General features: G+C 41.4%; 64 protein-coding genes, 1 tRNA gene, 1 pseudogene and 2 riboswitches (1 of these 68 cut by a window edge). Of the genes and pseudogenes, 17 read left to right on the top strand and 49 right to left on the bottom strand.

Features of this window, described 5'->3' with window-relative positions:
• From EDD68_RS10700 to EDD68_RS10665, 8 genes are all read right to left on the bottom strand, one after another.
• Positions 1-882, bottom strand: the 5' portion of a protein-coding gene (locus EDD68_RS10700) for a SulP family inorganic anion transporter (protein WP_132372278.1). The gene continues 777 nt to the left of window position 1, outside the view; 882 of the gene's 1,659 nt are visible here — the first part of the coding sequence; it begins with the start codon at positions 880-882; the stop codon falls past the left edge of the window.
• A gap of 251 nt (positions 883-1,133) precedes the next feature.
• A complete protein-coding gene (locus EDD68_RS10695; RefSeq protein WP_132372277.1) occupies positions 1,134-1,361 on the bottom strand; it encodes a sulfurtransferase TusA family protein in 228 nt (75 codons plus the stop codon).
• Positions 1,362-1,419: 58 nt separating this feature from the next.
• A complete protein-coding gene (locus EDD68_RS10690) occupies positions 1,420-1,980 on the bottom strand; it encodes a sulfurtransferase TusA family protein (protein WP_132372276.1) in 561 nt (186 codons plus the stop codon).
• Positions 1,981-2,003: 23 nt separating this feature from the next.
• Positions 2,004-2,300, bottom strand: coding sequence for a rhodanese-like domain-containing protein (locus EDD68_RS10685; RefSeq protein ID WP_132372275.1), 297 nt, complete (start codon positions 2,298-2,300; stop codon positions 2,004-2,006).
• Between the two features lie 42 nt (positions 2,301-2,342).
• Positions 2,343-2,708 (bottom strand): rhodanese-like domain-containing protein, encoded by a 366-nt coding sequence (locus EDD68_RS10680; protein WP_132372274.1) that lies wholly within the window; start codon positions 2,706-2,708, stop codon positions 2,343-2,345.
• Between the two features lie 299 nt (positions 2,709-3,007).
• Complete coding sequence (locus EDD68_RS10675; protein ID WP_132372273.1) at positions 3,008-3,241, bottom strand: glutaredoxin family protein; 234 nt, start codon at positions 3,239-3,241, stop codon at positions 3,008-3,010.
• Between the two features lie 55 nt (positions 3,242-3,296).
• Positions 3,297-3,686 carry a DsrE/DsrF/DrsH-like family protein gene (locus tag EDD68_RS10670; protein ID WP_132372272.1) on the bottom strand — a complete coding sequence of 130 codons (390 nt, stop codon included), beginning with the start codon at positions 3,684-3,686 and terminating at the stop codon, positions 3,297-3,299.
• A 189-nt stretch (positions 3,687-3,875) separates the two neighbouring features.
• Entirely contained in the window at positions 3,876-4,067 is a 192-nt protein-coding gene (locus EDD68_RS10665) for a hypothetical protein (protein WP_132372271.1), read from the bottom strand.
• Positions 4,068-4,316: 249 nt separating this feature from the next.
• On the opposite strand from EDD68_RS10665, the gene EDD68_RS10660 reads away from it, so the two are divergent.
• Genes EDD68_RS10660 through EDD68_RS10650 form a run of 3 tightly spaced genes read left to right on the top strand, consistent with a single transcriptional unit; the run spans position 4,317 to position 6,551 of the window.
• Positions 4,317-4,988, top strand: a complete 672-nt coding sequence (locus EDD68_RS10660; protein WP_132372270.1) for a hypothetical protein — start codon at positions 4,317-4,319, stop codon at positions 4,986-4,988.
• Positions 4,989-5,007: 19 nt separating this feature from the next.
• Positions 5,008-5,757: an oxygen-insensitive NADPH nitroreductase gene (gene nfsA / locus EDD68_RS10655; protein WP_132372269.1), complete on the top strand. Its 750-nt coding sequence runs from the start codon at positions 5,008-5,010 to the stop codon at positions 5,755-5,757.
• A 47-nt stretch (positions 5,758-5,804) separates the two neighbouring features.
• Positions 5,805-6,551, top strand: a complete 747-nt coding sequence (locus EDD68_RS10650) for an NAD-dependent protein deacylase (protein ID WP_132372268.1) — start codon at positions 5,805-5,807, stop codon at positions 6,549-6,551.
• A gap of 98 nt (positions 6,552-6,649) precedes the next feature.
• Here the strand turns inward: EDD68_RS10650 and EDD68_RS10645 are convergent, their stop codons facing one another.
• From EDD68_RS10645 to EDD68_RS10620, 6 genes are all read right to left on the bottom strand, one after another.
• Positions 6,650-8,173: a succinate CoA transferase gene (locus EDD68_RS10645; RefSeq protein ID WP_132372267.1), complete on the bottom strand. Its 1,524-nt coding sequence runs from the start codon at positions 8,171-8,173 to the stop codon at positions 6,650-6,652.
• 209 nt (positions 8,174-8,382) lie between these two features.
• Entirely contained in the window at positions 8,383-9,063 is a 681-nt protein-coding gene (locus EDD68_RS10640) for a LytTR family DNA-binding domain-containing protein (RefSeq protein WP_132372266.1), read from the bottom strand.
• Between the two features lie 319 nt (positions 9,064-9,382).
• Complete coding sequence (locus EDD68_RS10635; RefSeq protein ID WP_132372265.1) at positions 9,383-10,738, bottom strand: GntP family permease; 1,356 nt, start codon at positions 10,736-10,738, stop codon at positions 9,383-9,385.
• Entirely contained in the window at positions 10,738-11,880 is a 1,143-nt protein-coding gene (locus EDD68_RS10630; protein WP_132372264.1) for a glycerate kinase, read from the bottom strand. The genes EDD68_RS10635 and EDD68_RS10630 overlap by 1 nt, the downstream gene beginning before the upstream one ends.
• Positions 11,881-11,969: 89 nt before the next feature.
• Positions 11,970-13,091: a CdaR family transcriptional regulator gene (locus tag EDD68_RS10625; RefSeq protein WP_165902147.1), complete on the bottom strand. Its 1,122-nt coding sequence runs from the start codon at positions 13,089-13,091 to the stop codon at positions 11,970-11,972.
• Between the two features lie 29 nt (positions 13,092-13,120).
• Positions 13,121-13,714, bottom strand: coding sequence for a YdcF family protein (locus EDD68_RS10620; protein ID WP_243646840.1), 594 nt, complete (start codon positions 13,712-13,714; stop codon positions 13,121-13,123).
• 154 nt (positions 13,715-13,868) lie between these two features.
• Between EDD68_RS10620 and EDD68_RS10615 the strand changes: the two genes are divergently transcribed.
• The 3 genes from EDD68_RS10615 (at position 13,869) to EDD68_RS10605 (ending at position 16,409) form a co-directional block, all read left to right on the top strand.
• Entirely contained in the window at positions 13,869-14,120 is a 252-nt protein-coding gene (locus tag EDD68_RS10615) for an NfeD family protein (RefSeq protein WP_132372261.1), read from the top strand.
• Positions 14,121-14,481: 361 nt separating this feature from the next.
• On the top strand, positions 14,482-16,002 hold the full coding sequence (gene adh / locus EDD68_RS10610; RefSeq protein WP_132372260.1) for an aldehyde dehydrogenase: 1,521 nt from the start codon (positions 14,482-14,484) through the stop codon (positions 16,000-16,002).
• A gap of 32 nt (positions 16,003-16,034) precedes the next feature.
• Positions 16,035-16,409, top strand: a complete 375-nt coding sequence (locus EDD68_RS10605; RefSeq protein WP_132372259.1) for a DUF779 domain-containing protein — start codon at positions 16,035-16,037, stop codon at positions 16,407-16,409.
• A 48-nt stretch (positions 16,410-16,457) separates the two neighbouring features.
• On the opposite strand, the gene EDD68_RS10600 is transcribed toward EDD68_RS10605, so the two are convergent.
• The gene (locus EDD68_RS10600; RefSeq protein ID WP_132372258.1) at positions 16,458-18,833 is read right to left on the bottom strand and encodes a penicillin acylase family protein; all 2,376 of its coding nucleotides are present in this window, start codon (positions 18,831-18,833) and stop codon (positions 16,458-16,460) included.
• A gap of 284 nt (positions 18,834-19,117) precedes the next feature.
• On the opposite strand from EDD68_RS10600, the gene EDD68_RS10595 reads away from it, so the two are divergent.
• The gene (locus EDD68_RS10595) at positions 19,118-19,759 is read left to right on the top strand and encodes a hypothetical protein (protein WP_132372257.1); all 642 of its coding nucleotides are present in this window, start codon (positions 19,118-19,120) and stop codon (positions 19,757-19,759) included.
• Between the two features lie 462 nt (positions 19,760-20,221).
• Here the strand turns inward: EDD68_RS10595 and EDD68_RS10590 are convergent, their stop codons facing one another.
• Positions 20,222-21,265, bottom strand: a complete 1,044-nt coding sequence (locus EDD68_RS10590; RefSeq protein ID WP_132372256.1) for a DmpA family aminopeptidase — start codon at positions 21,263-21,265, stop codon at positions 20,222-20,224.
• Between the two features lie 419 nt (positions 21,266-21,684).
• Between EDD68_RS10590 and EDD68_RS10585 the strand changes: the two genes are divergently transcribed.
• Positions 21,685-22,074, top strand: a complete 390-nt coding sequence (locus EDD68_RS10585) for a hypothetical protein (RefSeq protein ID WP_132372255.1) — start codon at positions 21,685-21,687, stop codon at positions 22,072-22,074.
• Between the two features lie 48 nt (positions 22,075-22,122).
• Here EDD68_RS10585 and EDD68_RS10580 read toward each other — a convergent pair whose 3' ends face one another.
• From EDD68_RS10580 to EDD68_RS10570, 3 genes are all read right to left on the bottom strand, one after another.
• Positions 22,123-23,550, bottom strand: coding sequence for a hypothetical protein (locus EDD68_RS10580; RefSeq protein ID WP_132372254.1), 1,428 nt, complete (start codon positions 23,548-23,550; stop codon positions 22,123-22,125).
• A gap of 316 nt (positions 23,551-23,866) precedes the next feature.
• Entirely contained in the window at positions 23,867-24,940 is a 1,074-nt protein-coding gene (metX, locus tag EDD68_RS10575) for a homoserine O-acetyltransferase MetX (protein WP_243646839.1), read from the bottom strand.
• A 3-nt stretch (positions 24,941-24,943) separates the two neighbouring features.
• Positions 24,944-26,254: an O-acetylhomoserine aminocarboxypropyltransferase/cysteine synthase family protein gene (locus EDD68_RS10570; RefSeq protein ID WP_132372253.1), complete on the bottom strand. Its 1,311-nt coding sequence runs from the start codon at positions 26,252-26,254 to the stop codon at positions 24,944-24,946.
• A gap of 182 nt (positions 26,255-26,436) precedes the next feature.
• Positions 26,437-26,552: riboswitch (SAM riboswitch) on the bottom strand.
• 179 nt (positions 26,553-26,731) lie between these two features.
• On the opposite strand from EDD68_RS10570, the gene EDD68_RS10565 reads away from it, so the two are divergent.
• From EDD68_RS10565 to EDD68_RS10555, 4 genes and pseudogenes are all read left to right on the top strand, one after another.
• Entirely contained in the window at positions 26,732-27,526 is a 795-nt protein-coding gene (locus EDD68_RS10565) for a TraR/DksA C4-type zinc finger protein (protein WP_132372252.1), read from the top strand.
• Positions 27,527-27,825: 299 nt separating this feature from the next.
• Positions 27,826-28,065: pseudogene (locus EDD68_RS15610) on the top strand (Crp/Fnr family transcriptional regulator); the annotation flags it as partial.
• 24 nt (positions 28,066-28,089) lie between these two features.
• Positions 28,090-28,377: a Crp/Fnr family transcriptional regulator gene (locus EDD68_RS15605; RefSeq protein WP_279388255.1), complete on the top strand. Its 288-nt coding sequence runs from the start codon at positions 28,090-28,092 to the stop codon at positions 28,375-28,377.
• Positions 28,378-28,466: 89 nt separating this feature from the next.
• On the top strand, positions 28,467-28,958 hold the full coding sequence (locus EDD68_RS10555) for an OsmC family protein (RefSeq protein ID WP_132372250.1): 492 nt from the start codon (positions 28,467-28,469) through the stop codon (positions 28,956-28,958).
• Between the two features lie 111 nt (positions 28,959-29,069).
• Here the strand turns inward: EDD68_RS10555 and EDD68_RS10550 are convergent, their stop codons facing one another.
• Positions 29,070-29,474, bottom strand: a complete 405-nt coding sequence (locus tag EDD68_RS10550) for a hypothetical protein (protein ID WP_243646838.1) — start codon at positions 29,472-29,474, stop codon at positions 29,070-29,072.
• A gap of 222 nt (positions 29,475-29,696) precedes the next feature.
• Here EDD68_RS10550 and EDD68_RS10545 point away from each other — a divergent pair, with 222 nt between their 5' ends.
• On the top strand, positions 29,697-30,155 hold the full coding sequence (locus EDD68_RS10545; protein ID WP_243646837.1) for a hypothetical protein: 459 nt from the start codon (positions 29,697-29,699) through the stop codon (positions 30,153-30,155).
• A gap of 1,642 nt (positions 30,156-31,797) precedes the next feature.
• Here the strand turns inward: EDD68_RS10545 and EDD68_RS10540 are convergent.
• The 8 genes from EDD68_RS10540 to EDD68_RS10505 all read right to left on the bottom strand — a co-directional run bounded on the left by EDD68_RS10540 (position 31,798) and on the right by EDD68_RS10505 (position 38,164).
• On the bottom strand, positions 31,798-32,001 hold the full coding sequence (locus EDD68_RS10540; protein WP_132372249.1) for a CDGSH iron-sulfur domain-containing protein: 204 nt from the start codon (positions 31,999-32,001) through the stop codon (positions 31,798-31,800).
• Between the two features lie 45 nt (positions 32,002-32,046).
• Positions 32,047-32,703: a GNAT family N-acetyltransferase gene (locus EDD68_RS10535; RefSeq protein ID WP_207902575.1), complete on the bottom strand. Its 657-nt coding sequence runs from the start codon at positions 32,701-32,703 to the stop codon at positions 32,047-32,049.
• 66 nt (positions 32,704-32,769) lie between these two features.
• Positions 32,770-33,501 (bottom strand): 5-formyltetrahydrofolate cyclo-ligase, encoded by a 732-nt coding sequence (locus EDD68_RS10530; protein ID WP_341540277.1) that lies wholly within the window; start codon positions 33,499-33,501, stop codon positions 32,770-32,772.
• Positions 33,502-33,738: 237 nt separating this feature from the next.
• Positions 33,739-34,272: a D-glycero-alpha-D-manno-heptose-1,7-bisphosphate 7-phosphatase gene (locus EDD68_RS10525; RefSeq protein ID WP_132372247.1), complete on the bottom strand. Its 534-nt coding sequence runs from the start codon at positions 34,270-34,272 to the stop codon at positions 33,739-33,741.
• Between the two features lie 57 nt (positions 34,273-34,329).
• The gene (locus tag EDD68_RS10520) at positions 34,330-35,526 is read right to left on the bottom strand and encodes a coiled-coil domain-containing protein (RefSeq protein ID WP_132372246.1); all 1,197 of its coding nucleotides are present in this window, start codon (positions 35,524-35,526) and stop codon (positions 34,330-34,332) included.
• A 33-nt stretch (positions 35,527-35,559) separates the two neighbouring features.
• On the bottom strand, positions 35,560-36,234 hold the full coding sequence (locus EDD68_RS10515; RefSeq protein WP_132372245.1) for a Dph6-related ATP pyrophosphatase: 675 nt from the start codon (positions 36,232-36,234) through the stop codon (positions 35,560-35,562).
• Positions 36,235-36,602: 368 nt separating this feature from the next.
• The gene (locus tag EDD68_RS10510) at positions 36,603-37,079 is read right to left on the bottom strand and encodes a glutathione peroxidase (RefSeq protein WP_132372244.1); all 477 of its coding nucleotides are present in this window, start codon (positions 37,077-37,079) and stop codon (positions 36,603-36,605) included.
• A 209-nt stretch (positions 37,080-37,288) separates the two neighbouring features.
• Positions 37,289-38,164: a DUF1028 domain-containing protein gene (locus tag EDD68_RS10505; RefSeq protein ID WP_132372243.1), complete on the bottom strand. Its 876-nt coding sequence runs from the start codon at positions 38,162-38,164 to the stop codon at positions 37,289-37,291.
• A 366-nt stretch (positions 38,165-38,530) separates the two neighbouring features.
• Between EDD68_RS10505 and EDD68_RS10500 the strand changes: the two genes are divergently transcribed.
• Complete coding sequence (locus EDD68_RS10500) at positions 38,531-39,355, top strand: metallophosphoesterase (RefSeq protein WP_132372242.1); 825 nt, start codon at positions 38,531-38,533, stop codon at positions 39,353-39,355.
• Positions 39,356-39,432: 77 nt separating this feature from the next.
• Here EDD68_RS10500 and EDD68_RS10495 read toward each other — a convergent pair whose 3' ends face one another.
• From EDD68_RS10495 to EDD68_RS15260, 4 genes are all read right to left on the bottom strand, one after another.
• A complete protein-coding gene (locus tag EDD68_RS10495; RefSeq protein WP_132372241.1) occupies positions 39,433-40,296 on the bottom strand; it encodes a DUF421 domain-containing protein in 864 nt (287 codons plus the stop codon).
• Between the two features lie 132 nt (positions 40,297-40,428).
• Positions 40,429-40,635, bottom strand: a complete 207-nt coding sequence (locus EDD68_RS10490) for a DUF1657 domain-containing protein (protein ID WP_132372240.1) — start codon at positions 40,633-40,635, stop codon at positions 40,429-40,431.
• Positions 40,636-41,198: 563 nt separating this feature from the next.
• Positions 41,199-41,858, bottom strand: coding sequence for a hypothetical protein (locus EDD68_RS10485; protein WP_132372239.1), 660 nt, complete (start codon positions 41,856-41,858; stop codon positions 41,199-41,201).
• 521 nt (positions 41,859-42,379) lie between these two features.
• Positions 42,380-42,565, bottom strand: a complete 186-nt coding sequence (locus EDD68_RS15260) for a hypothetical protein (RefSeq protein ID WP_165902144.1) — start codon at positions 42,563-42,565, stop codon at positions 42,380-42,382.
• A gap of 285 nt (positions 42,566-42,850) precedes the next feature.
• On the opposite strand from EDD68_RS15260, the gene EDD68_RS10480 reads away from it, so the two are divergent.
• Positions 42,851-44,350 carry a S8 family peptidase gene (locus EDD68_RS10480; RefSeq protein WP_132372238.1) on the top strand — a complete coding sequence of 500 codons (1,500 nt, stop codon included), beginning with the start codon at positions 42,851-42,853 and terminating at the stop codon, positions 44,348-44,350.
• 49 nt (positions 44,351-44,399) lie between these two features.
• Here EDD68_RS10480 and EDD68_RS10475 read toward each other — a convergent pair whose 3' ends face one another.
• The 4 genes from EDD68_RS10475 to EDD68_RS10460 form a co-directional block, all read right to left on the bottom strand.
• Entirely contained in the window at positions 44,400-44,525 is a 126-nt protein-coding gene (locus EDD68_RS10475; protein WP_132372237.1) for a YjcZ family sporulation protein, read from the bottom strand.
• Between the two features lie 193 nt (positions 44,526-44,718).
• Positions 44,719-46,131, bottom strand: a complete 1,413-nt coding sequence (gene cshA, locus EDD68_RS10470; RefSeq protein ID WP_481318845.1) for a degradosome RNA helicase CshA — start codon at positions 46,129-46,131, stop codon at positions 44,719-44,721.
• 115 nt (positions 46,132-46,246) lie between these two features.
• Positions 46,247-46,447: a cold-shock protein gene (locus EDD68_RS10465; RefSeq protein WP_132372236.1), complete on the bottom strand. Its 201-nt coding sequence runs from the start codon at positions 46,445-46,447 to the stop codon at positions 46,247-46,249.
• A gap of 363 nt (positions 46,448-46,810) precedes the next feature.
• The gene (locus tag EDD68_RS10460; protein WP_132372235.1) at positions 46,811-46,990 is read right to left on the bottom strand and encodes an aspartyl-phosphate phosphatase Spo0E family protein; all 180 of its coding nucleotides are present in this window, start codon (positions 46,988-46,990) and stop codon (positions 46,811-46,813) included.
• A gap of 456 nt (positions 46,991-47,446) precedes the next feature.
• Between EDD68_RS10460 and EDD68_RS10455 the strand changes: the two genes are divergently transcribed.
• A complete protein-coding gene (locus tag EDD68_RS10455; protein ID WP_132372234.1) occupies positions 47,447-47,923 on the top strand; it encodes a YrvL family regulatory protein in 477 nt (158 codons plus the stop codon).
• A 480-nt stretch (positions 47,924-48,403) separates the two neighbouring features.
• On the opposite strand, the gene EDD68_RS10450 is transcribed toward EDD68_RS10455, so the two are convergent.
• From EDD68_RS10450 to EDD68_RS10395, 12 genes are all read right to left on the bottom strand, one after another.
• Positions 48,404-48,991, bottom strand: coding sequence for a helix-turn-helix domain-containing protein (locus EDD68_RS10450; RefSeq protein ID WP_165902146.1), 588 nt, complete (start codon positions 48,989-48,991; stop codon positions 48,404-48,406).
• A gap of 47 nt (positions 48,992-49,038) precedes the next feature.
• The gene (gene motB, locus EDD68_RS10445) at positions 49,039-49,785 is read right to left on the bottom strand and encodes a flagellar motor protein MotB (protein ID WP_132372232.1); all 747 of its coding nucleotides are present in this window, start codon (positions 49,783-49,785) and stop codon (positions 49,039-49,041) included.
• Complete coding sequence (gene motA, locus EDD68_RS10440) at positions 49,772-50,566, bottom strand: flagellar motor stator protein MotA (protein ID WP_132372231.1); 795 nt, start codon at positions 50,564-50,566, stop codon at positions 49,772-49,774. The genes motB and motA overlap by 14 nt, the downstream gene beginning before the upstream one ends.
• 171 nt (positions 50,567-50,737) lie before the next feature.
• Positions 50,738-50,826, bottom strand: a riboswitch (cyclic di-GMP riboswitch).
• Between the two features lie 124 nt (positions 50,827-50,950).
• Positions 50,951-51,283, bottom strand: a complete 333-nt coding sequence (locus tag EDD68_RS10435) for a thioredoxin family protein (protein ID WP_132372230.1) — start codon at positions 51,281-51,283, stop codon at positions 50,951-50,953.
• 246 nt (positions 51,284-51,529) lie between these two features.
• Complete coding sequence (locus EDD68_RS10430; protein WP_132372229.1) at positions 51,530-52,114, bottom strand: cell wall hydrolase; 585 nt, start codon at positions 52,112-52,114, stop codon at positions 51,530-51,532.
• Positions 52,115-52,336: 222 nt separating this feature from the next.
• Positions 52,337-52,546 (bottom strand): hypothetical protein, encoded by a 210-nt coding sequence (locus tag EDD68_RS10425; RefSeq protein WP_132372228.1) that lies wholly within the window; start codon positions 52,544-52,546, stop codon positions 52,337-52,339.
• Positions 52,547-52,623: 77 nt separating this feature from the next.
• A complete protein-coding gene (locus EDD68_RS10420) occupies positions 52,624-53,106 on the bottom strand; it encodes an NUDIX hydrolase (protein ID WP_132372226.1) in 483 nt (160 codons plus the stop codon).
• Positions 53,107-53,192: 86 nt separating this feature from the next.
• Complete coding sequence (locus EDD68_RS10415; protein WP_132372224.1) at positions 53,193-53,903, bottom strand: hypothetical protein; 711 nt, start codon at positions 53,901-53,903, stop codon at positions 53,193-53,195.
• A gap of 69 nt (positions 53,904-53,972) precedes the next feature.
• Positions 53,973-54,791, bottom strand: a complete 819-nt coding sequence (locus EDD68_RS10410; RefSeq protein WP_132372222.1) for a YndJ family transporter — start codon at positions 54,789-54,791, stop codon at positions 53,973-53,975.
• A gap of 42 nt (positions 54,792-54,833) precedes the next feature.
• On the bottom strand, positions 54,834-55,385 hold the full coding sequence (locus EDD68_RS10405; RefSeq protein WP_165902145.1) for a putative glycolipid-binding domain-containing protein: 552 nt from the start codon (positions 55,383-55,385) through the stop codon (positions 54,834-54,836).
• Between the two features lie 291 nt (positions 55,386-55,676).
• Entirely contained in the window at positions 55,677-55,991 is a 315-nt protein-coding gene (locus EDD68_RS10400) for a DMT family transporter (RefSeq protein ID WP_132372218.1), read from the bottom strand.
• Positions 55,991-56,332, bottom strand: a complete 342-nt coding sequence (locus EDD68_RS10395; protein ID WP_132372216.1) for a DMT family transporter — start codon at positions 56,330-56,332, stop codon at positions 55,991-55,993. Before EDD68_RS10395 ends, EDD68_RS10400 begins: the two co-directional genes overlap by 1 nt.
• A gap of 408 nt (positions 56,333-56,740) precedes the next feature.
• Here EDD68_RS10395 and EDD68_RS10390 point away from each other — a divergent pair.
• Positions 56,741-56,813, top strand: a tRNA-Val gene (locus EDD68_RS10390).
• Here the strand turns inward: EDD68_RS10390 and EDD68_RS15425 are convergent.
• Positions 56,814-57,091 (bottom strand): hypothetical protein (locus EDD68_RS15425; protein WP_207902574.1); only part of this gene is annotated, 278 nt, incomplete at its 5' end.

Here is a 57,091-nt window from a genome sequence, read left to right as displayed (position 1 = left end):
CAGACCTAATCCGTTTAACTCCTGATTAGAGTTTATTTTATATTTCTCCTTCGCTGCAATGGCCTTGGCAACAGCGATGGACTCCATAAATCCCACAAAGGAAATCGTCAGAGCAATGGGGAGCAGCGCCCCGATGGATGCAAAGTCAAATGCAGGCAATGAAAGACTTGGAATCCCTTGTGGAATGTCACCTACAATGTTTACTCCCGCTGTTTCATTTAATTTAAATAGATACGTAAACACAGTACCAAGAACAACCACAACCAGTGGTGCAGGAAATCTCGGCAACTTTTTTTTAAAAAAGAGCAAGACTGCGATGCTGCCAACTCCAATGATAAGAGCCGTCAGATTCGTTTCTCCTATCCCCCTGATCGCCTCATATAAAATGACAAAAATGCTGTCTTTAGGCAGATCAAAACCTAATATATGCTTTAACTGACTAAGTCCGATAATTAAAGCAGCAGCAGATGTAAATCCACTGATGACGGCATGGGATAAGAAATTTACTAAAAATCCTAACCGAAAAATACCGAGGGCAAACTGTATGACCCCAACCATTAGAGCCAAAAGCAGTGCATAAGACACGAATTCTTCAGTTTGGGGTTCTGCCAGCTGTGATACCCCGGTAAAAACAAGAAGGGATACCATTGCAACCGGTCCGACAGCCAGTTGACGGGATGAACCGAACAACGCATAAATAATTAAAGGGATCGTGGAGGCATAAAGGCCGATTTCAGGAGGTAATCCTGCCAGCATTGCATATGCCATTCCCTGAGGGATCAGCATGACAGCAACGATGAGTCCTGCTGATAAATCCCCACGCAAATCATTTTTATGATAATGGCTTAACCAGTCTATTGCCGGAATGATTTTTTTCAACATGTAAGTAAGTCCTCCTTCACTGGCTTCAATTGTATCATGTCCTTTTCAGCCAAACTTTATATATAAAAGGATATTGGCTAAACACAGACTATTTTCCATTTTACCCTATAGGGTATATAAAACGCAATAAAAATATTATCATTCAGGGGTACATATTTGGGGAGTGGTGGAATTGAGACATCCGCTAAAATCTTTTCATCACAAATTCACGAAGGAAAGGGTACGATGATCACCATCGCACCCCTGAAATATTAACCTTTTTTAACCCAGTATTTGAAAACGCCGTCTTCTTCTTTACTCTCAAGCAGTTCATGTCCACTTGATTCTGTCCATGCTGTCAAATCGTTTTTTGAACCTGGATCTGTTGCATGTACTTCTAGAATATCTCCGGAATCCAGTTCATCGATTGCTTTTTTTGTTTTAACAATTGGCATTGGACAGGAAAGCCCTTTTACATCCAGTACTTTTTTTGCTTCCATTTTATACACACTCCTTATAGAAATTTTTGATTAAGTTGAATGAAACCATCTGTCAGTATTATGAATCAGATTTTTCAATCGGCCCATCCCATTCGGACATGCCTGGTACCACATTAATGACATGGTATCCCTTTTCAGATAATTTTTGCGCAGCCATATCGCTGCGGTTGCCCGTACGGCAGACAACATACACGTCTTTGTCCTTTTCTATTTCATTCAAACGCTCTTCTAACTCTCCCATTGGAATGGACAAGGCCCCTGGAATATGGCCAAAGGCATATTCTGCCGGTTCACGGACATCTATAATGGTTATATCTTCGTTTAGTTTGCTTTTTAATCCGTTGTTATCAATCGTTTTATCGTATTTTTTTTCTTCCTTTTCTTCTCCTTCAGAAGCTTTGCGGATATAGTGTTTTAATACCTCGCCGTCTTCTTTCGTTCCAAGATATTGATGTCCTGTACTTTCAGCCCATGCTTGAATGTCAGCAATCGATCCTTTATCAGTTGCCAGAACTTCCAGAACCTGACCTCCCTCCAGATTGTTCATGGCTTTTTTTGTTTTGACAATTGGCATCGGGCAAGTCAGACCACTTGCATCAACTGTAAAATCTGCCTTCATTTCAAATCCCCCTAGTTTTTTATTTATTCTACTGGTCCTTCCCAGTCAATCATGCCGCCGACCATATTTACCGCATGATATCCCTGGGCATTCAAATATTGAGTAGCTAACCCACTTCTGTTACCGGAACGGCATACCATGACATACTCTTTATTTTTATCTAATTCGTGTGCGCGGAATTCCAGCAGGCTAAGCGGAATATTAACCGCTCCGGGAATAGCTCCCTGTTGAACTTCTGCAGCTTCACGGACATCAATAATATGAACTTCTTTTCCACTGTTGATCATTTCTTCAACTTCTTTTGCTGTAATCGTATCCATCTATATCAACCTCCTTTTCATTCTCTAATTGTATATCATACGTTACCGATAGGCATTTACGCCACCCTGAACATTGGTGACTTCAAACCCATGCTTGATTAATATTCGGGCAGCTACCATGCTTCGATTCCCACTCTGACAAATCACGACAACTTCTTTTTCCGGATCTAATTCGCTCAGCCTGGATTTCAGCGATTGCAAAGGTATGTTTTTAAAACCTTTAACATGATTTCCCTGAAATTCAATGGGTGTTCTTACATCAATAAATTGTTTGTTTTTTTTGTTTAGCTTTAACTCTTTATTTAATTCTGATGCAGACATCTGCTTCACACCTTTTGGTGGGATCATTCGCCTCAAAATGAACAGAGCAGCAAGTCCGATCAGAAGAAAGGTTAAAAGATTATCCATATAACTCCCTCTTTCTTTTTCGTTTCTCCTATTACCCCTATGGGTATAGGGTAAACGAAAAAAAATATCCCGTCAACTCCTGAAACACAAATAATGGATCAACAATCCTATCATACATGTTTTCAGGAATATATCCTTATTTCATAACAGTGATCCTAGCTGTTGCCGTTTTTAGCCTAATGTGTATTGCTATTTCCGGGCGCAAGACTTGATTCTTTATCCTTTACCCTCCGAAATAGTTGAAAAATCAAAGATATGGACACCCCCGCAGAGGAGGTATCCATCATGTTCCATATACCTTAGTTATTTTCTTCAAGCAGTTCAGTAATGGCCTGAGGGTCAAAACCGAGTACCCATTTTCCATTAATTTCTGTTTGAGGTACTCCCATTTCACCTGTTGTCTGCACCAGGCGCTGGGCTGCAATCGGATCCCGTTCAACATTTACTTCTTTATATTCCACACCCTTTTGTTCTAAAAAGGTTTTAACCATATTACAGTATGGGCAGGTGCTTGTTGTGTAAACGGTAACCATCTTATCGCCTCCTTCCCGGAAAAAGACCCTTGCTTCCAAATCCATTCTATATTTCTTAGAAGGTTAGAGAAATATCAGCATCTTTCGCATAGTTCAGGAAAGTAGCTGCTCCTCCAACTTCAATACCATCAACGAAATCTTCTTTCGAAAGACCCATTACATCCATTGTCATCTGGCAGGCAACAAATTTCACGCCAAGGTCCTGAGCCATTTCGATCAGTTCAGGAATGGAAGGTACATTTGCCTTTTCAAATCCTTCTTTAAAGTGTTCGGTTCCTTCAGGCATTGGGAGTTGTTTGTGTGCTTCTTTGTGAATAAGATTCAGACCTTCAAATGTGAAAAAGATTTCAACTTCGCCATCCGCTGCAGCAGCAGCTGTTGCAATATTGAAAACTTTATACGCGTCAAATGCGCCTCCATTTGCTGCAATAATCGCTACTTTCATGTTTAAATTTCCCCCTTAATCTTTTTTTCATGAATTTTTTTCGGGTTCTTTCCATATACCCTATGTGGTATATTATAAGACCCCGGAACATTTGTCAAGAAAAAAATAAACATTCAATAGGGAGAAATTCTTTATTTGGTGGTATTACTCCTATACCCATTGTGGTATTGTGAACTTCAAAAACATGTTCTAATCACCGTTGTCCATCCACTTATTTTTGTAATAGTTCACAATCCATTCACGAAAGATGACAAAATAACCCATAACTGGAACAGCAAAAAACACGACCATCCAATCACTCAGATAATGAAAATAATGAAGAGCAGTCATACACAATAGAATCACAAGCAGCAACAGGTCAAACAATAGCATTCTGTTCATGAGATCACCCGTATTTTTTTACCTATTGTATGCCTGAAAAGATAAGCCGTGAAGGTAAGCATTATCTGTTCAGAAATGTTCATAATGCTGAAAGGGCTTTTGGATATGGACATGAAAAAATATTGCAGATGTTCGTAACATTCTAGTAAACTCTGGATTACCGGTTGTTTGTATAATGAATATTTTTCTTACTTATCGGCTCCTTATCATTTATAATTGTTATGAAAAATGATTTGAGGACTGATGCTAATGAACAAGTTGATCACAACATGTGTATTATGTACGTTATTGATAACGGGTTGCTCTTCCAAGGAAAGTTCTCCTGTTTCTGTCAAGGAGCCAGAACAAGATGCAGACCAACATAACCCGGAACAATCGGATGATCTTCCAGATATGATTTCCATCCCCCTTGAAGGAGAGATTCTGGAGGTCCATCTGCCTTCTATTCCGCTTCTTGATATGTATTTACATACAAGTGAATCTTATCAACAGGAACTGAACCATATAAAAGCCATTCCTGTTTCAGAAAACCTGTATTTGGTATCGTATGCCTGTGATGATTCGGAAACCCTCTGTTCCCATATTCTCATCCATAAGGAAAGTGACGGCACCATGTCATTACCTGTTGCAGATTTTTCTACTTTTCATGAGGCTGTCTTTTCTCCGTCAGGACAAAAAGTATTGCTCCAGTTTGTCCGACCTGTAAACGGAAAAGAAGTAAGCCATCTGGTCGTTATTGATTTAAATAGCTTTGAACAGCTGTCGTTACAAAACGAAGCGCTTAAACGTGATGTTCTTCATTATCAAACATCCATACTTGAAAAAGAATGGGTTCATGATACACAATTAAAAATAAAAATTCCTTATGATGAATTTCCGCCCGATGATAAAGGTGCACAATGGATTGAATTTGAACTGTAATCTTGTAAGGAGGATACACATGAACCCCGTCATTGAACAAATGTTTCGTCACAGATCTATCCGAAAATTTAAAGAACAGCAACTTTCGGACAGGCAAATCAGAACCATTGTAGAGGCTGCTCAGCGTGCTTCGACATCTAACTACTATCAGGCATATTCCATTATCGGGGTGACAGACCCTATCATAAAAAAGGAAATCGCCGATTTATCCGGACATGAACATGTGGAAAGAAGTGGTCATTTTTTTGTTTTTTGCGCTGACCTTCTTCGTTTAATCGAGCGTGCTGAATCCGTTACAAGGGCAAAGTTGAAGGAGAACCTGGAAAATACAGAACATTTCCTGGTTGCTGTCATAGATGCAGCACTTGCAGCCCAGAATGCCAGTCTTGCTGCTGAATCAATGGGTCTAGGGATTTGTTATATTGGTGGAATCCGCAATGACATGAAACGGGTTGATGAGTTGTTAAAGCTGCCTGAATTCGTTATTCCATTGTTTGGACTCGCTGTGGGATATCCAGATCACGATCCGGGTGTGAAACCCCGTTTACCTCTCGAGGCTGTTTATTTTGAAAATATATACTGTCATGATGAAGCAGTCTACACACGCGCGCTTGAAAACTTTGATGAAACCCTGAAGAAGTATTATGCGGAACGCGCCACAAACCGCAGGCACGATACCTGGAGCGATCAGATCCAGAGAAAGTTAATCCGACCAGTCCGTTCAGAAGTAACAGAATATGTTCAGAGTAAAGGGATGAATAAAATATAGTCATTTGCATACAAAAAGAATATATTTACTGGCATTGGGGTGAACGGATGAACCAAATCATACATGAAATCGGAAATCATCTTAAACAGGCAAACCATATTGTAATCTTAACTGGTGCCGGGGTAAGTACAGACAGCGGTATACCTGATTTTCGTTCTGCCGGTGGAATTTGGGATACGGATCAAACCAGAGAATATTATATGTCCAATCACTATTACCGAAACAACCCGGACGATTTCTGGAAAAAGTATAAGCAAATTTTTCAGCTAAAATTGGCCGGGGAATATGAGCCTAACGAAATCCACGACTTTCTTAAACGACTGGAAGTAGAAGGAAAACATATTTCCATTATCACCCAGAATGTAGATGGGCTGCATACAAAAGCTGGAAGCCGTCACGTTCTTGAATATCATGGGACACTGGCAACGGCCAGCTGTCCGGCATGCGGGGATACGTACCCTTTGACATATGTTATGAATACTGACATTCCATTATGTGGTCATTGTAGTGTTCCCCTTAAACCTGATGTGGTTTTATTTGGGGATCCCATTACGGAACATGAAAAAGCAGAACAGATGATTGAGCAGGCCGAATTTATGCTTGTACTTGGTACATCTCTCTGGGTTAAGCCCTTCAATTTATTGCCTGAATTCGCAGTCTATGAATGTAACATACCCGCTGCCATTATTAATCGGGAGCCAACAGCGAAAGACAATCTTTTTGATTTTGTGGTACACAGTGAATTAAAAAAGGCAATTTCTAAGCTGCAAAACGATTTGTTTCACAACAACTAAACCGCCGGCATTTTTTCGACCGGCGGTTTTTTATTAGAAAACGAAAACATTGTATTCAATATTAACCTGTACAAAGAAATTTCTCATTTTTATTGAAGTTACTTTAATCGAGTTCTTACTCCTCCCCCAACCAATGCTTTTTCACGCATGGTTCCGGTTGCGGCAAGGCGTTCATGAAATGAGAAAGCCTTCTCAAGAACATGAGGTGTATGTCCCCCACGCTCCACTGCCTCATCAAGGTATTTCCATAGCAAAGATTTGTAATCGGGGTGGGCGCAGTTTTCTATGATTTCATAAGCCCGCTCGATGGGTGATTTTCCCCTTAAGTCTGCTACACCTTGTTCGGTTACAATGATATCTACATCGTGTTCATTGTGGTCAACATGGGAAACAAACGGAACGATACTGGATATATCCCCGTTTTTTTTCACTGATTTGGTAACAAAGATCGCCAATCGGGCATTGCGGGCAAAATCACCGGAACCTCCGATACCATTCATCATTTTCGTACCTTCGAGGTGTGTGGAGTTTACATTTCCATAGATGTCCACCTCCACTGCTGTGTTCATGGCGATGACACCAAGACGGCGAATGACTTCCGGATGATTGGAAATCTCCTGCGGACGAATCAGGATTTTATCTTTATAATCCTGAATATGATTCAGCACTTTATCCATGTAATCACGAGACAAGACTATCGCACTCGTTGAAGCAAAGTTGATCTTTCCAGCGTCAATTAAGTCAAAAACAGCATCCTGAATGACTTCTGAGTAGAGTGTCAGGTCATGAAAATCAGACTCCAAAAATCCGTATAACACCGCATTGGCCACAGAGCCAATTCCCGATTGAAGAGGCATCAGGCTTTTGGTTAAACGTCCTTCATCCACCTCATTCTGGAAAAAGCTCATCATCTGTTGTGCCATCTGTTCCGTTTCTTTATCTGGCTTTACAATGGTAGATGGTGTATCTCCCATGTCTGTCAAAACCACTCCTATAATTTTATCGGGATCAACCGGGATGGCAGGAATACCAATTCTGTCATCCGGCTTCAAAATACCAATTGGGTTTCGCATCTGTTCTTCTGGTGCATATATGTCATGTATCCCCTCTAGTTCAAGGGGCTGAGCGAGATTTAATTCCACGATCACTTCTTTCGCCCTTTCCACAAAAAGCGCGTTATTACCCACAGAGGTGGAAGGAACGATATATCCATCGTCAGTAATCGCAACCGCTTCGACAATTGCCAGATCAACATCCGGCAAAGCGCCTGAACGGATGTGTTCAGGCATGTCAGACAAATGAAGGTCTGTAAATTTAATCTCTCTTTTGTTTATGGCATTCCGCATCACATGATTCAGCTGGAAAGGCAGTCTTCTTCTGAGCAGCCCGGCTTCTGCCAGCTTTCCGTCAATTTCCCCTAAGGAAGCTCCTGTATACAGATCAAATTGAAAATCTTTCCGTTCTTTTGTCAGTTCCAGAAGTGCATGTAACACGGCTTTTGTATCACCGGAACGGGCAAATCCGCTGACACCGACTACCATCCCGTTTTGAATCCGGGCGGCTGCATCCTCAGCGGTCATCAGCCGTTTTTCCAGGGGCTTGTATCGTAAACGTTTATTCATGTTCATCATCCTCTTTTCATTATTTTGACAAAATCTTTATAAAAAAGGTATCAATGATTGCTCTCTCCCTCATTAAAATTTCTATAAAACAGAAAATCATGCTTTGAAAAAGAAATTTTTTCAGCGAATACATGTAATCGCTTTCTGAGTATATTGTGAAGTATTTCACAAATATCTGGTATATAAAACCGTCCGGACATGGACGGCCATTAAAAACCAAGAAAGTGCCTGAACAGGCTTGAATATTTTTGACTGACTGGCACCCTGCTCTGATGCTCATCTTTTAATATCAAGGAAAAAGTAGAATGAAAATGCGGATGGATTTCTTTAATCCAGTTCAGGTTTACAATAAATGAGCGATGGGTGCGGAAAAACTGATGTTCCGGCAGAATGTACTCAAGATCATTTAGGGTATGTTTATTCATGAAGGTACCATATTCTGTAATGATTAATGTTTTGCCTTTTTCCGATTTTATATAGACAATTTGATCATAATCGACCGTAAACCAGCGATCTTCCCTTTTTCCCACCAGAAAAGTCGGTGATTGGGCCGGCAGGGATTCTTGATTAGATTTGGGCGGAAATACAACCGTAACAATCCCCTCAATTTGACCATTATTCAGAATCGGGTACCCGGTTGCAAAGTAAGGTACACCAAATACATCTCGGCTGACTAGCATCGAAACTTTTCTTTTCGTCTTTAATGCTTTCCAGGATACAGAACCTCTTCGCAATGATTCACCTGGTTTAATGGGCAAATTCACGCTCTTTCCAGGTTCATAATAGATAAAATGGCTCGAATCAGCAACTGCAATTCCTGCTTCCTGCGGCAGCAATTCCCTTATGGATTTGACAAGACTGGGCAATGAGTCCAGCTTTTCCTGTTCCATACCCTTTCCCTCTCTCTGATGGGGTTCAGTTTTATTATATTACAGAAAAACCAAGTTTTCCGATTAACTGATTGAACATTTTATTACAATCATGTTCAGACTTTCCATACTTAAAACATACAGGCATGCATCTCATAGAAAGAAGAGCGGAATCATTGCTTAACAGGAGGGGTGCCAGGGAGGTTGTCGCCACCGCGGAATGACCGAAGCAGCTCAAGGGGCAGTGCGCTGAGTTGGACAAAACCACATTACGATATGAACATTTCCTAAAAATGATAAATCTGGAGCACATAACAGGTGCTCCAGATAGAAAAAGCCCTTACACAAAGATAAGCCATAAAACGAATGTTATCACAATTGCAGTGATTCCCTGAACAAGAGTTCCGCCAGTCTGTGCTTTATAAGCATCTGTTACGGACATACCGCTAAATTCTTTCACAACCCAGAAATAACTGTCATTCACATGAGACACGACCATAGCTCCTGCTCCGACTGCCATCACGACAAGTGCCAGGGGCAATGCACCGGTTATTCCGAGTTCAATTAAAAGCGGTGCGACTAATGAAGATGTAACAACAAGGGCTGCCGTCGATGATCCCTGCGCTGTTTTTAATGCAGCAGCAATCAGGAATGGAATTAAGATAAAGAATGAACCCGTTGCCAGGTCATTTCCTGCAAATCCTTCAATGAAATCAGCAACAGGGGTCGCTTTAATTACAGAACCGAATGCCCCTCCTGCTCCAGTGATTAATAGGATCGGTGCAGCATCCTTTAAACCCTGGCCAACCCATTCTGTTAATGTTTCTTGATTGAACTTCGGGACAAGCATAAAAGCAAACCATACCCCAATCAGTAAAGCCACTACAGGCGAACCAAGAAATAATAGAATGGAAAAAATCCCTCCTGACCAACCTGAAAACGAAATAATGGAACCAAGACCGATTAAAATAATCGGAACGGCAATCGGTGCAAAGGATTTAAATACAGATGGCAACTCACCAAAACGGTTCACAATTTCATCATAATCAAATGTAAGCTCGTCTTCTCCTTCTACTTTGATTTTTGTACCTACTTTTATTGCCCAGATATATCCGGCTATAATGGTTGGTACAGCAATAATCAGGCCGATTAAAATAATGGTACCGAGGTAGTTTTCGGCACCGATGTTCCCGGCTGCTGCAATCGGTCCGGGAGTAGGCGGTACCAGCGTATGCGTTGCAAATAAACCGGTTGACAGAGCTACAGCCATCGATGCAACTGCAACTTTTGCCTTTCTTGCCAGCGCTTTTTTTAAGGAGGACAAAATGACATAGCCCGAATCACAAAAAACGGGTATGCTGACTATTCCTCCGATCAAACTCATGGCAAGCTGCGGTCTTTTTTCGCCAACGACTCTTAACACGGTTTCAGCCATTCGAAGCGCAGCTCCCGTCTTTTCTAAAAATACACCAATGATCGTTCCAAACACGATGACGAGCCCGATACTGCCCATCAGACCGCCAAATCCTGATTGAACGGCATCCACCACTGCATTTAACGGCAATCCGGATAATATTCCGATTCCAAATACAGCAATGAGCAGTGACAGGAATGGATGGAGATTGAACTTTGCAGTTGCGAAAACTACAAAAAGAACTCCCAGCAAAATAGTGAATAGAAGCCAAAATCCTTCCATTATCGTTTCTCCCCTCTATTCATTGATTTTATCAAGTGAAAAATGTTAAGTGACTGATCATACAGCAATGACTCAGCATGTTCCATTGATTCAGTCAGGCTCATGGGCCTGTTAACCAGAGAAAAACAGGCTGTAAACCACTGATGAAAATCCTTCATTTCTCCCTCTATCCCCCCCGAAAGCAAAATAGAAGGAACCCCATATTTTTTGCAAAGTTGGGCTACATATCCTGGTGCTTTTCCATAAAACGTCTGTCTGTCGCTCTGCCCTTCCCCCGTTAAAACCAGGTCCGCTCCCGCTACTGTCTCCTCCAGATGACTATAACTGGCAATCAATTCTGCCCCTGATTCTATTTTTGCTCCTAATGACAGGAGAGCAAATCCAAGACCTCCTGCAGCTCCTGCACCTGGTGTATGTTTTGCCTGGATACCCGTCTGTTTTTCAAGTAAGTTGCTGTAACGGTCCAGTGCTCTGTCCAGTTGCAAAACCTGATCTCTCGTAGCACCCTTTTGAGGACCATATACATGACTGGCTCCCTGTTGCCCGCAAAGAGGATTTCTCACGTCAGACGCAATAAGAATCCTTGTATGCCGTAGTCGTTCATCCAGCCTGGACAGATCCACACGGGCAATTTTTAATAGGTCGTACCCAAACATGCCAGGTTTTTCGTTGTCTTCTGAAAAAAATTGTGCACCGAGGGCGCTTAACATCCCCATGCCCCCATCATTCGTCGCACTGCCTCCGAGCCCAATGACAATGTTCCGCAGTCCCTGATCAAGAACAAATTGGATACACTGTCCGATTCCGTATGTAGTTGTCCGATAAGGATTTCTTTTATGTTCCGGGACTTGAGTGATCCCTGATACAGATGCTACTTCAATTACCGCTGTCTTACCGTCACCAAGAATGCCGACCGGAGCCTTTATTTTTTCTCCCAGCGGGCCGGTACACGGGATATGCAAACGCTTACCCTTTGTTGTAAACAAAAGGCTGTCAAGGGTTCCTTCACCGCCATCAGCCATCGGTTTTAGAATGACTTCCGCATCCGGAAATACGTCTAAACAGGATTTTTTCATAATCAAACTGATTTCTTTTGCTGACAGACTGCCCTTAAATGAATCGGGGGCTATCACAACATTCATGCTCATCACCTTTATCATTTGTGATATCAATTTTATCTGAAAAATCAGTAAAAACAATTAGGCCATGTTACAATATTTTTCATATTCCGTTAATGATTATTGTGCATTTGCCCAAAGAGGCCCAAACGCTTACAGAGGATGTACAATAGCACTGCATCATCAAATTCTTTTGGATTTAAACCCATTTTTCTGTTGATCTGTTCGAGCCGGTATAACATTGTATTTCTGTGAATATGCAGAGATTGAGCCGATCTGTTAACGTGCAAATTATGATCAAAATAGGTCGTTAAAGTTTTTAAAAATTCCCCATCCAGGTTTTGAAACAGTTCCACATACCTTTCCAGTACATCCTGAAACAATTCTTCGGGTATGCCTTCAATCAGTTGTTCAATCGTCCAGTCCTCTGCAAATGTTAAGAAATGATCAGATCGTTGCTGTTTAAGGAATTTCAGCGCTTGAATTGCCTGAAAATAAGATTTTCTTAATCCCTTTATCGTTGCATAAGGGTCTCCGACTCCTGCATATAAATCATCATACTGTTTCTTCAGACTGACTGCTAATCGAAAAATATACTCATGATTTACGGATTCATGAAATGCTGCTACGATTTCCCTATTGGTGATGTATGTTAAAAACAGCGGTGAGTGAAGGGATTGATACATGGTATTTGCCATAGATTCAACTTTCTCATGAGCATTCGAAAGATGAAAAACCATGACGAACATGTTTTGATTCAAAGAACATTCAAGTATATATGCTGCCTCTTTTTTCAGTTCCTCTTCATCAATGCCGATCGGGTGAAATAATTTTTGCAAAAAGCTCTGCAAAGCCCGTTCTTTATAAACCTGCTGCTTTTGCATATAGATTTGTTCGATGGCTATTTCCACCGCTGCCTTTATAATACCTGCTGCCGAAATGACATCATCCGGGTTTCCTGTGATCCCAACAACTCCTACAAGATGATCAAAGTGGAATAGAGGGAGATTTACTCCCGGACGGGTGCCTGGATAACGATGAATCTCTTCAGGAGATAAAATCATTTCCTTGTTTTCCTCAATGACTTGTTTTGCACCGCTATGATATTGTCCAATCCGCTTTTCATCTGTACTGGCTATGATCACTCCATTTTGATCCATAATGTTGATCGGGACGTTTAAATAGCTTTTCAGCCTTTTTATCACTTCTTCGCCAATGTCATATGTAAGTTGCATTTCTCTAGCCTCCAATATAGAATTGATGATTATTGAAACGGTACTGTCAGCTGATACCCCATGTAATAAAACCATTCCCGCATAAAAAAAGAAACTTTGGTGCTAAAACTTTTGTAGGCAGACGTTTTAGTCGGTGAAGAATAGGCTTGCATGCCATAATCATCCGCCATGCTCATCACTCTTTTCATATGAAGCGGATCACTGACGATCAGAAAGGATTCCAGCTGGTTTTTTCTGGCCACTTCGAATGCGTAAGATAGATTTTCTTCCGTTATCGTTGATTCCGTTTCAATCAAAATATCTTTTCCAGATACGCCTCGGTTGAGAGCATACTGTCTGGCCACCTCTGATTCAGCCCTCTCCCCTTCGTCACTCTTTCCTCCTGTAAAAATAATTTTTTTTACATAACCGTCCTGATACAACTGGATTCCATGATGAATTCTTTCTTTAAACACCGGAGACGGTTCTTCTCCCCAGACAGCCGCTCCAAGTATAATGGCTGCATCTGCTTTCCTTGTCTCATCTTCAAAGCTGAACACAATGACCTGAACGCCAGAATATCCAATCCAGCTTACACATAAAATGAAAAGAATCCAAAATACATTCCATTTATACCTCAACATCATTACCCTTTCTTTAAATGCCTGACGACACTTATTTTTCTGGCAATTTCAATTATTTTCATTTATCATGTTCACTTGCCGCCACTTTTTTGTTATATTGAGCCTGACTTCGTTTTCAGCAAAATAAAAAACCAGTCACAAAGGGTGATTCCTGATGAGGGAATGGCTGGTCAATCCTTCGATCTGGATTATGCTTGCCATTGCACTGTTCATCATAGAAGTTTTTACGTTTAAATTTTATCTTTTATGGTTTGCAATCGGTGCTTTTTTCACGGGCTTCATATCATTTTTCTGGCAGTCACCGATGCATTTGCTCTTCATTTTTTTATCTATTTCTATTATTCTACTTATTTTTGCAAGACCCTCTGCGAAAAAATGGTTTGCTAAAAAAGAATATTCCCAGTAAACGGAATGTCTGGTGCGTAACAAACCATCATCCCCTTCTCATACAGGATAATAAAAGTAAGTCACAGTGACTAAACCGTTTCAATCAATAATAGAGTATCAAAAAAGATTTTGTTTGATTTTGATAGTGGAAATCGTAACGGCCAGGTTCGGATAACACTTCCTTCAGAGACAATTTTTACGTCATCCTGTACAAAGCTCGTAATCATGCTGTCCCATTGGGACGGCTTTTTTATATAAGAATCGATTTTGTATGTCTCTAGTGTATATTTCGTAACTATGTGTTCTAAACCACTTCCCTTCAGAATATTTTGTCTATGGGGACAATCCCATTTCATTCATTCTGTAAGGGAGGAATTTCTATGAAGTATGCGAATCCGAATACAGAAAGGGCCAGGGTATCATTCAAAGAGCGGTATGACAATTTTATTGGAGGAGAGTACCGTCCTCCGGTCAACGGACAATATTTCAAAAATCCAAGCCCCGTGACCGGAGAAGTATTTTGTGAAGTGCCAAGATCCACAAAAGAAGATATTGAGCTTGCACTGGATGCAGCCCATGAAGCTAAGCATGTCTGGGGAAAAACATCACCCGCAGAGCGGGCAAACATTTTGAGTAAAATCGCCGACCGCATGGAAGAAAATCTGGAAACACTGGCAGTCGCAGAAACATGGGATAACGGAAAGCCCATTCGCGAAACGCTTCATGCTGATATCCCGCTGGCCATTGATCACTTTCGATATTTTGCCGGTGTCGTGCGCGCCCAGGAAGGATCTATCAGTCAGATCGATGATGATACGGTAGCCTATCATTTTCATGAGCCTCTGGGCGTGGTCGGACAAATTATCCCGTGGAACTTCCCTCTGCTTATGGCAACCTGGAAGTTGGCCCCAGCTCTGGCTGCTGGAAACAGCGTCGTTCTAAAACCTGCTGAACAGACACCGGCATCCATCTATATCTTTCTTGATCTCATTCAGGATTTGCTGCCGCCAGGGGTTGTCAATGTCGTTAATGGCTATGGCCTCGAAGCCGGAAAACCCCTTGCGACCAGTTCAAGGGTTGCGAAAGTAGCTTTCACCGGTGAAACGACTACCGGAAGGCTGATTATGCAGTATGCCTCTGAAAATATAGTTCCTGTTACCCTTGAACTCGGAGGGAAATCACCAAACATTTTCTTTCCGGATATCATGGATCGGGATGATTCTTTTCTCGACAAAGCTCTGGAAGGGTTTACGATGTTCGCATTAAATCAAGGAGAAGTATGTACCTGTCCGTCCCGAGCACTGATTCATGAGGCGATTTACGATACATTTATGGAACGGGCTCTTGAACGGGTCAATCAAATTAAAATCGGGCATCCTCTAGACACAGAAACGATGATGGGTGCTCAAGCATCCCTCGAACAAATGGAAAAAATCAAAACCTATATTGATATCGGAAAACAGGAGGGGGCTGAACTGCTGACAGGAGGCCAGGTAAACAAACTCGAAGGAGAACTCAAAGGCGGCTACTATATCGAACCAACCATTTTTAAAGGTAAAAATAGCATGCGTATTTTCCAGGAAGAAATTTTCGGCCCGGTCCTATCCGTAACAACCTTTAAAGATGATGCGGAAGCGCTTGAAATTGCCAATGATACCCTTTACGGACTTGGCGCCGGTGTCTGGACCCGCCAAATCAACAAGGCCTACCGCTTCGGCCGGGGAATTGAAGCCGGTCGGGTATGGACCAATTGCTATCATCAGTATCCTGCCCATGCTGCATTTGGCGGGTACAAAAAATCCGGAATTGGCCGAGAAAATCATAAAATGATGCTTGATCATTATCAACAAACAAAAAACTTGCTCGTAAGCTATAGTGAAGAACCTGCAGGATTCTTTTAAGGAAACGAAGATTCGCTTAGGAGAGATGATTCATGATTCAGCGTGTAACCGCTACGGAAGAAGCCCTGCAACTCATTGAAAAGCTAAAAACCATTCATGGCCCTCTGATGTTTCATCAATCAGGGGGATGCTGCGACGGCAGCTCGCCTATGTGCTATCCCCATGACGAATTCCGGGTGGGGGATTCAGATGTTCTGCTGGGCTATATTGGTGATTCCCCCTTCTATATATCAAAGGATCAATATGAATACTGGAAACACACGCAACTCATCATTGATGTAGTGGAAGGCAGAGGCGGCATGTTCTCACTAGAAGGTCCCGAGGGAAAACGGTTTTTAACAAGATCGCGAGTTTTCACTGAGGAAGAACGGGAGCACCTTAAAGACGAATCGTCACAGGAGCCGTAGTCCATTTTTAAAAGTCATGCAGCATTGTCTGCTGCATGACTTTTTCAATTATCCCTCTGGTATGAGATATAATGTTTTTCCTTCCATTTCTTTTAATTTAGTCACATGGTAGTCTCCGTTCACCCAATCATCCATCTGATCATCGTACCACTGACTTTTAAAATGTCCTGACTGTCCTGGAGCAACCATATGCCACGCCTGGCTCAAATCGCTTAAATCAGCCACAAAACGCCACGGCGCCCCGTGATCCACCATCCCATCTGTTCCTTTTTTTGCCGCCATTACAGTTACCCCACTTCCCCCGACCGGGAGAGGATCTTCTGGATTAAAAAAATAACTCAAAACCTTTACACTTGATAACGGATGTACAAAACTGACCCGGTGAGCATCGCCCCATTTCCAGTTTAGCACCTCTGTACCATGCTCTTTCCTGAGCTGTTTAACGGCCTTAGACAAAGAAGTTCTCAATACAGATTGAATCCCTCCCTTCTCTTCGATCCATGCAACCGTCTCCCCTCTAAATGCTTTTCTCATTAACTCATCTGTTGTCTGACCCTTTGCCTTAAAAAACTCCATCATTTCTTCCGGGATATCTTCATAGATCACCGATTCGATTTCCTTCTTCCACTTATGGAAAATTAATGGAGCCGCCAAATTTTGGTCATCTCTAAAATTCCATGATGACAGTACCTTCAAGACCTCCTGTTCAGATAAGGATAAATGGATTCCCTTCAATGCATCTAAATACAGCGGAACAAATTCCTTCGCCTGTAAGTTCATCTGGTCCATCTGTAATGTCTGCATATCCTCAACTGTCAAATCCGATTTTTCAGATAATACCTCTTCAATCCGCATGTAACGGTAGGGCTGAGCCCAGACATGGCTGATGTGATAAGGATAATTTTCAGGAGCAATTTTGTTGTTTGCCGTTGCAATATACCCTTTCTCAGGGTTTACCACCCGGGGCAATTCATCGAAAGGGATAAATCCCTGCCACTCATTTTCCTGTATCCAGCCCTCCAGAGGCAGCAGTGCATTTTTGCCACGGGGATAAACGGGAATTCGGCCATTTGCCTTATAAGCAATTGTCCCGTCCTTTGACGCAAATACAAAATTTTGTGCCGGAACTAGAAATTTTTCAAGCCCCTTTTCAAACGTTTCCCAGCTTTTCGCCCGGTTTATTTCCAGAATAGCTTCCAGTTCGGTAGTCGGATCAAGGGCCGTCCATCTCAATGACAGAACCGTATCGTCGCCGCTTTCTTTCGCAAACTCCGAGATGACTGGTCCATGCCTGGTTTCAACGACTTCCAGTGTCACAGGCTCACCGTCTTTTACCTCAATGGTTTCTTCTATCACATTTGCCTGTTCCCATTGATCCTCAAACAAAAACTGATGAGGATCCTCCGGATGTCGTTTTTCGATATATAATTGCTGAACATCTGGTCCTACATTGGTTACACCCCAGGCAATATGTTCATTATGGCCTACAATGATCCCCGGAACTCCGGCAAAGATAACCCCGCTGACATTATAATCCGGGGCCTCAAGATGCGTCTGAAACCAGATTGAAGGTGTGCCCAGACCAAGATGGGGGTCATTGGCCAGGATCGGTTTTCCCGACCTGGTTTTGCTTCCATCAACCACCCAGTTATTGCTCCCGTTGAAAGGATTCGGGAGAATGGCTTCAGAAAACGACTCCTGAACATCAACATACGCTTCTTCTCTGATAATTGTAGGGACTTCGTCCGGGTATTCGGGAAATAGTTCATACGCCTTTTCTTCCGGAAAATGGTGCAGCAAGTAATAATGGAATGCCTGACGCTCCCAGTGACCACCTAAGTCAAAGGCCATATATTTTCCTATGGTCAGTGAATCGATTGGCGTCCACGGTTCTGGTTCGATCCCCATTAAGAAAAACTCAACTGGCATCTCATGATTTGAACGGGCATCTTTTAAATAAGCATTTACCCCATCTGCGTACCACTGTAAAATCTGTTTCGCATCTTCTGAATAGATAGCATAAGATTTTTCCGCAGCCCTTCGCAATCCCAGTGTCCGAAAATAACGGTCTGAATACAAAGCGTCTTTCCCCACAACTTCGCTTAACCGTCCTGAAGCCAGTCTTTTTGATAATTCCATTTGAAACATTCGTTCTTGTGCTGTCACATAACCCTGCGCCAAAAATAAATCGTGCTCGTTTTCGGCTTTAATATGAGGGACACCTGACCCGTCCCGAATAACTTCTACCGGAGCATATAAACCGTCCAGCTGAATTGTTCCTTCAATGGAAGGGAGTGCACGTGATATGTAAGCGTTCACAAAAATAACGAGTCCCAGCACGATGACAAGAAGAGTTCCGAGTACAAATAACAATCCTTTTTGCCAGGGTTTGAGTCCCTTTCCTCTTTTTGTTATGAGTTCCATAACCCACCGTCCTTTTCTGAATTTTTTTAATTTTATTTTATATTAACAAATCTTTGTCAAGTTGACCTTTCTTCTTACATCCTCTATCGTAAAGCTGTAAAATAATATAGGATTCGGTTGATGGACATGGCACGTTTCCGTTTATTATAGATATATGTTTGGGGGGTGAAAATAATTGTCTGGAAACACAAATGATGATGGATAGATCATTGATGGGGCTCACACTGGCTATCATCTTCCCATTTCTAACATATTGCTTTACGATATAATAAAGAGGTGTAAGCATGAATGCAAACAAAAAAGCATTTCTTGTGGTCTTAGTTGGGTTGCTCTTGATCATTGCCGGCATAGTCTGGCTGACATATCATCAGTTAAAAGGAGACCCCGTTCAGGAGGAAGCAGTCATATTGGCTGCTGAAGAATACGTCAAGGAGCATTTTGACGAGCCAATGGAAGTCGTAGGTTCTTTATATGATAATGCGGATTTATACGATGAATTCCAGTATGCGGCAAAAGTCGAGCCTGCCGATGATCCCCAATTTCAATTTCTCGTTTTTTATCACAAAGAATCGGATTCATATCAGGACAGCTATGTAGCAGAGGTCTGGGAAGACCAGCTGGAAAAGGATTTAAAACCGTATCTCGAGGAACAGTTCGGCGAGGTACTTTCACTGTGGATTTACTATCCAAAAGATATTGGTTATCAGCTTGATATCGCACTGGATGACATCCCCCATTACAGCGGACAAGAAGGATATCCCGTTGTACAAATTTCACTTAATCGTAAAAGGGAAAATAAAGACGAACAAAAGGTCAACGAATTAATCGATTTCATGAAAAACAAACTTGGGGTGAAACATGGAAACATTTCTGTTGACTTTGCATCTGGATGGATCAAAAGCAGAGGGATTTTGAAAGAGTTTTAATTATCTGAATCAACCAGTGTCTACAAACTCTCCCCCATGTTCCTTAACTGAAAAATGGGGGAGATCTTTTAAATGAAGGGGATAGGAAATAAAATAGCCCCGTCATTCTGTTTCGTTACAGTACCTGTTACCGATGAGCCATATAAAGAATAGGACTCATACGGATTAAAAAAAGGGTTGGGGCTGTTCATAAAATCGGATGTTGTATACATTGGATAACCCGGGTATGGAATGTAATAAGGAAAATGACTAAACGGCCAGTATACATAAGGACTTCCTTGCTGTCTAATCCACAAGAACATCACCTTCTTCATGAATAAGTGTTTTAGATATACTATGAATTTTTTTCTCCAGCAGTCACCCATAACGCATCAATGTTAAGCTCTTTTTCGGCCGGCAGACAAACAGTAAAGTTAACAGACGTTGGATATGGCGAGAATGCTCCGGGAGTCTGTTTTTTTCTTACTGAAGCTGAAACAAATGATATGGCAGCTCCTCTCCTTTTCTTCCTTTTCTTCCGGATGTCGTTTCAGCCATGGTCAGGGAATTTAAAATCGCCTCTTCCGTTGCTTCAATGGCTCCCTGAAATAGCTGGTTCATCAAAGGATGATCATCCCGGATCATATTCCGGGGCTCTACATAGGCTCCTGAGAATTGATGAGAAACTGTAAATCCATTGGAAAAAGCAATGACAATATCCCCGCTTCCATTATGAATATGACTGCCCGTTCGGGCCAGCCCAAAGGTTGCCCGTCTGGCCAGGCGTTTTAGTTGTCTGGAGGTCATGGGCGCATCTGTGGCAACAATGATCATAATGGAACCGTCAGGTACTTCTGATTCATCAAAACCCGGAGCCTGATAGCGAACCAGTTGAAGTTCATTTCTCTTCCCAAAATTACTCAGAACAAGCACCCCAATCGTAAAGTTCTCCATTTCAGTTACCCGGGAAGATGTTCCGATTCCTCCTTTGTAGCCATAGCACATCATTCCGCACCCCGCTCCGACAGCACCTTCTTCAACTTTTTTGGAAGCCATATTAATGGCTTCCCCTGCATGATGCTTTTGGATGGCATTTGCACGGACAGTATGTAAGTAACTATCATTGCATTCCCCAACAACAATATTTAAAGAACTTGTCGTGTCACCGATTTCCGGGGCCTGTTCCATCATATAGTCCAGTGTCCCCTGCCAAATATCTCCTACATGAAACGTGCTTGTCAACATAATAGGTGATTCCAGCACTCCAAGCTCCTCAACCTGTACAAGTCCGGTTGTTTTCCCATACCCATTTAATACAAAGCTTGCTGCTGGAACCTTTTCGAAAAAAGGATTCCCTTCATGGGGAAGGACGGCTGTAACCCCTGTTCGAACAACCGTATCTAGGTCCATTTCATGTTTCAACGTGACATGTCCCACTTTCACACCTGTAACATCGGTGATCTGATTCGCAGGACCTGTTTTCATGTTACCGATATTCAAACCCAGTTCACGAACTCTTTTCCTCATCAGTCTCCCCCTCATAGGTTAGGATGACAGTATTCTTTACTGGCGTATTTCTTTTAAACAGATATTAGATATGGAACGAAAAATATGACCATTATTCGGAATAATTATCCTTATTTTATCATCCCGTACGGAAGATACAACACATGCTTAAACTTCTATCATTCGTGTTGTCATTATCAAACACGGTTCATGTCATCATCGGAGCAAAGTTCACAACAAACGGTTACGCTTCATTGACCGTCCTGAAACCAATCATCTGTCAAACCCTTTTCCTGAAGCCGAGATCAGAAACATGATTTTTTTCATCACGGGAGGTACAATGGAATTCGTCAGGTTGATTCTTTGCATGAAGGCTATTGTCCATGAGATCAATCGATGAAAAAACAGGAATTCTCTATCCTGTTCCTGGAGGTATACATATGCGGCGATCCACTATGGGATTATGGTCACTAATTTTTATTCTCCTTTTGTTCCTTACGAAATCCATGTACATCACCTTCTGGGAATATACAGTGATCTACGTAATGTCTGTGTTTTACTCTAATGTTTTGCGGGGATGGCTGGTGCGAAAGGAAAAACAAGGCATTTCCATGAAAGGTGCCCTTGCTGCATTTATATTTTTCTGGATGTTTGCCATAATGGATCTGTTTGGCGATCACATGTTATATTTCATGAAAGCAGAACCTGCCCTGGTTGAACGTCTTCAAACAACATCCGGTGAATTATTGGGCCTGAGTACACTTGCGCTGATTATTTCCTGCCTGTTTTTTAATGGTTTTCAGACAAATTCCCGTGTACCAAAACAATAGATATAAGGCCTTAAAACAAGGTGTCTTAATGCTTTAAGGCCTTGTTATTTACCAGATGATCAGTGCAAGTATGGTGGATACAATCAGTCCAAGTGTCACCGGGATAAAATTTTTCCGCACGAGATCCATGACTGATATTCCGCAGAAACCTGCTATAGCAATGACAGAAGACCAGGCAACAATCGTTCCTCCTCCGGTCCAGATCGAACCCATTTGTCCGATGGCAGCCAGCGTTCCTGGATCCATGCCATTTGAGGCAAGCGCACCGGATAAAGCACCAGTCAATGGCAAACCGGAAAATCCTGAACCATCCAGACCCGTGATCATACCGATCAACAGAATACTAAAAGCGGCCAGGGTAGTGCTCTGGGGAACAAATTCTTGAGAAGCCTGAACCAGATCAAATAAAAAGGCTGGAGAAGCAGCATCTCCCAGAGATAAAATACGTGCTGCAAACTCAGAACTCCCAAGAAAGAAAAATCCTGCTACAGGTATAACTGGTCCCATTGCTTTAAAGGCAAATATGAAACCACCGGTAAGATAATCGCTGATCTGTTCCAGTGCCCGGGATCGTCCATTGACAACCGACACCATGATGAGCAGTATAACGGCAACGCCACCAATAAATGCAGCTCCATCACCGCCTTCAAAACCTCCCACACGGCCGGCTGATATTTTGCTTGAGATCATGTAACCCATAACCGCCAGCATGGCGAGGGGAACAATGACAGCAAACGCTTTGCTCCAGGCGGTTTTTTCAGCCCCATCTGCATATGATTGTTCTTCTTCTAGTCCCTGCATCCGCTCGATTTCCATCTCATTGCGGGGATCACCGGGTTTCCTCAACGACTTCCGATTGATCCAGTATCCAAGAAAAATGGCTACCACCCCTGTTACAATGGATAAAATCAGGGCTTTATCGGCGACCACACTCGTTTCAATTCCTGCTGCAGTTGCTGTGAGATCAGGCGCAATCTGCATAACATAATCGGATGAAAGTGCCATTCCCTGACCTGCCAATGCAACCCCAATGGCTGCCATCATAACCGGGAGCCCCGCACGTATAGCAGCCGGAACTAACAGAGCACAAATTAATGGGGCTGCCGGTGTAGGCCAGAAAAATAGCGAAATCACGTAAGTAACCGCAACTAGAACCACGTAGGCTAACGTACCGCCTTTCATTACTTTTTGAATAGGTTGAATCATTCTCCGGTCAGCACCTAATTGTTTTAAAGCGTGAAGCAAGGCAACCATAAAGGTGATAATCAAAAAGATATTGAACAGTTCCTGTGCTGCTACGAGATTTGCGTGAAAGACAGCTGTAAAACCACCCGCGATGCTCCCTTTAAATACCGATGCAATGATAAAAGTCCCAAGTAGTGTCGGGAGAACAACACCCTTGCGGAAAACCATTGTCACAATCACTACCAGGGTAAAAAAACCGTACAGCCAGTGACTGATCGTTAAATCAAGCATATACACACCATCCTTATGTCCTTTCAATCCACGTGAAGGGATGTGATATACCCTATGCCCAAAAGCCCAGAACAGTGACATAAGGAAGGATTGTTTTGTTTCTAAAACGCTAAACAGACTTCAATGTTTCTTTTTCCTTATTCAAATCTTTTTCATAAAGGCTTTTTACATAATCATAGACAGCTAAAACAACTCCGATGGATCAATTGTCAAACTGTCCAGTCTTTGATACCGCTATATACAACAGCAACTTTAAATCCTATTCACCTGTCGAACCATAGCCTTTATCCCTCGATTTACAAATAAAAAACCAGCATCACTTTTGTAAGTGATGCTGGATCATCGGACCCCACTTATCAAACTCCACTAAAAATCCGTCGTGACCGTATTTCGTGTCCACTTCATAAAACGTTCCATCACGCACCTCGCAGACAAACTGCTTCATCAACGATGGGGGATAAATTAAATCCCCCTTATATCCAATTCCTATTACTTTGGCCTGGTATAGATTCAGTGCATCTTTCCAGTCTCCCCGTCCCCTGCCTATATCATGATCGTTCATCGCATAGAGAAGGGTTAAATAACTGTTTACATCAAAGCGCTCCGTAATTTTTTCACCCTGGTATTTTAAATAACTTTCCACTTCATATATGGGTTTACCATTTTTTTCTTGACCAGAGCGGCTTCTTGAAAAACGGTCTGCAAACAGATCCGGACTTCTGTAGGTGATCATCCCTGTCATTCGGGCAATTTCAAATCCTTTCACTTCTCCCGGGTTACTGTACTCGCCTCCATGGAATCCCGGATCATTTTCAATGACTTCGATACCGACGCGGTTAAAGGCGATTCCATAATCACTTAAAAAGGGAGTGGCAGCGAGAACAAACAAGGTTTCCATCTTTTCTGGAAAACAAAGCCCCCACTCCAGAACCTGCATGCCTCCAAGAGATCCGCCGATAACAGCTTTTAACTGTTGAACTCCCATTCGGGCAAGTGCTTTCTCCTGTGCCCTGACCATATCGCGGATCGTCACATGAGGAAACTTATTCCGATAAGGCTTTCCGGTTTTCGGATCCGGGGTTAACGGCCCTGTAGATCCGCTGCAGCCCCCGAGTACATTAAACGTAATGACCTGAAATTTTTCCGTATCTACACTCTTTCCGGAACCAATAAGTCCTGCCCACCAGCCAGGTTCCTCACGGGACCCGACTGCAAACTGATTTCCCGTCAGAGCATGGCAGACAAGCACGGCAGGTGCCGCATCAGGACCAACTTTTTCATAGGCGAGATGAACTTCCGGTAATTCAACACCTGATTCCAGGCAAAAGGAACCTATGGAAATCGTACCTGTTTGTCTGGTATCAGAGTCCCTGGTTTTCACTTTAGCCACAGGTCAGCTCCCCTTTGCCAGCTGCAGGGTTGCCTTCTGAATGGCCTGATCCAGATCCCGAATTAAATCCTTTGTTGACTCCAAACCTACAGAGAGACGTATAAGTTCTTCTGTTACACCAGTCTTTTTCAAATCCTCATCACTTAACTGTTGATGGGTAGTAGATGCCGGATGAATAATTAGCGATTTCGCATCCCCTACATTGGCTACATGAGACCAGAGGGTAACATAATCAATGACTTTCTGCCCAGCTTCTCGTCCCCCCTTGATGCCAAACACCACAACCGAACCCGCTCCGTGCTCTAAATATTTTTGAGCGAGGTGATAGGAAGAATGATCTTTCAATCCCGGGTAAGTTACCCAGTCAACTGAAGCATGCCTGGTTAAGTATTCAGCAATTTCCTTTGCATTATCGTTATGTTTTTGAATTCTGAGATGCAGCGTTTCAAGCCCCTGGATCAGCAAAAAGGCATTTTCCGGACTCAGACATGCGCCGATATCCCTGAGCAGCTGTACCCGAAGTTTTGTCCCAAAAGCCTGATCAGGAACATCAATGGCGTAGCGAATTCCGTGGTAGCTGGCGTCGGGTTCCACAAAGTCCGTATGTTTTTCATGGTTCCAGTCAAACTTTCCGCCATCGACCACTATTCCTCCAATGACCGTGCCATGGCCGCCAATCCACTTTGTGGCTGAATGGACGACCACATCTGCCCCCCACTTGATCGGCTGACACCCGTATGGCGAGGCAAAGGTATTATCAATGATTAGCGGAATATGGTTTGCATGGGCAACGGTTGCTACCTGTTCAATGTCGAGAATATGCAGACTCGGATTTCCGATCGTTTCCGCAAAAACTGCCTTCGTTTTCGGTGTGATGGCTTTACGAAAATTTTCCGGATCACGGGGGTCAACAAACTTGACGTTAATCCCATATTTCGGTAATGTGACGGCAAACAAATTATATGTCCCGCCATATAAATCACTGGCAGCCACGATTTCATCGCCTGCTCTGGCAACGTTTAAAATAGCCATGGTTATTGCCGCCATTCCAGATGAAAAAGCGACAGCGTTTGTTCCACCTTCTAAAAGGGCTACACGTTTTTCAAATACATCCACCGTCGGGTTCATGATCCGGGTATAAATATTTCCCTGTTCTTGCAAAGCAAATAATTTTTGCGCATGGTCACTGTCCCGAAACACATAAGAAGTCGTTTGATAAATCGGAACCGCTCTTGCACCTGTTGTCGGATCAGGCTCCTGTCCTCCATGCAATAACAAAGTTTCCTTTTCGTACTTTCCCTCAAAATTAGTCATACGATCCACTCCTTTGCATTGATTGGCAATTTTCTAAAATCCCTTTCCTGAACAGGTCACCGAATAGTCTGGAAAAACATGCTGATCTGCTGATTGGGAGCCGAAAGAGGAGATATTTTAAAGCAGGAATTAAAAAACCCTCTTCCGATAAGAGAAGAGGGTTAAGTTGACAATCCAGCCTCCTCTTATCTTTCAGATCATGATGACCTGTAGGAATTGGCACCTTTTCAAGCTGAAAAAAAGCCTGAAGGTTGCCGGGCTTCATTGGGCCTAGTCCCTCCGCCACTCTTGATAAGAGTTATCCATTTACATATTCGATTGTTTAATCATGTGAAGTTAAATCGTATTATAAAGTTAAATTTTTGATATGTCAAACAATTTTGAAAAAAATTAAAAAATCCTTCCAGCTTTTTTTCTAATGTCAAATCAGATGTTGCTCATACTAATAACAGATTGTATGATGAAGGAGAGATTTTTATGTTAACGGACCATCAACTCACTTCCCTCCGGACGTATTTAATCAAGAGAAAAGAAACAATTGAACAACAGCTTACGAACAATGATCATTTCGATTTGAAACGAGGACATTACCATGAATCCATGGGAGAGCTGTCCAGTTACGATAATCATCCAGCAGATGAAGGAAGCGCCCTTTATGAACGGGAAAAAGATATTGCACTAAATGAACATACCGAAAAGGAACTGAACGATATTCGTGATGCGCTGAGGGCTATGGATGAAGGAACCTATGGAATCTGCGAAACCTGCGGCCGCGAAATTCCGTTTGAACGTCTCAAGGCATTGCCGACTGCTACACACTGTAAAGAGCACTCCCCTGACCAGAACGTTTCACGACAGCGCCCGCTGGAAGAAGGCGTACTCATGCCACCGTATGGAAAATTCGACTTTGACGACCAAGATGCTGAAGTATACGATGCAGAGGACGCCTGGCAGGAAGTCGCCAGATGGGGGACTTCAGAAACTCCCCAGGACATGGAGATTCCCACAGGTGACTACAATGATGTTTATCCTGAATCTGAAGATCGGACAGGTTATGTTGAAGATTATGAAAATTTCACCGGAAACGATATAGATGGAAAGAACATAACCGTTTACCCGAATGATCAGCACGAGAAATATGAAGAAGCTCTGGATGATGAAGGGATCATGACAACCTTTGGGGATTTGAAACCTTACGAAAAAGATCCCTATACGGAAGAAGAGTTGAAAAAGAGGAATAAGAGAAATCAGGAACAAAGTAAAAGAGAGTAAAGCGTTTGGGTTTTCTTATTTTCACGCCTTTCGAATAGAACAGACACATCCCAATAGTGCAAAAACTCAAAATCACAACACATAGTAAAAAGTAGAGGCTGAGACAAAACTTCCTAAGGAAATGAAATATCCGAACGATATTCGATCATCACATAAAATGAGTTCGGATTTTCTTTTACTTCGTCAACATGCTTCGCTTTCCGCGGGAACAGCCTAAGGCTTCCTCGACAGCTCATCTATTCTGTCTTTAGGGATATGTTCCCGCGACGCACAGGACGTGCTCGTGTCGACGCTTTAAAAAGGGAGAGTTTATTGTCACCCCCGGCCAGATTAGGGATTCCGTTTTTTTTATATTATCCGGGCACATACGGGTGTTTCATCTCCATATAGAAGGAAAAGAATGTGTGCTCGGTGTGCTGTCAAAGGGTGATTTTCTTGATATTTTTAACATTTTTACTGAACGTGACAGCCAATTGTTTGCCCGTGCCCTGACTGATGTGGAAGTGGTATCCATTCCTTTGAAAGAAGTAAGTCAAACCGTGGAACAAAATCCTGAGTTGGCCATGACTTTACTTAAATTTTTTTCCAACCGTCTGTTAGAAACTGTGGAGATTCTGGAACAAGTGGCCTACAGTAAAGTGGAAGAACGACTGATTTTTTTACTGCGGAATCTTTCAAGCACGACAGATTCCAGAGGACAATGGCACCCCATCCCCCATTACTTAACTCATAAGGATTTAGCAGGAATGATCGCTTCAACCCGTGAGACCGTGACCTTCTTACTGAATAAACTTTCCCAGACAGGACAGATCAAACAGGAGGATCAGCGAATCTGGGTGAAACTCGACTAAGAAATTTTGCGGATGTAAGGAACCTTACATCCATTACCCGTTAGATTTGATATGATTAAAGCCACATCTTAAAAGAAAGGAAGATCATATTGAATCATATTCATTTTGATGCTATCAGTCAGACCGTAGAACAATTAAAACAACACCCGGAAAATAAAATGAGAAAATGGAAGGCGAATGTAACATGGAAGGATGGAGTAAAAAATCTTGTATCAGTTCGGGATTTTGATTCCTATTTGGTTGACGAACCGGAAACCCTCGGGGGGACAGATGATGCCCCCAATCCTGTTGAATATTTAATAGGAGCTGCGGCAAGCTGTTTTGCGATTACTTTTCAAGTTATGGCCAGTCAGGAAGGGATAACCCTGCATGATGTCCATGTTCAAATAGAGGCTGATTTAAATGCAGCTGTCTTTCTGGGGCTGGAAAAAGGAAACGGGGGGATTCTCCATCCAAAAATCACCCTTCAAGCAAAAACAAATGCTTCAAATGAGCAGCTCAAACAAATTGCTGGTGCTGCACTGGCCAATTCACCTGTAATCGCCAGTCTAAAGGAAAATGTGAAACTTATCATTACTTAAACCATAAGTATTAAAAAATCAACAAACCAGTCACGACATACGATGTCATGACTGGTTTGAATGTCCACTTCCTGGAATCTGACCGTATCAGAATATGTTAAAGTCATCTATTTAAAAGAAAAAAGGATAAAGTAATCTTCTGATACCAAAGAATGGGAATCGGTAGCGTCTGAATCTTCTAAACCTCCGCGGTACTCCGTAACCATACCCCGGATAACCGTATCCACCATATCCATATCCCGAAAATCCGCCAAATCCAAACTGTCGATCTTCATCGTTTTGATCGGAATCCTTACGATAACTCCAATCTTTATCTCCTTCAGGGATCAAGAGAACTACATGATCATCATCCACATCTTCAATAATTCCATCATAGGTATTTCCATCATTCATTTCAATCATAACAAATTGAAGCATACTGTTCTTGCACTGATCATGTACCTGTTTTTGATAATCAGGCTGATCCATCATTCCATAAGATGGTGACATCATCTGGCCATGTGCTGGCATGTGCATATATGGGTTGTATCCATTCATTTACGCTCATCCTTTCTTTTTTCATTCAATCACATCATATTCACTATCTGGGTTTTTGTTACATTCTTTTATGACCTCCTCTTCTAATAATTCCGGCATAAACTTTCCGTGACATTCGCGGAATTCGATTCTGGGCAGTAACCATATCCGGGATATATATCATAAAGTATAGTGTATTTAAAGAAATAAGGAGGATGCCTAATGATAAACGAAAATGGATTACCTCAAGCCCCTCACAGAAATCAACCAGATTCTAATCGTCCCCACTGGCAATGGGGAGGTGGATTTGGACCAGGAATGGGATACGGTCCAGGAGCGGACTTTAACCATATCGGAGGATTCACACCCGGATATGGCCCAGGAACTGTTCCTGGATATGGTGGTTACGGCCCGGGTGCAGGATTTGGTGCAGGTACTGGAACAGTTGGACCTGGGTATGGCGGCTATGCCCCGTGGGCGAGTCAATTTGGAGCAGGATATGGCGGTTTTGGACCAGGAATGGGATACGGATCAGGTGGATTCGGTCCCGGTATGGGCTTTGGTCCCGGATACGGTGGAATTGGTCCAGGATTTGGAGGTTATAACCCTGGATACGGCGGATTTGGACCGGGATTTGGGTCCTATAATGGACAATTGTATGACTTTGATGATGAGATGTAATGATCCTGTTGAATCAGAGTGCGACAGCTGCTAGGTAAACGAAATGCCCACGAACCCTTGATATAAAAGCGTTTGTGGGCATTTTTAGTTAGACTGGTTGTGTAACCAGGGTTTTGGCTCAATTTCAATGATGTTTGGAGGCGTTTCACACCAATCTCTGCAATTAACCCCTCCGAAAACACATGACTAATTCCCTTAATCGAAGATAGCGTTTCCGGGATCCTTTTCGTCAGTTTTTGTATCTCTTTATCGGCGTTTCACCTGTAAGTCCATGTGGTGAATTGTACTGAGCGTCACACTTAACGAGATGTTGACGGGACCCTGCATTACCTTCATTGGTAACACGAAAATCCTTGATGGATGTTCCGACATCTCTCATGAAATGGATATCATTGACTGTAAACTTACATCCAAACCTACAAGCAATTGGGACATCCCAATCACCTCCTTCATTCTGGAAATCAAGACTTTTTCAGACCTGGGTGCCCATCGGAATCATCGATATTCCTCGTCATTAGTACCTATACAGAAGAAGGCCATTCATTGCACATTCATTCTTCTCACACGGTCCAAACTAGTGGTTAGACCTTCATGATTAATGAAGGGTAGCAGGCTTTTTAAACAGTCCGTTGACCGGCTGCAAGGAGAGTCAGCTCTTTTCCCAAAAAAACCTATCCATTCCATTATCCGATAGGTATGTTTGAAAAAAATGCCTGAGGTATCAATGGATCCTCATCCATTCTCAGACATAATGAGTTATTTAATTTTTACTCACTCAGTCTTCCCCATTCACGGGTGAAGCCGATGAAAAAATATAATGAGTAATCCTGAGCTCTCTCACATCAGAACTTCTATATGCGCATATAGGAGACTTAAGAGGGCTTAACAAAGGATCCGGATCCGACTGAAAATTCCTCTAAAGTTGAGCTCTAAACATATTATACGAAGGAGTGTAATATAAACAAACTGTGTAAGTAAGAAATGCGTACGGTTTCTTACTTACACAGTTTTTTATTAGAAAGAACTTGAAAACAAATGGGATGGTGGTTATACCAGGCAATAAATCTTTGGTGATAAACCAACTATTCATTCATGATCACCTTATGGAACTTGTCCTGAACTATTTGGAATAACTTCCACACTTTTCTTGTCAAGTCCCTAAAACATACGTGGGGATTCAATAATCCTCACATGTTTTTTCCGTATTACCAGAATGTAACTATTCTTGTTGTAGCTAACAATATGTGTGCTATAATTGACAAAGATTCTCTTTAAAGGGGGAATGAATATTGCAAATGATTTATTTAATCATTTCTTGTATATTTTCTATACTTAGTGGCCTTCCATACCTTTTTATTGCGTCTGATTATAATTTCTTTTCTATAGTAACGTTTGGTTCCAGTGGATTATTTGCCATGTTTCTACCTCTCATTTATGCCATTATAGGATTGTTGTTCGGACTGTTACTGGAAAAAAGCAGTAGGAGGATAATTTTACTAATTTGTAGTTCTGGCTTCTTATTTGTGAATTTAATTTACGTAATAGCGGTGGGAATTATGCTATAAATTAAGAGGCTGGGATAAAATCCAGTCATGAAAATAAAAAAGGGGAGAACTTCATCATGCTCCCCTTTTTTCTGATGTTAATTTGCTCTTGGCTTACTGTTAAAATCAATGGTTTTATGAGTTCCGTCACAGAAAGGTTTGTTACTTGATGCACCACAGCGGCACAGCGAGAACGCTTTTTTGGTTTCAAAAATATTCCCTTCTGCATCTACCAGTTCAACATCGCCCTTCACTAGAATGGAACCATGATCGTTAATTTTGATTTTTACTTTTTCATTCATATGTATCCCTCCTCACCATTTTACAATCATCTTATAATAAAATAGTTATCGTTTAAACGATTTATTCTTCTCATCATCGGATTTTAATAGCCCGAAATAATATTCATGCCAGAACCGGTCTTTAAAATAAAATCGATTTCTCAAGCATCCTTCATAAGTAAACCCCAGCTTTAACAGAAGTTTTTTCGAGGCTTCGTTATCGCCATCAACAACAGCTTCAATTCGATTAAGGTTCATCTCATGAAATCCGAACTCGATGACTTTTTGAATAGCTTCGGATGCTATTCCTTTTCTCCAGTGTCTCCGTTTTATTTCATATCCGATCTTAGCCCTTGTGAAATGTTCATCAAAATGGTGAAAACCGCACGATCCCACATACTCTTTATTTTCCTTCAGAATGATTCCCCAGCGGATATTTTTTCGTTCGTCGTACATTTTGTGTATCCACTGAATCAGTTCCCTGGTTTCATGAAGCGATTGATGGGTATCCATGCCATTGTACCTCATCACTTCCTCATCACTGTAAATATCAAAAATATCATGGATATCATGAAAATCCGGTTGTCTTAACTGCAAACGCTCCGTTTCGATTACAGGAAAACGTAAAAATACTTGTTTGATCCGTTCATTGATCATAACCCCGCCAACTCCTTCAATCTCTTTACAGTGGTTGAAAGGATTGATTTTTCCTAATTTTAACACAGTCTATCTACCAGATCATATCCCATTCTTATTGGCAAGGCAGAAGAGGGAAAGCCAGATGTGCATTTATTCGTTTGAATGATGTTTCAAATTCCAGACCTCTAGAAGAACAGGCATTTCATTTTTCTCTTCTTCTGTAACTTCATCCCATACAATTCCTTCAGGTTTCCGATATGGTGTATCCGTTTGAATGATTTCCTTTTCAGTTACAATCCAGTCAAGAGGCAGGTCATACGAATCCCGGGGTAAATCGTCACGAGTGACCTGAATGGAATGAACAGTAGTAGCTGCCGGAATGACAGGTTGGCCCAGTTCCCGGAGAATAGCATATTCCCGGTCAGAGTAACCTTCCCCTTTACCGATTCGGCGCCCATCTTCATGTACTGCAACCGACCCAGCAACAAATAGATCAATTGGCGGGATTTGAGTCAGTGGGATTTCCGTTCCGTACGATTTCATATGCTTGATGCTGGCAGCTTTTCGCTCTTCTCCCTCAGGAACCCATTCAGGTCTGATCATGATGAAACCCGCCCGGAGCCGGGGAGTAGGAATCAAAAGAATCTTATGATCCTTCAGGATGCGTTGCCTTAAAGGCAGCTGAGGGGCATCCGGGTTTACCTTGACTACTTCTGCGCGTTGATAAACATCCAGAGTGGTGAAAAGCTGTGCTGCTTGTTCTGCCCCTTTAAAATTCGGAATCCGATTCTGGAGAGGAAAGGGAAAGCGTCCTACGTTTTTCTCTGTCATACGTTTCCATATCTTCTGTCTGATATCATGTTTTGAAACCAATTCACCCATCCCCTTTCATCAAGTGAATATTTTGTTAGACTGGGATTCCTATCTGGATATCGATATACATCCTGCCATTCAAACTTTCGTTATGTAATTGATATATGATGATGCACCCGTGAAAACTCGATTTACTGAACGTTCAGGTTTCGTCCCTTAAAATTAAAAATATACCGCGTTATATTGGAAAGGGATTGTCAAATGGAAACGAAAAGGAGCTCCGTCAGTTAATCAACGGATGCCCCATTAATCCATTTCACATTCCGTTAGCCACGTGGCAGCACTGAGCAAATCAGGGAAGGATATATCTGCGTCTGTTTTCTCTTCACGGTCGCCGATGAATACCGTTCTGGTGCCGGCCCTTTTTCCAGCTTCGATGTCAGGTTCCCGATCACCGATCATAAAACTCCGGGAAAGATCAACCTGATATTTTTCTGCAAGATCAAGAATCATTTTTGGCTTTGGTTTTCTGCACGGACAATTCGCATGGGGTTTATGGGGGCAATAAGCAATATCGTCAACCGATGCCTGAAAGGTTTTGAGCTCTTTTTTCATTTTGTCATGCACCCGATGCAGATCAGATTCCTTCATATATCCAAGACCAATACCGCCCTGATTGGTCACAACGAACACTTTAAACCCAGCATCGTTTAATAGCTTAATTCCTTCACCTGCTCCATCCAGCAAATAAAAGTCTTCCGGACGATTGACAAAACGAACCCGCTCGCTTAACACTTCATTGATTACTCCGTCCCGATCAAGGAAAACGGCCTGATTCATTCGTTCACCCCTTCCTGTAAGACTTAGTATTTTCATTCATTTAAAAATCATGAGGGGCTATTGTTCATCTCCCTCGTTTAGACTGTCTGCTGATAAAATTCTTTCTTTCCACCGCATTTCAAACTCATCTATCGTTTCTTGAAAAACTGATTCAAATTGTCTCTCCATTTCTTCTGTATCTTGAACATGTTTCATCGCCAGATAATAATCCAGTGTCTTTTCTTCTCCATAAAAAGTAATCAGGGCATCAACAATACTGGCTTCGAAAAATGATATGGTAATCCCATAAGAGTCCCCATAATGGAGCCTTCCAATTCCATTCAAAGTGAAAAATTCAGCCTTTTCTTCATCTGACAATGGTGCCCAGTATTCGTTCAATTCCTGTTCATCGTGGATAGCCTCAGGAAAAGAATAATCTGCATATTCAAGCCAGTAAACATTATACAGGACCCTCTCTTCGCTTGCTTCCGGAAATTTCTGTTCATCAATCACATCATATTCATAGGTCAGTGCCAGATAACTGGCCATTCCTTCTTCAAACCAGTAATCCTCATATGGAAGTCGTTGATTAAATTTGCTGACAGCATGAAACAATTCATGCAAGAGTGTCTCACGGGGATCGAACAAAAATTCACCGTATTCATCATCATAAACCTCGGTAAATTCAGGGGAAATCCAGATCCTTCCGGTTAAAGGCTGATAATAACCTGAAAACAGTTCTTTTCCAAATAATTGTTCGTGATCAGTAAAAAAAATCGATATTTTATCCCCATCCCAGCTTTCTCCTAGAAAAGAGAGGATGTACCTGTACATGTTATCTATATCCTCTACCACGTACTCCATCTTTACCGCTTCGCCATGAAAATAAAGTCTCGTATATTTCGTTTCTGCCCTGTACCAGTCAGTACCTTCTACACCTGCCTCATCGGGGACTCCAATAAATGTAGCAAAAACAGGATCATATTCGTTACCGCTCTGTAATGAATCCTTTGCATCCTTATATGCCTGTTCCAGTTCGTTGATCCGGTGGTTTTGCCAGGTGATCCTGGAAGTGTATTCTATCTCTTTTTCACGCAATCTTCTTATTTGTTTTTTAAGCGTATCAACCTCTTCCAGCAACGTTTCATTTTCTTCCTGTAATTCTTCCAGATGGTTTTCCAGATCTTCAAGTTCCTTTGAATCAACAGCCTGCTGTCCGGGAACACATGCTGATAATGTGAAGAAACTCACCAAAAACATTAACCTTTTTATCATCGCGCTCTCTCCCAAAACTTTGATCAAATGACTTTATAGTAACTTGACATCCTGATAGATATAATACTCGCCTTCTACCATACGGTTTACTGTCTTAACCCGCACAGGTTCCTTAAACAACGGCCCATCAACGACCAGGGTGTGGTATTCCCCATTCTCTCCGCAGATGTCAACATTCTTCGGGAAAGTTTTCAATATGTCCTGATCAATGACTTTTCCCAGAAACTTCTCTGAAAGTTTATGATGATCAACAGCTGTGATAATTGTTTGATAGCCCAAAGATAGAAATTGATTCATCATATCCCTGGTTGATTCACCCCATAACGGAAACAGGGGAACGATGCCTGTTGATGATAAATTTTTTTCTCTGTATTTACGTACATCTTCCAAAAAAATATCGCCAAATACTACATACTCTACACCGGCCTGTTTTACCCTTCTCATTTCCCGTTCCATGATCTGTTCATATTCCTCATTGGTGCAATTGTCGGGAATGGGCACTTTTCTTAACGGAAGTCCCAGTGAACTGGCCTGATCATCGAGAATTTCCTCTCTTACCCCGTGTATGGCCGTTCGCCGATTGTCTTTATTCACAGTCGTGAACAGCGATTCAATCTCGTAAATGCCGCTATTCATGACCTTGTGAAGGGCAAGCATTGAATCTTTTCCTCCGCTGAAAGAGACAAGAGCTCTTCGTTTGAAACACAATGGATATCATCCCCTGTTTATGTTGTTTTGTGTTTATCATAACAAAGGATGAGCAATTCTGTCTTAACGCCAGAATAATTAATGTCTCCACTGTTTTTCGAAATTCTTAAAATTTTTATACAGTCGAGTGGAGAGTACCTCCTTTCATCCCGTATCACAACAGAATCCGAATACAAAAATTACTTCACACAACCGGTATAATTTCTGCAGACTGCTGAAGGCTTTCGAGGAGGATGCTTATGTGTACTGGGAGTTAAGGTGGTTCATGGGGTTGGACACTGCAAGTGAACCAACACAAAGGATCCGCACCAGCTGATTTTTAGCTATTCCGGAATAATAAAAAGGCCTTTTTACAAGGCCAATTACAATTACAGATATTTTTTTATGTCGTCTTCGATTTGTTCTGGTTCGGTATTTGGGGCAAAGCGTTTAACAACGTTGCCTTCCCGGTCAACTAAAAATTTGGTGAAATTCCACTTTATTGTAGATATACCTAGAACGCCTGGAGCCTGTTTTCTGAGATATGTAAACAGCGGATGTGCCTGTTCTCCATTCACTTCAACTTTGGAAAACATCGGAAAAGTCACCTGATAATTGACCGAACAAAATTGTTTTATTTCTTCATCTGTCCCTGGTTCCTGGTTTGCAAATTGGTTACAAGGAAAACCGAGGACTTCAAACCCTTGATCCTGATATGTTTCATATAATTTCTGTAATCCTCTATATTGTGGAGTAAAGCCACACTTGCTGGCCGTATTGACAATCAATAGCACTTTCCCCCTGTAATCGGAAAGGGGTTTTTCTTCACCTTCTATCGTTACGACTTTAAAATCATAAACGGACATGGGCAATCATCCTTTCCTTCATGTCTATCATCCTTATTTAAAACGGGACTACGAAAAAACCCGAACAGAAGAATAAAATCTAGCATCAAACATTTTTAGATGTTTGTAGAAAGCTGCCGAAAAATAAGCCATTTTCCTGTTTTACTATGGTTTAACCCGTTATAGCAATCGTTGAGGATACCGCTGAAAGATGTCGGTATGTTTTCAGTTTATGGCTGTTTCTCTTTCATATATTCAAGGACTTCCCGATCCATTTTTCCTGGTTCAAGCTCTCGCTCCTCAAAATTTTCAACATGGATAAATGAAGTGAGCGCTTTGAAAAGCTCCTGATCATCAGAACCATCTCTTTGAAGATAGCCGAGACGGTACAGTTCCTGTTCAAGCTCTTCCCTTATTTGTCCTCTGATTTCCAGTATGTTTGCTGGGTCTGGTTTTTCAAAATATAGACGCTGAAGCTTGTAAATCCGGATCAGTTCATGAATCGGTTCAGGATGGTCATCTACCCGAAGGTCAATATACCGATCATTAAAACCTCCATACCCGCCCTTTTCTTTTACAACATATAACGCAGCTGATTGTTTTCCTCTTTTGTCTCCACCGGCTTTTTGCCCTGCTTCCAGTGCCTTCAAAAGACGTTCAGCCAGAGATCCTTCTGTCTGTTCAAAGGTTTCTGCCATCCTGTCAACGGTTTCTTTTCCTACTAATATATTTCCCTGTGCAGCATAATGCTTACCCGAACGCCCTCCTGCCCATTCATAACATTGTTTTCCTGTAAAGGTAGCTGCATTCCCTTTCGCATCCACAATCCCAACCTGGCGCATATCTTTATCCGGATCATCATTGATTAACAACTCAAGAGTTTCCCGGGCGCTTTTCCCTTTTTCAAGGTGTTTTAGTCCTTCTGGTCCATAAGTTGTATTTGCATAAGATTGGGTTGCGATTGCTCCCACTCCAGATTTTGCCCAGGGAACAACGGCTCCCACTCCTAAAAACTTGGATTGTACGGCAACTCCTAATTCCCCGGTTTCAGGATCAAACCCTACAATTGAAAAAGTCGCAACGATTTGATTAGGAACGTTTTGCATTCATTTGTCCCCCTGCATGGTTGGATTGGTCTGTATGATTTCGGAATTCTCTTTCCGTACAGTCATAACAGAGGAGCGTTCCCTCCTCCCGTAGCCCCTCCAAATATACATTGACTTGATAAATCATCTTTCCGCACGTTGAACATTTTCCTGCATATTCTTGCAACGACACATCCACCCTTTTTTCAGATTCTGCGTTTGTATATGTTTTTTACATCTTCCCAGTAATACTTTTATTCGACATCCAATCAGTTATTCCTGCTCTTGTTGACTGATCTTCATTGCCTTACTCAATGGCAGCAGCACCATGTATTGTCAGACAAAACCTATTACATTTTTAATATAATGGTATATGGAGGTGTTTTTATGATTTATCTAGCAGGACTTATTCCTATTTTTATAGGATTTTATCGAGCTTACAAAAATACACATGAACTGGTCGTCAATCAGGTCCGGCTAAACGCAGATGAACATGCCCTCAGGGTTTTGCATATATCTGATATCCATCTGGAAAATCTGTCCGTTACTCCGGATACATTGTATAATCTGTCCAAAGGCGATCGCTTCGATTTAATTGCTCTAACAGGTGATTTTCTCGACCGTAGAAAAAGCATCCCCAAACTGATCCCTTATCTGGAAGTTTTTCAGTCCCTCTCCCCCCGCTATGGTATCTATGCGGTCTTTGGAAACCATGACTATGTGCTACGTAACAATGACTTTATCCAATTAAAGAGAACCCTCCAGTCCTATAATGTGAAAACCATGCAAAACGAGCATGATGTCATCCTATGTAACGGAAAAAGAGTCAACATTATCGGAATTGATGATTATAGTACAAACCGGAGTGACTTTGATCAATCATATCAAGGATTGAAAGAAGGTTACAATTTAGTACTGACTCATGATCCAAATGCAGTTCTGCAAATGCAAAACTATCACTTCGATTATTTATTGTCCGGACATTTTCATGGCGGACAAATCTTGTATCCAAAAGCCTACCATCTGGCCAAAATGGGGAAACTGCCGAAAATGAATATGATTAAAGGACTGCATCAGTATCAAGGTAAGCCATTTTATATCAGTGAAGGCCTGGGACAGACAGGCGTCAATATTCGGGTGGGGAGCAGACCGGAAATTACCATTCATGAAATCGGGTTAGCGACTTCCGTATCACACGTTCGTGCAAAATAAAATGGAAATCAGATCTGCCTGTGGCGGAGGCCGTAACTGGGGCTGATCTGGTTTCCTGTACTCCACACAACACGCTTCTATTGTTTCATATATGGGTTAACCATCTGTATAACCTTGTCCAGTTCCTTTGATTGATTGTAGTACATTTGTTTAGCGTTCTGATCATTGGTCTGCAGGGCGAACATTTCAAGATCCGCCTGAACCTTTCTGAGCTGGGCAGCCAGCAAAGGTTTTTGGGGAACTTTTTCACTTCGGTTCTGATCCTTCCTCAGATCTACATATACATTTCCCTGAGAATCGATTTGTGCCAAAAACACATCCTCAAATTCACTGGCACCTTGCTTCATAACTTCTCCCTTTAACCATTCTTTTGTATAACCAAGATAACTCAATCGTTTTTCCAGAACATGTCCATCTACAATCACCAGTGACGGAGAACTTTCCTCTAGTACACTTAATCCAATATCCTTTGGGGTTAAAGGCTGGTTCTGTGACTTTTTCATGACACTGATTCTTCCGTTTGTTTCAAGTATAGCCGTCTCCACATCACTTAATTTAAAAACATTTTGTCTCCGAAGCCCCATCATTAAATCGGCATGAGTCAGCCGAACCTTTTTCAGATTGTCCTCGAGTACTTCTCCATTTTGAACAAGCACAGTAGGATTGCCTTCAATAAGATCACGCATCGTTAAAGATTTTAAGGACAGAAAGGAAAACAACAATGACAATCCCGTAAACACACTAAGACCGATAAAACCATATAGAAAGGACTGATCCTGCCTGATTGCAACTGATGCGGCCATACTTCCGATTGCGATTCCGGTAACATAGTCAAAGAATGTAAGCTGAGAAATTTGTTTTTTGCCGAGTATTCGGGCGAGAATAAATAAAATAAAAAATATGGCCACAGCACGAATAATCATTTCCAGATATGTGGGCATCTGTGTATCCTCCTGTTCTTCTTTTCACTGTATGTAGATCAAAACATGATGGAGAGGGACCAAAACCTTATCAACCAGGCAAGGTTTTGGTCTTATGTTTGTGATGATGAATCTGTCTATATTCGCCTGGAACTACTGGTTTCCATATTCCGGTTCTTCATCAATCATTTCCTGTACCCGCTGCTCAATTTGCTGGACAATGGTCTGGGTTTGCTGAGCTGCGTTTTGATACATTTGTTTTGCGTTCTGATTGTTCGTCTGAAGCGCAAATGATTCAAAACTAGCCTGGGCACTTTTTAGACTGGCCACAGCCTGTTTAACTTGATCACCTACTGTCATTAACTTATACCTCCTTTTTAATCTGTCACTTTTATGTTGTTTCTTTCTCAAAAAGATTAATCAGGGAAAATTTTGTAATTGGAATGGAGGAGCTAACTAACCTTTTTCAGCAGTCATTTTTTGCATTGAAAAGAACCGAAGAAACATAATAAACTCACCATGGAGGTCATTTTTTAGCCAAATGCGTGAAGTTTTGTCCTTCATTAGGTTGATGAGGGACATTTTGAGAACGTTACTCGACCATTTTGTCCCTCATAGACCTGATGACGGACATTTAGAGAAGACATTTCTTCTATGTTGTCCTTCATCACATTGATGAGGGACATTTCTACAAAAATTTAATGGCCCTTTTGTCCTTCGTATTCATAACATTAAGGAGTTACAACTAACGATGTATGTTTTTAACTAATTTATCCTGTAAAGGACCCAGTGATTGTGGATTGGAAAAAGCTGAACCAGGCCAATCAAGTATTCCTTCCCTTAGACCCCTTATCAGATAAACGAGGAGCTGCCCCAAATGTACCATGTTCTTTTGAGACTGCTCCTCGAATCTGCCCTGTTCTTTACTGACTACTTGAAGAGCTTTCAGATGATGATTCTTCATGATGATCCAGAACCTCTTGACCATTTCGGTTCTGTTTCAGCTCGGACTCAAGCTCATAGATTTTGGCATATAGCCTTTCATTCGCCTTCCTGTAAGTTTTGACCTCTTCCTCGCACGCTCCCTTCTCCTCTTCTGTCTGTCTTAGCATATTCTCCTTTTCTTCTGTTAAATCTAAAATTTTTTTTGTGAGATTAGCTTCCAGGTTATGAAAACTCCTCACCCGGCCTTCCAGCTGTTCGATCCGTTCATTCAATTCCTCCCTTTCCTTTTCCAGCAGCTGAATTTTAGCTTTTAGCTTTTGTTTTTCCTCTTCTTTTTTATTAAGCCGGGCAATATAGATCGAATCATTTAACATTACTTTTTTATAGCCGTCCGTTTCCTTGTGATGATGAGCTTCACGTTTTGCTCTTTCCAGTTGCTCTTGTAACTTTTCAATCTTTAACAGGAGGTTTTCATTTTCCTCGAGAAGGGAATCAAACTGGCGGAATCGAATACGTTGTTGAATCTGTTTTAATTGGTTTTTGTATCGGTCTAATTCAGAGCGAAGATATACCATTGTTTGTTGTTCGTCAGCATAATAGGGTTCCCGGTCATGATCCACGCGTCTTTTTTTTCCCATATTTACCCCACCCTATTTCAATGATGTTTCTTACATATAGTATATTCTTATGCCCCGGGAAAGACGATTGTGATGGGATCAGGACAACTGGCTGGCCCAAAAAAGATGTAACCGAAATCAACCGGCAACATTCAAATGGATTCTAAACTGATCTTCTGGCATGAATGCTCTCCCCATTGATCTCATCAAAGAAAAATATCCTGGTCGACAGTGCAAGAAAGATGCATGATTCCCATTTCCGAGACCATTTTTGGCCTGATTCTGGTCTGGACACGTAAAATCCAAACCTGTGTACCGCAATCAGTCTATGAAACACATGAAACGTAAAATCTCGAAAAAACCATCGGGATTATTGGTGTAGGTGGTATCGGAAATGTGACAGCTAAAATCACTTGAGTTTTCGCATAATGGTGCCAGGGCTATGAATATCCAGCAGGGTATCTGATTATGTGGATCACATGTGCACGCCGGATCAGTTGAATGATATGCTTCATCATTCTTTCTTAACAAAAGAAGGGTTTTTACTCCCCTTCTCCGCTCGGGCCAACTTCATCATAAGAAAGGTGAACGACCCTTGTATAATTTCCTTTTTTAATATCTTCCTTGCTGGCCTTTTGATCCAGTTCTTCATCATCATCGATGCCAGGGGCAAGGACAGGTTCATCTTCTTTCTTTTGCTTCATTTGATTTGTTTTATCTAGTCGCATAATGATCACCTCTTTTCTTTAGTTTTTGCTATGTAAAGTGATTTATTCAGGGTAAATAACTAAAACAGGTTTAAGAATATACATTTTTGAGCATTTTCGACAATCTCCAAATAAAATACCTTCTGATACATGACTTTATTCTTATAAAGCCCATGTGTATAACCAGGAAAATTGTTGAAACTGCAAGATAAAATATGACGTTTTACCCATGGCTAAAAAACAGGATTTAACTACCGTAAATGGAAATATAAAGTGATATGGCAAAAAAAATAAGGAGGGGTTTAGGTGAAAAAAGTTTTAACTGTTCTTTTAAGTGTCATGCTTATTTTAGGATTTGTACTGCCTGTCCAAGCGGCAGACGGGCAGACAAATGAGGAAACGATTCCATTTACGGTTGTCTTTAAAAATAGTACGCTTCCAGGAAATATGGACAAGGTTATTGAGGACCATGGCGGTGAACTTGTTTATGAGATCCCGGAAATTGGCGTGGTTCAGGTTGAAGCACCAGCTTCATTTGCAAAACATGCTATGAAGCATTCATCCATTCAGGTAGCTTCACCGTCCCTTGTTGAAAAAATCCCGGAAGTTGACAGCATTCCGTTGGAAACTGAAGGCGTGAACCTGGAAGATGCCGTTCTATACGAAGCGTATCAGTGGGATATTAAACGGGTAACAGAAGACGGAAACAGTTTTGACTTAAATACAGGCAATCATGATGTGGTCGTTGGCATCATTGACACAGGAATCGATCTGAATCACCCGGATGTTCAGCAAAATCTGCTTCCAGGTTCTAAAAACTTTGTTCCTGCCGGTGGAATCGACGGGGTAGATCAGTCAGAGACGGGTGATATAACAGACGTGCAGGACCGAAATGGTCACGGCACCCATGTTGCCGGTAATATTGCTGGAAATGGTGCCATTTTGGGAGTAGCTCCTGATACGGGTTTCCGCGCTTACCGTGTATTTGGTGCAGAAGGCGGGGCATATAGTGCATGGATTATGAAAGCCATCGTTGAGGCTGCCAATGATGGTGTGGATGTCATTAACATGAGCCTTGGTGGCATTTATATTAAAGGGCAGATCTGGTATACAGATCCGGCTACGGGTGAAAGAATGAAGATGGGGAATGATGTCGCTGAATATGTTGCCTATATGCGTGCAGCCAAATACGCTGAGAAGAAGGGAGCACTCATTGTCACTTCCGCCGGAAATGACGGCTTAAATGCATCCAATAAAAAGGAAGTTCTTGAATTTGCCAACGAGCAGTATGGACCTCTCGGTTACGAATTTGTCGGTGCAGGTTTCTATACTCCTGCCTCTTTGCCAAATGTAGTAACGGTATCAGCAACTGGCCCAAATGATGAACTGTCCGTCTATTCAAATTATGGACCAGGGTTTATTGATGTTGCTGCACCTGGCGGAGATCTGAAACTTTACAATGAGTACATGGAAAATGGTAACTTTGATGAATACCTGAATAACCGTTTATTTGAACAGGAATTCAATTTAAGTTCTGTGCCAACTGTTGAATATTCTTATAATGAAGATGGTCAGATTGTTGACTACACCTATACAGGTCCTGGATACAGCTGGTATGTTGGAACGTCCATGGCAGCACCAAAAGTATCTGCTGTAGCCGCCCTGCTGTTTGCCGAACATGAAGGTGCCACACCGAAAAAAGTGAAAAACCTCCTGCAACAATCAGCAGAGGATATAGGGAAAAAAGGGAAAGACAAGTACTTCGGGCATGGCCTGTCCAGCGCTTATCGGGCATTGATGCATTAAAAAAGAAGCTCCTTAAGGGGATTAGCCCTTAAGGAGCTCCTTTCTTTATTTAAAAATAACCCCAGGATGCACCTACAATAATTAACAGAATAAACAGAACCACTATGAGCGTAAATCCGCCGCCATAACCGTAGCCGAATCCGCCATAGCCGAATCCGCCGTATCCAAAGCCCATATCTGATACCTCCTTAATATATTCATAGTTACATTAATTACATTATGTCAGTCGACCTATTGTGTAGAGGACAGATATGGAGATTTTAAAAAAATAGGCTGACGTCACAGGGGAACCATTTTTGGCTCATAACCTATTCTTTTTTTGTATCTGTTAAAGACAACGGTCATCGCTTCTTCTCTTGATGGTATGACTAACCGTACTTTCTGCGACTTCTTCCTTTACTTCTCCGATTATGGCCTCCAGATCCCCTTCTTTTCTGCTTTTTTCCACCTTTATCCTTTTTCACACGGATTGGCGGTACTTCAGATAAAGTGACCGGGGTTGCATCAGGCTTTTTGGTAAGCAACTTCAGCGCGGCAGCCAGTGCCGTGACGGAATCCATGTCCTCCAGCAAATTTTCAGCAATCTGCTTGTATTCATAATGATCCCCTTTTTCAGCTGCTTTTTTGATATCTTCTATAGCTGCCTGTTTGTTTTCTTCAATCACATCACTAACGGTTGGAACCGGCTGTCTTGCAATTTTCGTTTTCGTCACTTGCTCAATGGTTTTCAGCTGACTGATTTCCCTTGGGGTGACAAATGTAATTGCTTGCCCTTTTTCTCCTGCCCGTCCTGTCCTTCCAATTCGATGGACGTAACTCTCAGGATCCTGAGGAATATCAAAATTATAGATGTGGGACACACCTTTAATATCCAGTCCCCTGGCAGCGACATCAGTAGCGACCATAATCTCAATGGTCTGATCCTTAAAACGCCGAATCACCTGATTCCGTTTGGCCTGTGAAATATCTCCGTGAATTCCTTCCGCCGAATACCCTCGTTTCATCAATGCCCCGACCAGTTCATCAACCCGCTTCTTCGTCCGCCCGAACACAATCGCCCTTTCAGGAGAATGAATGTCCAGCAGGTTACAAAGTATCTCAAACTTCCGCTTTTCCTGGATTTCAATGTAATGTTGCTCAATATTTTTCACCGTCATGGTTTTAGCTTTGACTTTCACTATTTCCGGATCATTCATATATTTTTCAGCCAGTGATTGAATGCGTGTCGGCATGGTGGCTGAAAACAGCATCATTTGGTAACTGGATGTAATTCCTGCAAGAATCGTTTCAATATCATCAATAAAGCCCATATTTAACATTTCATCTGCTTCATCCAGAACCACCATCTGAATTTGATTGAGACGTATCGTTTTTCTTTTCATATGATCCATTAAACGCCCCGGGGTTGCAGCTATAATCTGAGGCCTTTTCTTTAAAGCTTTTATCTGTCGAGTAATATCCTGGCCCCCGTAAATGGGCAGTGTCCGGACTCCCTTAACCTGTCCGATCCGGTTCAGTTCTTCCGCTACCTGGATCGCCAGTTCCCGTGTCGGTGCCAGCACGAGTCCCTGAATACCTTCTCGGTTTTCATCAATTTGTTCGATTAAAGGCACACCAAAGGCCGTTGTCTTTCCGGTTCCGGTCTGCGCCTGACCTATCATATCTTTATGTTCCATCGCGATGGGTATGGCTTTAGCCTGGATGGGACTCGGTTCTTCGAATCCCATAGCAGAAATTGCCTGTAATACATCCTGGCTAAGATTTAAATCTGTAAATTTCAATTGATCTTTCCTCCTAAATTTATGGTTACTATCATTATTCCCAAAATCAAAAAAAAATTGAAAAGAAAAAAAGGTGATGCCTATTGTCAAAAGCATCACCTTCCAACTTTTTTAATTAGCCTTTTTGAACGTTAGCGGCCTGTGGCCCGCGATTACCTTCAACAATGTCAAATTGTACAGCTTCGCCTTCTTCTAGTGTTTTAAACCCGTCACTCTGAATCGCGGAGAAATGAACAAATACGTCATCTCCACCTTCAACTTCGATAAATCCGTAACCTTTTTCTGAATTAAACCATTTCACTTTTCCAGTATTCACTTAAACTTCCTCCTAAAAAATGTTTTCTACACTATAAGTTCATTCATCAAAGGCGAAGGGAACACTGCATTTTCATTTCAGTTTTTCTTCAAAACCATTCATGATCTATAACAGCAATAAAAAAAGCGTGCCCAGAAAATATGGATCATATCAAATCATTACACGTTTTCCGGCAGCTTTGACTTATTACCCATATATTCTTTAATAAATAAACTTTATAGCATATTATTTATTTTATAACGTATTGTTTCCAGTGTCAATCAATTTTATTCATTTTCTGGATAAATTGTACCGATGCCAGTATCCCCGCTCCTTTCATAACGAAGAACCCGAACCAAAAGGTTCTTAAAATCGACAGCAAGCTTACCCGTTTTTGTACATAATTTTACATGTTTTAGAGCATTTCTGATACATGTTTAATAACCGGTCCAGTTCAACGGATGTTTCAATGGTTTTTTCAAGCTTCATCCCATCATTTATACCCAGGCGAATCATTTTTTCTCTCAGGATCTCCATTTGAATCAGCAAACTGCACTTCAACATAATCGACTCTCCTTTACCCTCGGAAAACGTCTACGTAAATATAAAATGGAGCACGCAAAAACACCTTCATATCTCACTCCGATATTCATGTATAAATAAATGACGGATAAAGCTAGAGTGGAAGGATAATGCGGTAGATAAGTGCTTCGAATGGACAGGGATATAGGGAAGATATAATGATGTCACATTCAAATGTTAAGTGACATGTTTTTTTGTGTACATAGGAAAAAAGTTATGCGCATTTCGTATTATTTCTACATTTTATATCAATTTACCGTAATATTCAATGTTTTCTTGGCCTGTTTCATTGCAAATCCTTCTATGCTGGAAAAAAGCTCTAATACAGTTCGATATAAAACCAATAATGGTTGCCAATTAGATGGAAAATTTATGTTAAACTGGTCACAGGGTATGTGGATACGCACAATAACGAACTAAAGAAGGGGGATATACCTAATGTCAGAACATCACGATCGATCATTTCGGGATATGGATCTGAAAACAAAAATAGCGACTATTGCAGGAATAGTTCTTCTTATTATTATGGCGATCGGATTTGTCCTGGGCCTGTTTTTCTTTGGTTTTGCAGGGGCTTTTGAAATTCTCGGTGTTTATTATACTTCTCCCTGGTCATTAGCTGTTTTTGTTGTTGGTTTTTTTATTCTTAGTTTCATGATCGAATTGGTTTTCAAAGTTATTTTTTATGTCTCTGTCCGTAATCAATCAGAACCAGTAAAGCTCTTGTTCACCCGAATCTTTGTTGAAGTCGCATCAAACTGGCTGGTTCTCTTTATCGTGGATGAGATGATGAAAAGCATTACAATATCTCTGAAAGCGGAAATCATATTGGCACTGCTACTTGCTGTCATTGAAACCGTTTTTGATGGAAAGAAAATCAAACCAGGACATAATGGGGATCATTACCCAAAGTGAGTGCGTGACGGCCCAAACAGGAGAGTCAATGGCCCATAGTGAGTGCGTGACGGCCCAAACAGGAGAGTCAATGGCCCATAGTCAGTGCGTGACGACCCAAACTGGGATGCGGATGGCCCAAACAGAGGCGCTGACGGCCCATACAGGGGAACCTATGGCCCATAGTCAGTGCGTGACGGCCCATACAGGGGAACCTATGGCCCATAGTCAATGCGTGACGGCCCAAACAGGAGAGTCAATGGCTCAAAGTAGTTGTCGATTCCTGTTTTTTTCTGTATAGCATTTATTCGTTCGACTTAGAATTCTTCTTTTTATTATTGTAGTATTGCAGCAGCATTAAATTCCTGCAGGATTTTGGCAACAATAAACGCTCAGATTACTTCTGAGCGCTTTATGTGAAGTATAGAAAATATTTATTAAATAGTGACAACGATTCGTATGTATTCAAATTCCCCTACGTCTGGATCCGTTTTTATCTGATTATGTAGTTACATCTTCCTGAATCCTGCTTAATTTTCGCTGAACACTGATAGATGATCGATTCAGGATCGTTGCTATTTCACTATTTTTATATCCCTTTTTTTTCAATTCTTGCAGCTTTTTTTCCTCTTTAACTGTCCAGAACCGATACACCCGGTATTTTTCGATTCCCCCTTGAATCTCCTTCCGCCGCTCTTCTTCAACAAAATCAGGTTCTGGTGGTATCGAATGTGGTTCGATCTGGCTGAACTGTATTTTGTCTCTGTTTCCATCAGCCCAATTCCAAAATTCAACAGGATCCAGAAGGTAATATTTTTTATGTTTGCGGGTAATACGCTTTATACATTTCAATCCATGATTATCCACCCAGCTTTTGACGGTATTTCGATCAACTTTTAATAATCTGGCCAGTTCTCCCATTGTAATCAGTCCCGACTGAATTCTGGTATGATCCAGACCAAGCTTTTTCATTTTCATTTCCACGGATGTCTCTGTTCTTTCTAGATTTTTAGCTATGGTCGGAATGGAAAGTTTACCGACATTATTTTTTAAATAATTAATTTCACTCTTTGTCCATTTTTTTGTCATAGACATCTCTCCCCCATTCAAACATCCATTTTTTTATCTCCAGAACATTACTGGCCATTTTGTTGTCTGGGCAAAATCAAAATTTCCACACGCCGATTTTTGGCTCTTCCTTCTTCTGTATGATTTGAAGCAATCGGCTGATATTCTCCATAACCCTTGGCACTGAACCACCTCGGATCCAGCTTCTCATTCTCCAGAATGATTTTCATAAAATTCACAGCACGCATGACACTGAGCTCCCAGTTGGACGAATAATTGACCGTCCTGATCGGAACGTTATCGGTATGTCCGCTAATAATGATATTCCGAGGAGGATTAATCACCAACAAATGAGATATTTCACGGGCTACTTTTCGATGTTCTTCGCGAAGTTCTGCGCTTCCTGAATCGAATAATACATTATCTCGAATGGTGAGCATAAGTCCTTCATCAGATAAAGAAGTTTCAAATGTGTCCGACATATCTTTTTCTTCAATGTATTGTTCGATTTTTGCCTGAATTTGTCGGAGCTCTTCCATATCATCATGTTCGTTGGCTTTATTGACCTTCTCCACTTCATCAGGGGAAAGCATCTGATTAGACGGAAGGGGACTTGGATATTCAAACACACCTGTACCGCTGTCAAATTCCACTTTAAATACTTCCGCCATTCTCGAGAATTTATCGGCATTAATGGTACTCATGGAAAATAATACAATAAATAGAGCCAGAAGAAGCGTCAGTAAATCGGCATAGGGAATGAGCCAGGACTCATCAATATGTTCCGGGTTTTCCTTTTTTTTATGTTTCCTCACCTGCTACCCCCTCCTCTAAAAATTTTCGCCTTTCAACAACCGGTAGATAGGATGAAAGCTTCGTTTCAATTTCCCTTGGGGCTTCCCCTTCGAGTATAGAAAGAATGCCTTCAATCATTAACTCCCTTTGCTTCACTTCCTGCTGGGATTTTCGCTTCAGCTTGTTTGCAAAAGGGTGCCAGAGAACATATCCGGTAAAAATCCCGAGCAATGTCGCCACAAATGCCGAGGATATGGCATGCCCCAGCTTATCAATATCACTCATATCTGCCAGTGCAGCGATTAACCCGACTACCGCTCCCAGAACCCCGAGTGTAGGAGCATATGTACCTGCCTGAGTAAAAATGGATGCACCTAATCTATGCCGCTCTTCCATAGCCTCGATTTCTTCCGTTAAGACTTCACGGACATAATCCGTATCTTTTCCGTCGATCGCGAGAGTCATTCCATTTTTTAAAAAAGGATCTTGAATTTCATCCAGTTTAGTCTCCAGGGCCAGCAACCCTTCTTTACGGGCGAGATCGGCCCATGTGGAAAACATCGAAATAATTTCTGCATTGCTTTTAAGCTGCTGTTCTTTAAAAATAACTCTGAAGAGGGTAGGAACTTTTTTAATTTCATTTGTTGGAAAAGCAATGGTTACTGCTCCTATGGTACCTACAATAATGATTACAATGGCAGCCGGGTTGATTAAACTGGTGATGGCAACACCCTTCAGTACCATACCTACAAAAACGGCAATTAATCCTAATATCAAGCCGATCAGTGATGTTTTATCCATAACCATTTCTCCAATCTTTTAAGTGACTTTGTATTTTTTTAAAGAAAATGCTCACTACCTTATCAAATATCACAAGCCCACCATTACTGTTACGAAGGGTTTGGGCCGATCAAGCGTCCGAATTTTCAAAAAACTAAAAAAAGCTATCCTTAATAGAATAGCCAACCGTAGATTGGCAGCCCAGCCATCATGGTTCTATTAAGAACTTTAGATCTGAAGCTTTGCGTCCCTACCTTTCGATAGGTTTGCCTTTTTCAATCCTATATTTACCTTTTGATCTTATAAACACGCTTCTTTCTATATATTAATTGAGACTGATTCTAAAATCAACAATTTTGTCATATTTTGGTGAAAAAGAATTAAATTGATCGAAATAGGTCAATCCTAATTGATTACATGGGAATGTAAACCACTGAGAAAATCCTTTACCTGTTGAGGTGTTTTTGCATTTGCACTATGTAAATGGGCAATTTTTTCACCATTCTGAAAAACCAGCAAACTCGGAATACCCATCACATCATATGTTTCTGCAATCTCAGGAAAATCATCCCGGTTGAGCTCGTACCAGTCCAGTTCATGAAATTCTTCCATAATTGGGCCGATAAACTGATCCAGTCTTACGCAATCCGGACACCAGTCGGCATAAAACTTCACTATCGATCCTTTCCTGCCTTTGATGATTTCATCAAAATGCTCAACAGAATTTATTTGTTCCATAACTAACCTCCTCACATTCTCCTGTCACCTGTCGAAAATTCTTTATCAATGCTCTATTTTAACATATTATTTTTATCATAGTTTTTGGTTTTTTAAGATTTTTTATTTTTTCATCGTTTTGCTCAAAAATAGGTATAGATCATGATGTCTTTCTGATGACTAAAAACCGCCTCCCGTGGTCATATGAGTCATCATACGAGACGGAGACGGCCTTTCAAGCATTTCATCAAACATCACTGTACCCGGTTATTTTGCAAACACATGATTCCCTATTTTTACTGTTACCGTTTTAGCACGGAGCCAGGTGTTGGAAGTTTTCACTGGATTATAAAAATACAGTGATCCGCTTCCCTGCCCACGAAATGCCAGTGCTTCATCCACTGCTTTTTTCGATTCATAGCTCGCCGGCTGATTGATTGCTCCATTTTTTACCGGAGTAAATTGATTTTTTTGATAGATGACATCACGTATGGAATTGGGAAACAAATGGCTGTCTACCCGATTCAAGACAACAACTGCCACAGCCACTTTTCCTGCATAAGGCTCTCCCTTTGCCTCTGCTTCTACCAGTCTGGCTAATAGATCTTTTTCATAAGCAGTTACGTTTTGAGGAATGTTGAGGGTTTCTCCTACATAGATAATGTCTGAAGTCTTTTGATTGACACGTTTCAGTTCATTAACCGATACCCCATATTTTATACCAATCTTCCATAACGTATCTCCTCGTTGAACAACATGGGACGGTCCAGCAGCATTTCCATTAGGGGCAAAGAAGAAAGTAAAGGTACCCAGTGCAAGAACCGAGGAAAGGATGACTTTTTTCAATTTCATATAAAAAACCTCCCGATAGATTTAAACTCTATTAAAAAGTACCATCATCCCTGACCCGATTCATTACGTAAAGCTTTCCAGTGCTGCTAGAAATTAATAGATTGTCAGATTACGTATTCATAGTGAAATGATTTCTCCGATCTGTTGTAAAATCAAGGATTTCCACACCTTCAAAATCCTAATAATCAGGCTAGCGCGTCAGGTAAATGTTCCCTCCCCGCCCTAAAATTGACGGTCCCTGGCACCTGTCGAAAAATCTTTATTTATGGAATATATTGGGATATCTCTGTATGGCCTTTGAAGTTTTTGAAGGTAAGCCTGATGTTCACCGAGCTCCAGACTACACCTATCAACCAGGGACATACGCCCGTACATGGAAATAATCCAGACCATCTGAACAACGCTCACGCTTCTAATACGATTTTCTTTCAAAAAAAATTCCCCCGGGCAAACCCGGAGGGAATTCGGACTAAACAATGCTATACATGTATAACACTCAATAAAAGTAACTAACGGATTTGTATCGGGTAATGTTGTTCTTCATTTGCGATCAGTGTCTCTATTAGTTCCGCCAAATCAGGAGGAGCGAGTTCAGATTCAGGTATTTCCCTTAATTGTTCAACATTCATCCAGGAAACGTCCATTACCGTATCTTTTTCATGATTCGTCATTTTTTCCAGAGAAATCGAATCCCTCACTTCACCGATCTGAACGACATAATATTGTTCATGGCTTAGAAACTTCCCACTTTTACCCTTAATTTCGATTTTTCTCGTCCAGATCCAGTCTCCAATCTTTAGATCAGCTAAACCCGTTTCTTCCTCTAACTCTCTCATTAAAGCTTCTTCAAAACTCTCCCCATCCTTAAGCCCGCCACCCGGGGTAACCCAGAGAATTTTTTCATCTACGACATCTTTAAAAATAAATTTGAACAACAAGATCTCATTTTTTTCGTTCATGAGGATTGCACGTGCAGACTTTCTGATTTTCATCAAATACCTCCATAGTAAGCCATACCCGGCTATCTTTTAGTTAGAGCCATGTGCCAAAAACAAGAAGAACGATTGCCATCCTTTCCTTATTTTGATGGTGCAATATCATACCTAAGGGACAGGACCTTAATTCCGAACAGCCAGCTGTCGTGTCTGGCCTTGACCATCCCTCCCTCTTCCCATACGTTGATGATTTCATTAATAGGGAGCCGGATCGTTAGCTTCCTGATTGTCAGGTATACTCCCTGGTGTTCATCCCTTCTTCCAGTTGAAAAAGAAAACAGTGTCACCCCATTGCCAAATTGATTTTTTATGCTCAGGATACTCGTCATGCCGCCATATGGCAGTGGAAAAAAGACATTATAGTACCGCTCACCTCGTTTATTTTCATGGGTCGAATAGGCAGCCGCATAAATGGCTTTGTTTTTCTTTTTATCCGTTCGCACCCAGGCCCGAACGTTTTCACGCCCATCCATGGAATCATTCAACTTCAACATCCGGCTTTCCACTTCGATTTCCTGCTCATCTTCTAAAACCGGAAAATTCATTTGCTCAATTTTTGCTGACAGTTTTTTATACCATCGGGCAGCTGGCAAAAAGAACGGATGCCACTTCGGGTAAACAATCATATCATACTCTACAGTACGTTCATAGAATCCCCGAATCAAAGGGTGAACCTGTTCAGGCAGAAAACCGTTTCGTCTGAACACATCCATGGTATCCACCATTCCTTTCGGGTGATATTCTGTCTGCTGATCAACAAAGTTATGACGTTGAAAGAAATTGATGCCGATCACCCGGTCACCCTTTATCTTTGAAAAAGGAATGAACGAAATTGGGACATGAGACTGCGGGGAAAGAAAAAGTTATCCTATCATCCCCAGCCCAACAAAACCAATGGCATTTACCAGTCCATGAGCATCGATCATAAAAGGAATATCCACAACCCGAATCGCATACAAAAACGCCATTACCATCGAAAAGATGAGCAGAAGTGATGAAAGGTTGATCAACCAGTTTTTAATGATCAAACTCATGATCCCATACACGAGTAATGCCAGAACAAACAGGCTGACACTGATTACTTCTGCAATTCTGGAATAGGTAATTCCTGCAGCAATCAAGATCGGTGAAATCATAATCATTGCACTCATCCATTGATACCAGGCAGGAAGAGTCCTTTCATTTTTGATTATCCGGCCAAAAAGACCCGTAAACAACGGTACATACAATGAGGAATAATGGAAATGAATAGCCGTTAACAGAGCAACCAGGCCGGAAAAGCCAAACAGCTCCCCATCCATCATATACACGACGTACCATAGGCCTCCGATTCCCATATATATATAACTTACATCGATTAATGTTTCTTCAACATAATATCCACCTCTCGTAAAAAACCGAAATACTCCGTAGGCAGCAAGGAACACACAAAAAATCAGCCAGATGATTGCCATTCTGGAACTGACCAGCGCTAAATAGGCTGCCAAAACCCCAGGAGGATATGCCAGCAAAATCAGTCGAAACACTTTATGGTTATCGCCTGATAGAATGAAATGGAGAGGCAGATATACGGTCATTGATACATACAGAAGAGATTCGACGAGCGTCAGAGAATGATTGATATAAAAAAATGTTGTCAACACCAGTCCGATCAATGATGCTGCTGACAGATACTTTTTCATAGCAGACAACCTCTTTTTTATTGAAATTGGCCAGGTCAAGCGTTAATACATCCGTGTAAAAACCTCCGGGTAATCCACTACTAGTCCGTAAGAATCAACCTCTAAAACCGTTTCATATGTATCGCTTCGATAACAAAACTTTCGCTTCTCTCCTGTTTTCTGAATCCATTCATAGCTTTGATGGACTTTTCTGAATGCTAGATCAGGAACAGAAATAAATACCATTTCAAACTCTTGTGGTTGATCTAGTCTCCATTTTTTTCTGTTAATTGGCAAAGAATTGGTGAAGGGAGTACATGATAGATCGATATCAATCGCCCCACTTAAATCATGTAATTCCTGGCCTTTGATATCAAACCATCTTCCCTTTCCATCAGATGAAAGACGAAGGGACTTTCCGTTACTGATGGATACATCCAGTTGTTTCATTTCCCAGTTATGATTTAACCAGACTTGAAAATCAACTTTATAAGGAGAATGATCATCTAAGAAGATCACTGTACTATTCACTTTTATCTCATTGTTGAAAATCGTCAATTCCAGATACTCAGAACCAAATCCTTCTCTGGATCCCCATATGACCGTTTTTTTCAACATCATCCCTCCTGTAATCAATCTCGCGGGGTCGTTTCGAGGTTCAAATGATTTGCCTGCCATCCTCTGATAAAAACCGGTCACCACATTTAATGTTAGGAGAGCCTTCAGCAAATGACCTTCATTTACATACACCTGGTTGTATTTTCCATATAGCGATTGGAAGTTTTCGAGAACAGATTGATCAATAAGGCGAGCCTCTTTTCTATATGTAATTAAAGTTACTATACCAAATATCTGGAGTCATGAATAGACAGGAAAACCGTTTCTTGGTCAAATCACACCTATTTCTTAAGATACAAGTTTTAATCCTATTACGGAACTCAGGACAATGGTGATAAACAGGATCCGTTTCCAGTCTTTTGATTCGCCGTAACACACCATCCCTGCTATCGCTCCGCCAGCAGCACCTATCCCTGTCCAGATGGCATAAGCCAATCCCATAGGCAAAACCCGCAGTGCATAGGCGAGAAATAAAAAACTTGCGCCAAATCCTAATATTAGGAATAAAAATGACCATAAATTGCGATCCTTGTGGAACTGATTGATCATCATTACACCCACCATTTCAAACAGCCCGGCAATAACAAGTGAAATCCACGCCATCACGAATGTTCTCCTTTGACTTCATGGTCTTTCGTGACAAATTTTAAGCCTATGACACCTGCCAGCAATATAGCTATCAAAATTATTTTGGAAACCTTCATCGGCTCCCCAAAAAATACGATACCGGACATGACAGTACCAGCCGTGCCTAATCCGACAAAAACAGCATAGACTGTTCCGACTGGAAGTGTTCTTCCAGACATGATCAACAGATAAAAACTGATTAAAATGGAAATGATCGTCCCGGTCCATGTCCAGACATCATATGCATATTTTAAACCGATCACCCATAAAACTTCGAATCCTGCAGCGATGATGACTTTTATCCAACTGGCATTCATATGGGCAGCACCTCCGATTTTATTCTAACGAATATCGAAGTGACATTCATCTGTCAGCAAAAGACCTTATACCATGGCGGTTTGGATTCAGCATGAATGCAGACTTTTTCGTAAAATAACATCAGACGAGAACCCCACTCACATACCGTAACACTTGCACTCTCTTGTTCCTCATCAAATGATTCCCATTCCATTCTTTTACTATTAGGACGAACAAATAACAACTCGGTTTCACCATTTTGAACATTTGCACCTGAAAACACCGGTAATTATCTTTTTGTTTATTTATTTACATCAATCAATGATACAATGAATAATGAGGTATCCTTTTTTTCAAAAATAACTGTTGACATTGGCGACAAAAATCATTATATTTATATATGTCGAAACTAACAAATTTTCATATTTGATTCCGTAGCTCAGCTGGGAGAGCGCCACCTTGACAGGGTGGAGGTCGCTGGTTCGAGCCCAGTCGGAATCACTAAACGTTATAGAACCGCGTTGAGTCGTTGACTTGACGCGGTTTTCTCGTTATCATATCCGTTGACTTAAACGTTAAATGATTCGAACAAGGTGTCCCTGCTATTTTTAGCAGGGTGTAAATAAATTTCAATATTTTAGTGTTTTTGGTAAAATTATCAGCAAATGTTTTAAAGGGGGAAAGAATGAAAAACAGAATTAATCTTTTGTCATATATTTTTTCTTTCATTTGCATTGGTTTATTTATATTAGTAATAAATTCAAGTAAAATGGTTGCTG

Origin of the sequence: Melghiribacillus thermohalophilus (assembly GCF_004342905.1) — a bacterium.
Classification (GTDB): domain Bacteria; phylum Bacillota; class Bacilli; order Bacillales; family Alkalibacillaceae; genus Melghiribacillus; species Melghiribacillus thermohalophilus.
Note: the sequence above shows the minus strand (reverse complement) of the source record. Positions and strands in the feature narration are given on the sequence as shown.

What these genes read in the sequence shown, in the direction of transcription:
- EDD68_RS10450 (WP_165902146.1), bottom strand. Translation starts at nt 48,991, where the DNA reads ATGACAAAAAAATGGACAAAGAGTGAAATTAATTATTTAAAAAATAAT.
- EDD68_RS10530 (WP_341540277.1), bottom strand. Translation starts at nt 33,501, where the DNA reads ATGGGTGAATTGGTTTCAAAACATGATATCAGACAGAAGATATGGAAA.
- EDD68_RS10595 (WP_132372257.1), top strand. Translation starts at nt 19,118, where the DNA reads ATGAATGCAAACAAAAAAGCATTTCTTGTGGTCTTAGTTGGGTTGCTC.
- EDD68_RS10520 (WP_132372246.1), bottom strand. Translation starts at nt 35,526, where the DNA reads ATGATAAAAAGGTTAATGTTTTTGGTGAGTTTCTTCACATTATCAGCA.
- EDD68_RS10625 (WP_165902147.1), bottom strand. Translation starts at nt 13,091, where the DNA reads ATGCAACTTACATATGACATTGGCGAAGAAGTGATAAAAAGGCTGAAA.
- EDD68_RS10650 (WP_132372268.1), top strand. Translation starts at nt 5,805, where the DNA reads ATGAACCAAATCATACATGAAATCGGAAATCATCTTAAACAGGCAAAC.
- EDD68_RS10455 (WP_132372234.1), top strand. Translation starts at nt 47,447, where the DNA reads ATGTCAGAACATCACGATCGATCATTTCGGGATATGGATCTGAAAACA.
- EDD68_RS10435 (WP_132372230.1), bottom strand. Translation starts at nt 51,283, where the DNA reads ATGGAACAAATAAATTCTGTTGAGCATTTTGATGAAATCATCAAAGGC.
- EDD68_RS10695 (WP_132372277.1), bottom strand. Translation starts at nt 1,361, where the DNA reads ATGGAAGCAAAAAAAGTACTGGATGTAAAAGGGCTTTCCTGTCCAATG.
- EDD68_RS10675 (WP_132372273.1), bottom strand. Translation starts at nt 3,241, where the DNA reads ATGGTTACCGTTTACACAACAAGCACCTGCCCATACTGTAATATGGTT.
- EDD68_RS10550 (WP_243646838.1), bottom strand. Translation starts at nt 29,474, where the DNA reads ATGCACATGCCAGCACATGGCCAGATGATGTCACCATCTTATGGAATG.
- EDD68_RS10640 (WP_132372266.1), bottom strand. Translation starts at nt 9,063, where the DNA reads ATGGAACAGGAAAAGCTGGACTCATTGCCCAGTCTTGTCAAATCCATA.
- EDD68_RS15605 (WP_279388255.1), top strand. Translation starts at nt 28,090, where the DNA reads ATGACTTTACTTAAATTTTTTTCCAACCGTCTGTTAGAAACTGTGGAG.
- EDD68_RS15260 (WP_165902144.1), bottom strand. Translation starts at nt 42,565, where the DNA reads ATGCGACTAGATAAAACAAATCAAATGAAGCAAAAGAAAGAAGATGAA.
- EDD68_RS10635 (WP_132372265.1), bottom strand. Translation starts at nt 10,738, where the DNA reads ATGGAAGGATTTTGGCTTCTATTCACTATTTTGCTGGGAGTTCTTTTT.
- EDD68_RS10565 (WP_132372252.1), top strand. Translation starts at nt 26,732, where the DNA reads ATGTTAACGGACCATCAACTCACTTCCCTCCGGACGTATTTAATCAAG.
- EDD68_RS10665 (WP_132372271.1), bottom strand. Translation starts at nt 4,067, where the DNA reads ATGAACAGAATGCTATTGTTTGACCTGTTGCTGCTTGTGATTCTATTG.
- EDD68_RS10600 (WP_132372258.1), bottom strand. Translation starts at nt 18,833, where the DNA reads ATGGAACTCATAACAAAAAGAGGAAAGGGACTCAAACCCTGGCAAAAA.
- EDD68_RS10510 (WP_132372244.1), bottom strand. Translation starts at nt 37,079, where the DNA reads ATGTCCGTTTATGATTTTAAAGTCGTAACGATAGAAGGTGAAGAAAAA.
- EDD68_RS10485 (WP_132372239.1), bottom strand. Translation starts at nt 41,858, where the DNA reads ATGGGAAAAAAAAGACGCGTGGATCATGACCGGGAACCCTATTATGCT.
- EDD68_RS10410 (WP_132372222.1), bottom strand. Translation starts at nt 54,791, where the DNA reads ATGAAAAAGTATCTGTCAGCAGCATCATTGATCGGACTGGTGTTGACA.
- EDD68_RS10525 (WP_132372247.1), bottom strand. Translation starts at nt 34,272, where the DNA reads ATGAATCAGGCCGTTTTCCTTGATCGGGACGGAGTAATCAATGAAGTG.
- EDD68_RS10540 (WP_132372249.1), bottom strand. Translation starts at nt 32,001, where the DNA reads ATGAATGAAAAAGTAAAAATCAAAATTAACGATCATGGTTCCATTCTA.
- EDD68_RS10430 (WP_132372229.1), bottom strand. Translation starts at nt 52,114, where the DNA reads ATGAAATTGAAAAAAGTCATCCTTTCCTCGGTTCTTGCACTGGGTACC.
- EDD68_RS10645 (WP_132372267.1), bottom strand. Translation starts at nt 8,173, where the DNA reads ATGAATAAACGTTTACGATACAAGCCCCTGGAAAAACGGCTGATGACC.
- adh (WP_132372260.1), top strand. Translation starts at nt 14,482, where the DNA reads ATGAAGTATGCGAATCCGAATACAGAAAGGGCCAGGGTATCATTCAAA.
- EDD68_RS10615 (WP_132372261.1), top strand. Translation starts at nt 13,869, where the DNA reads ATGAGGGAATGGCTGGTCAATCCTTCGATCTGGATTATGCTTGCCATT.
- EDD68_RS10585 (WP_132372255.1), top strand. Translation starts at nt 21,685, where the DNA reads ATGCGGCGATCCACTATGGGATTATGGTCACTAATTTTTATTCTCCTT.
- EDD68_RS10395 (WP_132372216.1), bottom strand. Translation starts at nt 56,332, where the DNA reads ATGAATGCCAGTTGGATAAAAGTCATCATCGCTGCAGGATTCGAAGTT.
- EDD68_RS10495 (WP_132372241.1), bottom strand. Translation starts at nt 40,296, where the DNA reads ATGCCCACATATCTGGAAATGATTATTCGTGCTGTGGCCATATTTTTT.
- EDD68_RS10420 (WP_132372226.1), bottom strand. Translation starts at nt 53,106, where the DNA reads ATGAAAATCAGAAAGTCTGCACGTGCAATCCTCATGAACGAAAAAAAT.
- EDD68_RS10570 (WP_132372253.1), bottom strand. Translation starts at nt 26,254, where the DNA reads ATGACTAATTTTGAGGGAAAGTACGAAAAGGAAACTTTGTTATTGCAT.
- EDD68_RS10490 (WP_132372240.1), bottom strand. Translation starts at nt 40,635, where the DNA reads ATGACAGTAGGTGATCAAGTTAAACAGGCTGTGGCCAGTCTAAAAAGT.
- EDD68_RS10475 (WP_132372237.1), bottom strand. Translation starts at nt 44,525, where the DNA reads ATGGGCTTTGGATACGGCGGATTCGGCTATGGCGGATTCGGCTACGGT.
- motA (WP_132372231.1), bottom strand. Translation starts at nt 50,566, where the DNA reads ATGGATAAAACATCACTGATCGGCTTGATATTAGGATTAATTGCCGTT.
- EDD68_RS10670 (WP_132372272.1), bottom strand. Translation starts at nt 3,686, where the DNA reads ATGAAAGTAGCGATTATTGCAGCAAATGGAGGCGCATTTGACGCGTAT.
- EDD68_RS10630 (WP_132372264.1), bottom strand. Translation starts at nt 11,880, where the DNA reads ATGAATGTTGTGATAGCCCCCGATTCATTTAAGGGCAGTCTGTCAGCA.
- EDD68_RS10505 (WP_132372243.1), bottom strand. Translation starts at nt 38,164, where the DNA reads ATGCAAAACGTTCCTAATCAAATCGTTGCGACTTTTTCAATTGTAGGG.
- EDD68_RS10660 (WP_132372270.1), top strand. Translation starts at nt 4,317, where the DNA reads ATGAACAAGTTGATCACAACATGTGTATTATGTACGTTATTGATAACG.
- EDD68_RS10460 (WP_132372235.1), bottom strand. Translation starts at nt 46,990, where the DNA reads ATGTTGAAGTGCAGTTTGCTGATTCAAATGGAGATCCTGAGAGAAAAA.
- EDD68_RS10685 (WP_132372275.1), bottom strand. Translation starts at nt 2,300, where the DNA reads ATGGATACGATTACAGCAAAAGAAGTTGAAGAAATGATCAACAGTGGA.
- nfsA (WP_132372269.1), top strand. Translation starts at nt 5,008, where the DNA reads ATGAACCCCGTCATTGAACAAATGTTTCGTCACAGATCTATCCGAAAA.
- EDD68_RS10545 (WP_243646837.1), top strand. Translation starts at nt 29,697, where the DNA reads ATGATAAACGAAAATGGATTACCTCAAGCCCCTCACAGAAATCAACCA.
- EDD68_RS10605 (WP_132372259.1), top strand. Translation starts at nt 16,035, where the DNA reads ATGATTCAGCGTGTAACCGCTACGGAAGAAGCCCTGCAACTCATTGAA.
- EDD68_RS10500 (WP_132372242.1), top strand. Translation starts at nt 38,531, where the DNA reads ATGATTTATCTAGCAGGACTTATTCCTATTTTTATAGGATTTTATCGA.
- EDD68_RS10400 (WP_132372218.1), bottom strand. Translation starts at nt 55,991, where the DNA reads ATGGCGTGGATTTCACTTGTTATTGCCGGGCTGTTTGAAATGGTGGGT.
- EDD68_RS10590 (WP_132372256.1), bottom strand. Translation starts at nt 21,265, where the DNA reads ATGAGGAAAAGAGTTCGTGAACTGGGTTTGAATATCGGTAACATGAAA.
- EDD68_RS10580 (WP_132372254.1), bottom strand. Translation starts at nt 23,550, where the DNA reads ATGCTTGATTTAACGATCAGTCACTGGCTGTACGGTTTTTTTACCCTG.
- EDD68_RS10690 (WP_132372276.1), bottom strand. Translation starts at nt 1,980, where the DNA reads ATGAAGGCAGATTTTACAGTTGATGCAAGTGGTCTGACTTGCCCGATG.
- EDD68_RS10680 (WP_132372274.1), bottom strand. Translation starts at nt 2,708, where the DNA reads ATGGATAATCTTTTAACCTTTCTTCTGATCGGACTTGCTGCTCTGTTC.
- EDD68_RS10620 (WP_243646840.1), bottom strand. Translation starts at nt 13,714, where the DNA reads ATGTTGAGGTATAAATGGAATGTATTTTGGATTCTTTTCATTTTATGT.